Below are 57,671 nucleotides of genomic sequence, written 5' to 3' on the forward strand. Positions count from 1 at the left end.
CGCCGTCGGGGGGGTTGTTCTGGGTGGTCTCCCCGCCGCTGCGGCCGGCGCCCCGGGGGGGATGCCGGGCGCCCGTGGGCGACGGCTTCGCCGTCCCCGACCTGGCCTTCCTCACCGAGAAGCAGCAGCAGTTGAACGAGATGCTGCGCGAGCGCGCGGCCGCCGCCGGCGCGGCCTACGTGGACACCGCCGCCGCCTCGGCCGGCCACGACATGTGCGCGGGGGAGGCCGGCCGCTGGATCGAGCCCGCCCTGTCGGCGGTGGGCGCCGCCCCGCTGCACCCGAACGCCCGGGGCGAGCGCGGGATGGCGGACGCCGTCCTGGCGGCCGTCCGGCACTAGGGCGCGCCCCGGGCTCCGGCCGTCCGGCGCGGCGCCCGAAGACAGAGCACCGGCCGTCCGCGGGTCAGGGCAGGGACTGCGGACGGCCGGGGCCGTTCGGGGGCCTCAGACCTCGCCGAGGCGGGTGGTGTGCACCGGGATCCGGACCGTCTCGTCGTCCAGGCACTCCCCGGTCGCCAGGTCGAAGCGCTGCTTGAGGAGCGGCGAGGCGACGTACACCCTGCCGTCCGCGGTGGAGCCGACCAGGCCGCGGGAGAGCACGTACGCCCCGGTGAACGGGTCGCGGTTGGCCACCGCGTACAGGCGGTCGGCGCGGTCGCGGAAGACGGCGGCCTGGGTGCCGTCCGGCAGCAGGACGGCGACGCCGCGGCCGGGGGTGAGCCGCTCCCAGTCGCAGACGGTGGTCCAGGTGCGGCCGGTCAGCAGTTCGACGCGGGTGGTGGTGGCGACGGTGGTCATCGGGTCTCCAGGAGCGCGTTGTCGGGGTCGAGGGCGGCGAGCAGCTCCTCCTCGGTGGCGAGGAGCACCAGGTCGGGCTTGATCTGGTCGCGCTCCGGGGTGAACTGGATGCTCGGGTCCGGGACACCGGGGGCGTTGACGAAGGAGACGAAGCGGCGCATCCGGTCCGGGTCGGCCAGGGTGGCGGCCCACTCGTCCTGGTAGTCGGCGACGTGGTGGGCCATCAGGGCCTCCAGGTCGGCGCAGATGCCCAGCGAGTCGTTCACCACCACGTCGCGGACGTGGTCGAGGCCGCCGTCGATGCGCTCCAGCCAGGTGGAGGTGCGCTCCAGCCGGTCGGCGGTGCGGATGTAGAACATCAGGAACCGGTCGATCAGCTTGATCAGCTGCTCGTCGTCGAGGTCCTGGGCGAGCAGGTCCGCGTGGCGCGGGGTGGCACCGCCGTTGCCGCCGACGTACAGGTTCCAGCCGTTGGAGGTGGCGATGATGCCGAAGTCCTTGCCGCGGGCCTCGGCGCACTCGCGGGCGCAGCCGGAGACCGCCGACTTGAGCTTGTGCGGGCTGCGCAGGCCGCGGTAGCGCAGCTCCAGGTGGATCGCCATGGCGACGGAGTCCTGTACGCCGTACCGGCACCAGGTGGAGCCGACGCAGGACTTCACGGTGCGCAGCGACTTGCCGTAGGCGTGGCCGGACTCGAAGCCGGCCGCGACCAGGCGGGACCAGATCTGCGGGAGCTGGTCGACGCTGGCGCCGAAGAGGTCGATCCGCTGACCGCCGGTGATCTTGGTGTAGAGGCCGAAGTCGCGGGCGACCTCGCCGATGACGATGAGCTTCTCCGGGGTGATCTCGCCGCCCGGGATGCGCGGCACGACCGAGTAGGAGCCGTTCTTCTGCAGGTTGGCCAGGAAGTGGTCGTTGGTGTCCTGCAGGGCGGCCTGCTCGCCGTCCAGGATGTGGCCGGAGGCCTCCAGCTCCGGGGCGAGCGAGGCGATGATCGAGCCGACGGTGGGCTTGCAGACCTCGCAGCCCTCGGCGCTCTCGGAGACCCGGCCGTGCTCGGCGAGCAGCTGCCGGTGGGTGGCGATCCGCTTCACCCGGACGATCTCGTACAGCTCGGCGCGGGTGTGCGCGAAGCAGGGGCACAGGCCCTTGTCGACCTCGACGCCGGAGGCCTCCAGCTCGTCGGAGACGATGGTCGAGAGCAGCTTGATGCAGGACCCGCAGCCGGTGCCGGCCTTGGTGCACTTCTTGACCTCGGGCACCGTGGCACAGGAGTGCTCGGTGACGGCCGATCGGACCTGGCCCTTGGTGACGTTGTGGCAGTTGCAGACGACCGCCTCGTCCGGCAGTGCGGAGCTGCCGAGCGACGCGGGGGCGCCCACCCCGGAGGGGAGGACCAGGGACTCGGCGGGCACGGGCAGCGGGTTGCCGGTTCCGGCCAGCGGCCGCAGCGAGGAGTACGCCTCGGCGTCGCCGACCAGGATGCCGCCGAGCAGTGCGCCGTCGGCGGTGACGACCAGCTTCTTGTAGACGCCGGAGCGGGAGTCGGAGTAGACGACGTCCAGCGAGCCCTCGGTGGTGCCGAAGGCGTCGCCGAAGCTGGCCACGTCGACGCCGAGCAGCTTGAGCTTGGTGGAGAGGTCGGCGCCGGTGAACGGCTTGCAGGCCTCGTCGGCGAGCTGCTGGGCGACCGCCTGGGCCATCTCGTAGCCCGGGGCGACCAGGCCGTAGACCCGGCCGTCGACGGCGAGCGCGCACTCGCCGATCGCGAAGACGTGTTCGTCGGAGGTCTTGCAGAACTCGTCGACGGCGATGCCGCCGCGCTCGCCGACGGTGAGGCCGCAGTCGCGGGCCAGCTGGTCGCGGGGGCGGACGCCGGCCGAGAAGATCACCAGGTCGGTCTCCAGGTCGGAGCCGTCGGTGAAGGTCATGCCGCAGGCCCTGCCGTCCTCGACCACGACGGTCTTGGTGCCGACCCCGGTGTGCACGACGACGCCCATCTCCTCGATGGTGCGGCGCAGCGCCTCGCCGCCGCCCTCGTCCACCTGGACGGGCATCAGGCGGGGTGCGAACTCGACCACGTGGGTCTCCAGGCCGAGGCCCTTGAGCGCGCCCGCCGCCTCCAGACCGAGCAGACCGCCGCCGACCACCGCGCCGACGTTCGCGGTCGCCGCGTACGCCTCGATGGCCTCCAGGTCCTCGATGGTCCGGTAGACGAAGCAGCCCTCGGCGTCCTTGCCCTCGACCGGCGGCACGAACGGGTAGGAGCCGGTGGCCAGCACCAGGGTGTCGTAGCCGACGGTGTGGCCGGCCGCGGTGGTGACGGTCTTCGCCGCCCGGTCGATCGAGGCGACGGGGGAGGAGAGGTGCACCTCGAAGCCGTGCGTGTCGGTGAAGCCCTCCTCGGCGAGCAGCAGGTCGTCGGCGGACTTGCCGGAGAAGTACGAGGTCAGGGCGACCCGGTCGTAGGCGTGCCGGGGCTCCTCGGCGAGGACGACCACCCGGTAGCGGTCGGCGGCGCCGGTGTCGGCCAGGGCTTCCAGGAAACGGTGGCCGACCATGCCGTACCCGACCAGGACGACGGTCGGCTTGGTGGTGGTCATCGGGCTGGTGGTCATCGGGCGGGCCCTCCGGTGGTCGTGCTCTGGGTGGTGAGCAGGTGCAGCGGGTGTGCTGACAGGGCCTCGTCGCCCTCCCAGGTGCCGGCGAGGTCGCCGACGGTGCCGAGGTCGCCGAGCAGGACGCCGCCGACCAGGCGGTCGCCGCCCTGCTCGTCGCGGCGGACGATGACCTTGCGGTAGGTGCCGCGGCCGGCGTCGGCGAGCCGGACGACCCGGTCGCCGGGGCCGGCGGGGGCGGTCTCGCCGAACGCGGCGAGGTCCAGCGGCGCCGAGTCGGGGCCGGTCAGGGTGAGCCGGGTGAGCAGCCGGCTGCCCCGGTACGGGGTGTCCTGGCCGCACAGCAGCCGGGCCAGGTGGTCGGCCTGCGCGAGGGCGGGGCCGGCCAGGCCGTAGACGGTGCCGCGGTGCTCGGCGCAGTCGCCGAGGGCGTGCACCGCCGGGTCCGAGGTGCGCAGCCGGTCGTCGACGACGATGCCGCGCCGCACCTCCAGGCCGGCCGCGGCGGCGAGGCCGGTGCGCGGCCGCACCCCGGTGGCGATGACCAGGAGTTCGGCGTCCAGGCGGAAGCCGTCGGCGAGTTCGACGCCGGTGATCCGGCGGTCCTCGGTGAGCGCCGAGCGCACCCGGCACTCGGTGTGCACCTCGACGCCGAGCTCGGCGAGGTGGGCGCGGAGCAGTCCGGCGGCCTCCTCGTCGAGGTGGTGTTCCATCAGGTGCTCGCCCTGGTGGGCCAGCACCACCTGGACGCCGCGGGCGGCGAGCGCCCGGGCCGCGCTCACCCCGAGCAGTCCGCCGCCGACCACCACGGCCTGCCGGACGCCCGGCAGGTGGCCGTCGATCAGCTCGCAGTCGGCCATGGTGCGGAAGGCGAACACCCCGGTGGGGAGTTCGTGCCTCTCCCGCCCGGTCAGAGCGTCGTCGAACAGGCCGCGCAGCGGCGGCAGCACCGGGTTGGAGCCGGTCGCGAGGACCAGGCTGTCGTACCCGACGGCGGCGCCGTCGTCGCACTGCACCAGGCGGTGCTCACGGTCGATCCGGACGGCCCGGGCCCGGCGGCACTCCACCTGCGGGGGGAGTGCCGCCAGGGCCGCGATGTCCGGGGCGTAGCGGCGGGCCAGCACCTCGGCGAGCAGCACCCGGTTGTAGGGGGCGTGCTCCTCCTCGGCCAGCAGCGTCACCCGGCGCGCGCCGTGGGCGGTGAGCTGCTGGGCGAGCCGGTGGCCGGCCATACCGCCGCCGATCACCACGATCCGCGGCTCCGCTGTGCTGTCCGTCGCTGTCATGCCCTTGAGCATGCTTCCCGGAGGTTTCCCGGCCGGGGCCGCTCTGTTTCACGAGCGGAAAGTCGACCTCAGCGGCGCGCGCCGCCGGTTGTGAGCCCCCCGGTCAGGCCAGCTGGGCGGCCTGCAGCCCGGCGTACGCCCCGCCGCTGCGCAGGAGTTCGGCGTGCGAGCCGATCTCGGCGATCCGGCCGCGGTGCATCACCACGATCCGGTCGGCGTTCCTGATCGTGGAGAGCCGGTGGGCGACCACGAACACCGTCCGGCCCTCGACCAGCCGGGCCAGTGCCTGCTGCACCAGCGCCTCGGAACGGGAGTCCAGCGCGGAGGTCGCCTCGTCCAGGATCAGCACCCGCGGGTCGCGGATCAGGGCCCGGGCGATCGCGAGGCGCTGCTTCTGCCCGCCGGACAGCCGGGCGCCGCGCTCGCCGACCACGGTGTCCAGGCCCTGCGGCAGCCGGTCGATGAACTCCAGCGCGTTGGCGTCCCGCAGGGCCGCCCGCACGGTCTCCTCCGGCACGTCCTTCATTCCGTAGGTGACGTTCTCCCGGACGCTGCCCTCGAACAGGATCGACTCCTGCGGCACCACCGACAGGAACTTGCGGTAGCTGCGCAGGTCCAGCCGCTCCATGTCGGTGCCGTCCAGCAGGATCCGGCCCTCGCTCGGGCGCAGGAAGCCGATCAGCAGGTTCAGCACGGTGGACTTGCCCGCGCCGGAGCCGCCGACCAGGGCGATCGTCTCGCCCGGCCGCACGGTGAGGTCGAAGCCGCTCACCGAGGGCTCCTCGCCGCCCGGGTAGGTGTGCCCGACGCCGCGGAACTCGATCCGGCCGGTGACCTTCGCGACCTTCGCCTTGCCGGAGTTCTCCTCCAGGTCGGGCGCCTCCAGCACCTCGCCGACCGAGCGGACGGACGCCAGCCCCTTGCCGAGCTGCGGGGTCAGCGTCAGCAGCGTGGTGACCGAGCCGGTCAGGCTGGAGAAGTACGCGCTGAGCATCACCACCGCGCCCGGGGTGACGTCCAGCCAGCCGTAGTACGCGACCAGCGCCGAGCCGGCCAGGCAGCCCACCCCGATCGCGTTCAGCAGGATCCAGGCGAGCGAGCCGAACCGGCCGTTGAGCAGGTCCAGGCGCAGCCCGGCGTCCAGCACCCGGCCGAGCGTGCGGTCCACCCGGCGCAGCGCGGTCCGCTCCAGCCCGTGCGCCCGGGTGATCGGGATCAGCGTCGTCATCTCGCCGATCCGGGAGGACAACTGCTCGACCTCCTGCCGGAAGGACTCGTTCTGGCTGCGCAGCCGCTCCCGCAGCCGGACGACCAGCAGCGCCGCGGCCGGCACGATCACCAGGAACACCGGCAGGAAGGCCGGCGTCTGCACCCCGATGACGACCAGGCCGCCGGTCAGCGTGGCGATCGCGGCGAGCCCGTTGTCCGCGGTCTGCTGCGAGGCGTTCTCGATGCCCTCGACGTCGCGGATCACCTTGGCCTGCAGCACACCGGCGCTCACCCGCGAGTGGTAGCCGATCGACAGCTGCTGCATCCGGTGGCACAGCGCCGAGCGCAGCCGGGTGCCCATCCGCCGGATCGAGCCGTGCATCCAGTGCACGTACAGCAGGTGCAGCGGCAGGTTGAGCAGCAGGATCACCAGCAGCACCGCGGAGTTCCACCACAGCACCGAGATCGGCCGGTGCCGGACGACCACGTCCACGATGTTCGCGGTGATCAGCGGCAGCAGCCAGACCGGGGCGTGCTTCGCCAGGAAGACGGCCACCGCCGCGGCGACGCGGCCGCGGTCGGGCCGGAAGAGGTAGAAGAGGGTGCGGACGGGGTGCTCGCCGCGGTAGCGGTGGCTGAGCGGTCCCTGGGGCAGCGCCATGAACGGTTCCTGGGGGAGGAGTTCGGTGCGGGGGTGGCACCATCCTGGCAGTCCGGTGCCGCCCCCGGGTGGCCGGAACCGGACACCGCCGGGCCCGGCCGCGCCTCACTCCGCCGGACCGGCCGGCTCCAGCCGCACCGCGCAGGCCTTGAACTCCGGCATCCGCGACACCGGGTCCAGCGCCGGATTGGTGTGCACGTTGGCATTGGCCGCGCCCGGCCAGTGGAACGGCATGAACACGGTGTCCGGCCGGATCGCGGTGGTGAGCCGGGCGGGGGTGACGGTCCGTCCGCGCCGGCTCACCACCGCCACCCGCTCGCCGTCGCGCACCCCGAGCCGCTCGGCGAGCCTCGGGTGCAGTTCGACGAACGCACCGGGCGCGGCCGCGTTCAGCTCGGCCACCCGGCGGGTCTGCGCACCGGACTGGTACTGCGCCAGCACCCGGCCCGTGGTCAGGCGCACCGGGTACTCCTCGTCCGGCTCCTCACCCGCCGGGCGGTGCTGCACGGGCGTGAACCGGGCCCGCCCGTCCGGTGTGGCGAACCGGTCCAGGAACAGCCGCGGGGTGCCCGGGTGCTCCGCCGACGGGCACGGCCAGAACACCCCGTCCTCGGCCTCGATCCGCTCGTAGCTGATCCCCGCGTAGTCGGCGGCGCCCCCGGCCGAGGCCCGCCGCAGCTCCTCGAAGGCCTTCTCCGGCTCGGTCGGGAAGCCCTCCCCGTGGCCCAGCCGCGCGGCGAGGGCGTGCAGCACGTCCAGGTCGCTGCGCACCCCCTCCGGCGCGTCCACGGCCTTGCGGCGCAGGATGACCCGGCCCTCCAGGTTGGTCATCGTGCCGGTCTCCTCCGCCCACTGCGTCACCGGCAGCACCACGTCCGCCAGCGCCGCCGTCTCGGAGAGCACCACGTCGCTGACGGCCAGGAAGTCCAGCGACCGCAGCCGCTCGGCCACGTGCGTCGAACGCGGCGCCGACACCACCGGGTTGGAGCCCGCCAGCAGCAGCGTCCGCACCTCGGTGCCGAGCGAGTCCAGCAGCTCGTACGCGCTGCGCCCCGGCGCCGGCAGCGCGTCCGGGTCGACGCCCCACACCGCGGCCACGTGCGCCCGCGCCGCCGGGTCGTCCAACTTCCGGTAGCCGGGCAGCTGGTCGGCCTTCTGGCCGTGCTCGCGGCCGCCCTGGCCGTTGCCCTGCCCGGTGAGGCAGCCGTACCCGGCGTACGGGCGGCCCGCGTTGCCGGTGGCCAGGCACAGGTTGATCCAGGCGCTGACCGTGTCCGTGCCCTTCGCCTGCTGCTCCGGGCCGCGGGCGGTCAGCACCATGCCGGTCGCGGCGTCGCAGAACATCGACACCGCCTCCCGCAGCTGCGGCACCGGCACCCCGGTCACCGACTCGACGTGCTCGGGCCAGTGCGCCATCGCCACCGCGCGGGTCTCGGCCCAGCCGGTGGTCCGCTCGGCGATGAACTCCTCGTCGGTGCGGCCGCCGGCGACCACCAGGTGCAGCAGGCCGAGCGCCAGCGCCAGGTCGGTGCCGGGCCGCGGGGCGAGGTGCAGGTCGGCGAGCTCGGCGGTGCGGGTGCGCCGCGGGTCGACGACGATCAGCCTCCCGCCGTTCTCCTGCAGTTCGCGCAGGTAGCGGACGAAGGGCGGCATGGTCTCCGCCGGATTGCCGCCGACCAGGATCACGCAGCCCGCCCGCGGGACGTCCTCGACCGGGAACGGCAGCCCGCGGTCCAGCCCGAACGCCCGGATCCCGCCGGCCGCCGCCGAGGACATGCAGAACCGGCCGTTGTAGTCGATCGCCGAGGTGCGCAGCACCACCCGGGCGAACTTGCCCAGCAGGTACGCCTTCTCGTTGGTCAGCCCGCCGCCGCCGAACACCCCGACGGCGTCCCTGCCGTGCGCGGCGGCCGTCGCGGCGACCGCCGCGGCGATCCGGTCCAGCGCCTCGTCCCAGGAGGCCGGGCGCAGCTCGCCGCCGGTCCGTACCAGCGGCGTGGTCAGCCGGGCGCCGGGCGCCAGCACCGCGGCGGCGTTCGCGCCCTTGCCGCAGAGCGCACCCCGGTTCACCGGGAACGCGGGCCGCTCCACCACGGCGACCGGGACGGGCCCGCCGGTGCGGCGCAGCCCCATGCCGCACTGCAGCGCGCAGTACGGGCAGTGGGTGTCGGTGGCGGCATCGTTCATGTCCCCACCGTGCTACGGCGCTGTTTCGCCGCCGCGGCCCGCAGGTTACGGCCCCCGCACACCGACCTCACCGGCCCGCCGAACGGCTGTGAGGCGGCCGTCCCGGCCTCTCAGCGGGGCGGCCGGCGGCTGTGAGGCCCGGGAAACCAGTCGTGACCACCGGGCAACGGCGGGGAAACAGCGGTGGGTGACGCTGGAGCGCATGACGCCGATCCCCACCCTCGCCGCCGCCCCCACGCCGCAGGCGACCCGGCGGGCTGCTCCGCCCCGGGCCGCCGCCCTGCGGGTCCTGCACGCGCCCCGCCGCCCGGCCCTGGTGCTGGTCGCGCACGGCTCCCGCGACCCCGCCGCCGGAGCGGAGATCGCCCGCCTGCTGGACCGGCTGCGCGCCGCGAGACCCGAACTCGACGTCCGGCTCGGCCACCTCGGCCTCAACGCCCCGCTGCTGCCCGAGGTGCTGGACACCCTGAGCGGCCCGGCCGTCCTCGTCCCGCTGCTGCTCGGCCGCGGCTACCACGCCAAGGTCGACATCCCCGCCGCCCTCGCCGCCGCCCCGCAGGTCAGCGGCGCGGTCGCGGCCCCGCTCGGCCCGCACCCGCTGCTCGCCGAGGCCCTCGCCGCCCGGCTCGCCGAGGCCGGCTGGCGCCGCGGCGCCGACGGCCGCGACGCCGTCGTCCTCGCCGCCTCCGGCTCCCGCGACGCGGACGCCGCCCTCGACACCCAGGAGCAGGCGCGCCTGCTCGCCCTCCGCCTCGGCGTGCCCGTCCACCCCGGCTACGTCGCCGCGGGCGGCCCCAGCGTCGCCGAGACCGTGGCCCGCCTCACCGCCGAGGGCCGCCGCCCCGCCGTGGCCGGCTACTTCACCGCCCCCGGCGACTTCGCCCGCCTCGCGGCCGCCGCCGGCGCCCCCCTCGCCTCCGCCCCGCTCGGAGCCCACGACGCCGTCGTCCGGCTCGTCCTGGAGCGCTACCGCAGCTGCGTCCCGGCGCTCCTCCCCACCGCCGCCTGACACCTCGGGCACGCCCGTCAGGGCCCGGTGCGCGACTCCCCACCGCTGTGCGAGAGTTGCCCGCATGGCCGCCCCCAGAAGCGCCGACTCCGCCGCCGCGCCCGTCCGCCTGCCCGACGTCCTCCGCTTCCTCACCGAGATCGTCGCCTGGGTCGCCGCCCCCTGGGCGCTCGCCGGCGTCTCGCCCTGGCTCTCCGCCGTGGCCCTGCTCGTCCTGATTGGCCTGCCCGCCGTCCTCGCCACCCCCGGCGACAAGACCCAGGTGCTCGTTCCCGTCCCCGGGTACGTCACCGTCGGCCTCGTCCTGCTGGAGCTGGCCGCCGCCGTCGCCGGCGCCTGGGCGGTCTGGCCCGCGTGGGCGGCCGTCCCGGTGACCGTCCTCGCCGCCGCCTGCCTGGTCACCGAACAGCCCCGGTGGCGCCGACTCCTGGCCACCCGGCCGTAGCGCGGCGCATCCCTGGATGTCGGTCAGCGGGCGTACCGTGGCGGGTATATGGACGACACCACGCCGTACGACCCCGCCGCCGAGGCCCGCTGGGTGCCCGAGCCGGACAAGCGCCCCGGCCGCACCGCCTTCCAGCGCGACCGCGCCCGGGTGCTCCACTCCGCCGCGCTGCGCCGGCTCGCCGGCACCACCCAGGTGGTCGCCCCGCTGCAGAGCGACTTCCCGCGGACGAGACTGACCCACTCCCTGGAGTGCGCCCAGGTCGGCCGCGAGCTCGGCGCCGCCCTCGGCTGCGACCCGGACCTCGTGGAGACCGGCTGCCTCGCCCACGACCTCGGCCACCCGCCGTTCGGCCACACCGGCGAGGAGGCCCTCGACCAGGCGGCCCGCGAGTGCGGCGGCTTCGAGGGCAACGCCCAGTCGCTGCGCATCCTGACCCGCCTGGAGCCCAAGCGCTTCGCCCCGGCCGACGAGAGCCTCGCCCGGCTCGCCCCCCGGCCCGGCCGCAGCGTCGGCCTCAACCTCACCCGCGCCGCGCTGGACGCCGCCACCAAGTACCCGTGGGCGCGCGGCCGGCACCCCGCCGACCCGTCCTCCACCAAGTACGGCGTGTACGGCGACGACCTGCCGGTCTTCCGCTGGCTGCGGGCCGGCGCGCCGGACGGCCGCAAGTGCTTCGAGGCCACCGTGATGGACTGGTCCGACGACGTCGCCTACTCCACCCACGACGTCGAGGACGGCCTGCAGGCCGGCCACATCGAGCCGGCCGCGCTGCGCTCCGCCGAGGAGCGCACCGAACTCTTCAAGATCGCCGAGCGGTACGCCCCGGACGCCGCCCCCGCCGAGTTCGCGGAGGCCCTGGACCGCCTGCAGGCGCAGGACTGGTGGCCGCGCGGCTACGACGGCAGCGCCCGCTCCCGGGCCGGCCTCAAGGACCTCACCTCCCAGCTCATCGGCCGGTTCTGCCTGGCCGCCGAGCAGGCCACCCGGGCCCGCTACGGCCCCGGCCGGCTCACCCGGTACGCCGCCGAGCTGGTCGTGCCCCGGCCGGTCCGGCTGGAGTGCGCGGTGCTCAAGGCGGTCGCCGTCCGCTACGTCATGCAGCGCGACGAGCAGGCCCAGCTCCGCTCCCGGCAGCGGATCGTCATCGCCGAGCTCGCCGACGCGCTCACCCGCGGCGCCCCGCACGGCCTCGACCCGGTCTTCGCCGCCGTGTACGAGGAGGCCGAGGACGACCGGGCCGCGCTGCGCGCCGTGATCGACCAGATCGCCGTCCTCACCGACGCCTCCGCCCTCGCCCTGCACGCCCGGCTCGTCCTGCACCGCTGACCCCGCCGTTCCCGCCCGGTCGCCTACACTTCACGGGTGGCCGGGCGGATCAGGGACGAGGATGTGCAGGCGGTGCGCAGCGCACTGCCGATCGACGCCGTGGTCGGCGACTACGTGCAGCTCGTCAACGGTGGCGGTGCGCAGCTGAAGGGCGTCTGCCCCTTCCACGACGAGAAGTCCGCCTCGTTCTACGTGCACCCCGGCAAGGGCGTCTTCAACTGCTTCGGCTGCGGCGAGGCCGGCGACACCATCTCCTTCCTGATGAAGATCGAGCACTGCTCGTTCGCCGAGGCCGTCGAGCGGATGGCCGCCCAGGCCGGCATCACCCTGCGCTACGAGGAGGGCGGCTACTCGCCGCGCCACCAGCAGGGCGAGCGGACCCGCCTGGTCGAGGCGCACAAGGCCGCCGCCGCCTGGTACGAGGAGCAGCTCGCCTCCCCGGAGGCCGAGATCGGCCGGCGCTTCCTCGCCGAGCGCGGCTTCGACGAGGCGGCCGCCAAGCACTTCGGCGTGGGCTACGCCCCGGTCGGCTGGGAGCACCTCGTCCGGTACCTGCGCGGCAAGGGCTTCACCGACAAGGAGATCCTGCTCGGCGGCCTCGCCTCGAAGGGGCAGCGCGGCGGCCTGATCGACCGCTTCCGCGGCCGGCTGATCTGGCCGATCCGGGACACCGCCGGCGAGGTCATCGGCTTCGGCGCGCGCCGGCTGCGCGAGGACGACAACGGCCCCAAGTACCTCAACACCCCCGAGACGCCGCTCTACAAGAAGTCCCAGGTCCTGTACGGCATCGACCTGGCCCGCAAGGAGATCGCCAAGTCCGGCCGGGCGGTGGTCGTCGAGGGCTACACCGATGTGATGGCCTGCCACCTCGCAGGCGTGGAGACCGCGGTGGCCACCTGTGGCACCTCCTTCGGCGAGGAGCACATCAAGGTGATCCGCCGCTTCCTGATGGACACCTCCCACACCGCCAATGGTTTGGGGCGCGGAGAGACGGTCTTCACCTTCGACGGCGACGCCGCCGGGCAGAAGGCCGCGCTGCGCGCCTTCGAGGACGACCAGAAGTTCGCCGCCCGCACCTCGATCGCCATCACCCCCGGCGGCATGGACCCGTGCGAGCTGCGCCTGGCCAAGGGCGACGACGCGGTCCGCGAGCTGATCGAGAACCCCGTCCCGCTCTTCGAGTTCGCGCTCCGGCAGGCCGTCGCCCGGCACCGGGTGGACACCGCGGAGGGCCGCGCCGCCGCCCTGGAGGAGGCCTCCCGGATCATCGTCCGGATCAAGGACCGCTCCATCCAGCACGAGTACGCCGTCCAGCTGGCCGGCATGCTCGGCATCCTCGACGAGCAGTTCGTCGTCCGCCGAATCGGCCAACTCGCCCGCTGGCAGCGGGAGAACCAGCAGAACGGGCAGACCCGCCCGGCCGCCCGCCGGGGCGAGAGCGCGCCGCAGCCCGTCCGCCCCGCGCAGCCCGCGTACCGGCTGAACCCTCGCGACCCGGCCCAGTTCGTCGAGCGCGAGCTGATCAAACTCGCCCTCCAGCACCCCGAGTTGGTCAGCCCCGCGTTCGACCAGTACGGCGAGGACGAGTTCCCCACCCCGCCGTACCAGGCCGTCCGCCGGGCGATCGGCCAGGCCGGCGGCGCGGCCTACGGCGCGGCCCTGCCGGACTTCACCGGCGCCGTCCGCGAGGCCTGCCCCGACGACGACGTCCGCCGCCTCGTCCTGGAGCTGACGGTCGAGCCGATCCGCTCCCGGCGCAAGGCCGACGAGATCTACGCCGGCGAGTTCCTGGTCAAGCTCCGCCTGCAGGCCGTCGACCGGCGGGTCGCCGAGGCCCGCGGCCACCTCCAGCGGCTCGGCAGCCGCGCCTCCGCCGAGGAGGTCAACGCCGTGCAGAGCGAGCTGTACGCCCTCCAGCAGTACGGTCACCAGCTCCGCTCCCGCGGCTCCGCCGCCCTGTAGACACCCCGGGCTGTCCGTACATCTTCACGAAAGCGCTGCACGAGTCTCGGCCCCGGGTGTGGCGTGGCCCACACTGGTGGGTATCCCAGTCCCGTGTGGCGCGGCGTCCCCCAGCTGCCGCGCGCGGCCCCGAAGGGATTCCCGTGGAGCTAGCAGCAGCCCGCCGGCCCCAGGCCGTCGCCCCCGACGACGGCACCGTGCACGACCGCGCCGCCGGCCCGCCCGACGCGGAGAGCCGGGTGCCCCCACAGGCCGGCCCGCCGGGGGCCGAGGACGCCCCGCACGCGCCCGAACCGGCCGCCGGGGCCGACCGGAGCGCCGACGCCGCCGAGGAGCGGGACACCGAGGCCCGTACCCCCCTGCCTGCCCTGGACGACGCCACCGGCCCCGCCGCCGACCTGTTCCGCCAGTACCTGCGCGAAATCGGCCGGATCCGGCTGCTCACCGCCGAGGAGGAGGTCGACCTGGCCTGCCGGATCGAGGCCGGGCTGTTCGCCGAGGAGGCCCTGGACCGCGCCGCCGCCGGCGGCGAGCCCCTGGACGGCACCCTCGCCGGCGACCTCGACCGCCTGGTGGTGATCGGCCGGATCGCCAAACGCCGCCTGATCGAGGCCAACCTCCGCCTGGTGGTCTCGGTCGCCAAGCGGTACGTCGGCCGCGGCCTGACCCTGCTCGACCTCGTCCAGGAGGGCAACCTCGGCCTGATCCGCGCCGTCGAGAAGTTCGACTACGCCCGCGGCTACAAGTTCTCCACCTACGCGACCTGGTGGATCCGCCAGGCGATGAGCCGGGCGCTGGCCGACCAGGCCCGCACCATCCGCGTCCCGGTGCACGTGGTGGAGCAGATCAACCGGGTGCTGCGGGTGCAGCGGACGATGCTCCAGGAGCACGGCCGGGAGCCCACCGCGGCCGAGGTCGGGCTGGCCGTGCAGCTGCCCGCGGAACGGGTCCGCGAGGTGCTGCGGCTCGCCCAGGAGCCGGTCTCGCTGCACACCCCGGTCGGCGAGGAGGACGACGTCGCGCTCGGCGACCTGATCGAGGACGCCGACGCCGCCTCGCCCGCGGAGAGCGCCGCCCTGCTGCTGCTCCGCGAGCACTTGGACGCCGTCCTCGCCACCCTCGGCGAGCGGGAGCGCCAGGTCGCCCGGCTGCGCTACGGCCTGGACGACGGCCGGCCGCGCACCCTGGAGGAGATCGGCACGCTGTTCGGCGTCACCCGGGAGCGGATCCGGCAGATCGAGTCCAAGGCGCTCGGCAAGCTCCGCGCGCACGCCTACGCCGACCAGCTCCGCGCCTACCTCGACTGACCGACCGACCGGCTGCCCGACCGGCTGCCCGCCGGGCCCTCAGCCGGTGGTGGCCGTCTCCGGGTGGATCTGCTCGCGGACCGCCTTGAACTGCTGGCGCACCGCGTTGCCGATCGGCAGGTCCTGGTCCGGGTCGGGGGTCAGCGTCACCACCTCGGGCAGCTCCCACTGCGGGGGCTCCGGGGTGCGGGCCAGCGCCCAGGCGGCCTGCCGCGCCGCGCCGCGCGCCGCGTGCGCCCCGGGCGGCGGGATCACCACCGGCACGCCGAACAGCTGGCGTGCCACCTCCCGGACGGCCGGCAGCCGCCCGACCGCGCCCAGCAGGAACACCCGGCCGACCGGGACGCCGTGCCCGCGCAGCACGTCCAGCGCCTCGGCGACGTTGCACAGCATGCCCTCGACGGCGGCCCGGGCCAGGTGCTGAGGGCCCATCGACTCGGCCCGAAGCCCCGTCAGGGTGCCCGCCGCATGCGGCAGTTTCGGGGTGCGCTCGCCGTCCAGGTAGGGCAGCAGCACCAGCCCGTACGACCCGGGGGAGGACTGCAGCGCGAGGTCGCTCAGCGCCTCCAGGTCGCAGCCGAGCATCGCGGCGGTCGAGCGCAGCACCTGGGCGGCGTTCAGGGTGCCGGCCATCGGCAGGTGACGGCCGGTGGCGTCGGCGAAGGAGGAGATCGCGCCGGTGACGTCGACCACGGCCTGCTCGTGCACGGCGAAGATGGTGCCGTTGCCGCCGAGCGAGACCACCGCGTCGCCGGGGCGCAGGCCGAGGCCCAGCGCGGCGGCCATGTTGTCGCCGGTGCCGGCCGAGATCAGCAGCCCCTCGGGGGTGTGCCCAGCGGGCTCGGCCGGGCCGAGCACGTCCGGGACGCGTAGTTCGTGGCCGATCGCGAGCTTGATCAGGTCCTGCCGGTACTCGCCGGTGACCGGCGACCAGTAGCCGGTGCCGGAGGCGTCGCCGCGGTCGGTGGTGCGCCGCCTGGGGTGGCCGAGCAGCTGCCAGATCAGCCAGTCGTGCGGCAGCAGCACCTCGGCGATCCGCTTCGCCGACACCGGCTCGAACTCGGCCAGCCAGCGCAGCTTGGCGATGGTGTACGTGGGGGAGGGCACCGACCCGATCGCCTCCACCCACGGGGCCGGGCCGCCGAGCGCGTCGATGAGCGCGGCGGCGGCACCGGCCGAGCGGGGGTCGTTCCACAGCAGTGCGGGGCGGACCAGCACCCCGCCCGCGTCGAGTCCGATCAGGCCGTGCTGCTGGGCCGAGACGCCGATCGCGGTGACGCCCTCCAGCAGGCCCCCGGTGGCCGCGTCGCCGAGCGAGTGCAGCCAGGTCTGCGGATCCACCTCGGTGCCGCGGGCGTCGGCCCCCTCCGGGAGCGGGTGCGGGGCCTTTCCGTCCCGCAGCACGGCACCGGTCTCGGCGTCGCACGCGACGATCCTGGTGCGAGTGGTGGAACTGTCGATGCCCGCAACGATGGCCATGATGCGATCATGCCTCAGCCGACGGCCCCGGCGCGGGCGGCCGCGTCAAGTGTTGCCCAGTCGGTACAGGATCCGCGGAGATCCGGTGTGCGCCCGCCGCTACGGGCGGACGGTGCCCCAGCTGTCGTCCGTCGCGTGCTGGCGCTGGAACGCCGAGACCCGGTCGGTGACGGCGTTCGGCAGCTTGTCGCCGACCTTGTCCGCGACCGCCCCGGCCGCCTTGCCGGCCACCTGGCCGGCCTGCTGCTTGGCCTTGCCCGCGGCGTCCTGGACCTTCGGATTCTGCGAGACCTTCTGGGCGGTCCGGACGATCTGTTCGTACCGCTGCCGGCCCGCCTTGGCGCCGAGGACGTAGCCGACCCCGACCCCCATGATGAACGTCACCTTCCACATGCTCTGCTCTCCGCCCTTCCACACGGTCGTCTGCCGCGTTGCGCCTACCCGTCGTGCCCGGCGGCGAACCGCCCCGGCGGCGGCTGCCCGCAGGGCCGGGTGCCCGCCGTGCACCAGCATCCCCGGCCGCGCGGACGGGCGCGCGCGGGGCGCGCCGGGCGGGGGCACCGGCCTGCCCCGGCGGGCGCCCGGCGAAAGCGATTGGCGGAGCACCCCCCTCAGTGCGCTAATGTATGTCCCGCAGCGAGCGCCGAGAGCCCGGGAGATCCGGGGGTCGAGGCGGAAGCTCGATCCCCCATAGCTCAATTGGCAGAGCAGCCGACTGTTAATCGGCAGGTTATTGGTTCGAGTCCAATTGGGGGAGCTCCGGGACGGCCTTCACGGTCTCCCGTTCGTTTGCGGTACCAGCAGTCCCCCATAGCTCAATTGGCAGAGCAGCCGACTGTTAATCGGCAGGTTATTGGTTCGAGTCCAATTGGGGGAGCTTCACCCGGAGTGCCGGGTGATCAGCGCAGAGCGAAGGCCCTTCGGTGCAGCCGAGGGGTTTTCGTGTTTCCCGGGCGCTTTCCGGCCGCCGCCGGGCCGGCTCAGGCGGTCGCCCGCCGGTAGAGCGCGGCCACCCGGTCGTCGAAGGTCACGCTGTACGAGACCTCGTCCTCGTAGCCGCCCTGCTGGTAGCCGCCGATCACACCGACCACCGTGCCGTCCGTGGTCAGCCAGGGGCTGCCGCTGGTGCCCACGCTGTAGCCGGTGCAGCGGAAGCTCTCCTGGGTGGGGCTCTGCGAGGCCGTCCGGGTGGCGCAGGTGATCGGCTCCTCGCTGTCGTTGGGGTAGCCGGTGACCGCGACCGGCAGGCCGAAGCCGCGGCCGGTGCCGAGCCGGTTGCCGCCGAGCACGTCCTCGATCTCCTCGCCGTCGACGTCGGCGACGGTGAGGAAGGCCACGTCGTACTCCGGGTCCTCGGAGGCCGTCCAGTGCTCGTCGACGGTGATCGCGGTGAGCGGCCAGATGCCGTAGGGGGTGCGGCCGTCGCGGAAGCCGGGGGCGAAGACCAGGCCCTGCTCGCGGCCCCGGTCCAGGGTCTCCACGCAGTGCGCGGCGGTCACCAGCGTGTTGTGCCCGGGGCTGCTGACCACGCTGGCGGTGCACATCCGGGGGCCGTCGGCGCTGCCGAGGAAGAGCGCGCCGATCCGGTCGCTCGCCGCGTCCCGGGGTGCCGGGTGGGAGCTGGGGGTCTCGGGTCCACCGCCGGGCCAGGCGCAGGCGGCGGCCGTCAGCTGGACGGCCGCGAGCAGCAGTGCCAGGGCGCCGGTGCGCCGCCTGCGTGCCATCGCCTGTCTCGCTTCCCTCGCCGCCGAGCCGCGGATGCGGGCCCCCGCAAGATCTAATCAGGACCCTCCGGGGCGGCGCCAGAGATGGCGGCGGGGCCGGGCGCGGCCGGTCACGGGGAGCGGGCGGGGCCGGCGGAGGTGCGCGGGCGTACCCGGATGCGCACCCGGCGCGCATTCCGGTTGATCGACCGGCTATGCTGCCGGTGACGGCCCTGAGGGGCCGTCTGCTGCTGCAAGGGCCTTCGCGCCGACGCGGCAGGCCGGATCGGGGGGCGGTAGCTCAGCCGGTTAGAGCAGGGGACTCATAATCCCTTGGTCGTGGGTTCGAGTCCCACCCGCCCTACCTCCGGCCCGACGGCCTTTCAGGCCAGTAGGGCGCCTGAGCAGCCAAAACGTCCAAGCCGGTGACTCCCACTCTAGAGCACGGCGCTGTCCGCGAGCCGCGCACCACGCCGGGATTCACTCGCCCGTGGACGTGGGTGGAGACCGCTGCCGGACGCCCCGCCGTCGGACGCCGGTGCGCGTCTGCTTATGCTCGCGGCTCCGTGGGGCCGGCACTGGGCCGGCCGGTGGGTCGAGGAGCTGGCCGTGGACCGTCGTCGGGTGTGGTGGATCGCCGGAGGTGCCGGTACGGCGCTGGTCGCGGGCGGTCTGACGGTGGCACTGTGGCCCTCGGACGAGCCGGAGCCGCTGCCCGTCCGGGCGCGGCAGTACACCGATGTGCGGGCCTGTCTGCTGACCGGCGCGCAGGGGCTCGCCGCGGCCGAGGTGAAGCCGGTCTGGGCCGGCATGCAGGACGCGTCGGCAGCCAAGCACTCCCAGGTCTCCTGGTTGAAGGCTCCGCGGGCCACCACCGGCCCCGAGGCGGTGCCGTACGCGAACACCCTCGTCCAGCAGAAGTGCTCGATGGTCCTGGCCGCCGAGGACGTGCCCGCGCAGGCGCTGGCGTCCGTGGCCGACGCGAACCCCGGCGTGCGGTTCGTCGTGGTCGGAACGGCGCAGGTCAGGGCGAATCTGACGGTGATTCCGGTGGGCGCGGACGTCCGTGCGGCCGTCGAGAAGGCGGTCGCGGACGTCGACTGAGGGTGCGTCGGAGGAATCTGTTCCGCATCGGTTGTGAGGGAACCGTGCCGACCAAAACGGTCATGTGGAGCACTTGACCATATGTAGACAAAGAAACCTGGAAGATCATTGATCTTCTTTGGGCATCTCCTGTGGACTGCGCACGTTTATCTCGCGCTTACCTGGGGACTCTCATGCCCGCTCGCCGTACCCGGCCCTCCCGCCGAGCTCTCGCCATCCGCCGTCGGGTGCTGCGACTGCTGACGATGCTCACCGTGGCGGCGGTGTTCCTGGTGCCGACGACCGAGCAGGCGATGGCACAGGACATGACCCTGCCGCCGCTGTCGATGCAGCCGCTGCGGAACCTGGCGGCCTGGCTGACCGGCGGCGACCCCGACTGGGGCGACCTGCCGCACCAGCAGGGCGGCACCGCAGCCGGTCGCGGTCACCGCACGTCCGCGGCGCAGACGCACGCGGGCGGCGGTGCCGGTTCGAAGGCGGGCAAGGGCCTCGGCGAGCTGCCCCGGTACGAGCCGTTCGCCCGCAAGGCGGCCGGCGGCGCGAGCGCCGGCACGAAGAAGGGCTTCAACGCCGCGACGAGCCGGCGAATAGCCGCCAAGTCGACCGCCGACACCGACTGGTACGAGAACGCGGACGGCACCGTCAGCCGCAAGGTCTCCGACGGCCCGCTCAACTACCGGGACGCCAAGGGCGTCTGGCAGCCGATCGACACCGGCCTCGCCCAGGGCGGCGGCCGCTGGCGCCAGAAGGCCAACGCGCTCGGCGTCGACTTCGCCGCCCAGTCCGCCGACCGGGCCGTCGCCACGCTCTCCACCGACGCGAACCACAGCGTGTCGTACGGCCTCAAGGGCGCGGCACAGGTGACGGGCACGGCCTCGGGACAGACCGTCAACTACCCGGCCGTCCTGCCCGACACCGACCTCCAGCTGACCTCGGCCGCCACCGGCCTCAAGGAGTCGGTCGTCCTGCGCTCGGCCAAGGCCGGCAACACCTGGGACTTCCCGCTCGACCTCAAGGGCCTCACCCCCTCGCTGAACGCCGACGGCGGCGTCGACCTCAAGGACGCCAAGGGCACGGTCACCGCGACCATCCCGGCGCCCTACGCCTTCGACTCGAAGATCGACCCGGTCTCCGGTGACCGGGCCACCACCCACGCCGTCACCTACCGGCTGGTCACCGACGGGGCCACCCCGGTGCTGCGGATGACCCTGGACGCCCGCTGGCTCAACGACCCGGCCCGCGTCTTCCCGGTCACCGTCGACCCGAGCGTCTCGGTCTGGGACAAGATCCGCTCCACCTACGCCGAGTCCAACTTCCCGACCGGCGACCACTCGAACGAGCAGTTCATCAAGGTCGGCTCCTACGACTCCGGCACCCACTCCGCGAACTCCTTCGTCCAGGAGTGGCGCAAGACCTTCGACAGCTCCGGCGTCTCGCTGATCTCCGCGCACCTGTGGCTCTACGACGTCTGGGCCTCCACCTGCACCCCGGAGACCTTCTACGTCGCCCAGGTCACCCAGGACTGGACGCCCAGCAGCGTCACCAGCTACCCCGGCCCCAACCACGGCGGCGCGATCGGCAGTCTCACCCCGACCGTCAACAACGCCTGCCACAACACCACCGGCAGCCCCACCGGCGGCGACTGGGTCACCGTCTCGCTGGACACCGCGTCGATCCAGAACTGGGCCAACGGCACCACCGCCGACTACGGCCTGGCCGTCTACGCCCCCACCACGGACAACCTGCACTGGAAGCAGTTCGCCTCCATCGCCAACCCCGGCGTCGAGCCGTACGTCGTCTACGACTACACCGGCAACCTCGCGCCGCAGGTCGAAGCGACCTTCCCGCAGAACAACGCCCCCGTCACCACGCTCACCCCCGAACTGCAGGCCTTCGCCGACGACGACGGCGCCGCCTCCTCCCTGCAGTACCAGTTCCAGGTCTACGACCCCGCAGGAACCAAGGTCGCCGACTCCGGGCTCGTCGCCGGCGCCGGCTGGACGGTGCCGGCCGGCAAGCTGAAGTGGGGCCAGACCTACTACTGGGAGGCCCAGGCCTACGACGGCCAGCTGTACTCGGCGGGCTCGCCCTGGTCGGCGTTCACCGCGCAGGTCCCGCAGCCGCTGATCACCTCCACGCTCTCGCAGAACGGCGACGCCCGCGGCTTCGACCCCGCCATCGGCAACTTCACCAAGGAGGTGACCGACGCCGAGGTCAACACCTCCGGTCCCAGCCTCGACGTGGTCCGCGACTACAACTCGCGCGACTTCCGTACCGCCGGCGCCTTCGGCTCCGGATGGTCGAGCATCTTCGACGCCAAGGCCACCGAGCAGCGCGACGCGGCCGGCAACCTCGTCGGCGTCACCGTCACCTACCCGCAGGGCTCCCAGGTCGGCTTCGGCCGCAACTCCGACGGGACCTTCTCCCCGCCGCAGGGCCGCTTCGCCAGCCTGCGCGCCGTCACCGGCGGCTACACCCTCACCGACAAGAACGCCACGGTCTACACCTTCACCCAGGCACTGACCGGCAGCTACGGCATCACCTCCGTCGCGGACGCCGCCGGCCGCGCGGTCACCTTCACCTGGACGGCCGGACACGTCACCACCATGGCGTCCGCGGTCTCCCAGCGCTCCCTCAACCTGACCTGGTCCACCCCGGCCGGCGCCGCCAACGCGCACGTCGCCACCGTCGTCACCGACCCGGTCACCCCCGGCACCCCCGCCTCGGCGCTCACCTGGACCTACACGTACAGCGGTGATCAGCTCAGCAAGGTCTGCTCGCCGACCGACACCGCCACCTGCAGCCAGTACGGCTACACCAGCGGCTCGCAGTTCCAGACCCAGGTCCTCGACGTCGGTGCCTCCTCGCTCTGGCAGTTCAACGAGGCGAGCGGCTCCACCGCGCTCAGCAGCGTCGGCCTGAACGAGGGCTCCGACAACGCCACCTACAGCAACGTCACCCTCGGGCAGGGCGGCCCGCTCGCGGGCAGCACCGCCACCGGCGCCGGATTCAACGGCACCAGCTCCTACGTCGAGCTGCCCGCCGGCCTCGCCGCAGGCGCGACCCAGCTGTCGATGTCCATGTGGTTCAAGACCACGAGCAGCACGGCCGGCGTGCTGTTCTCCTACTCCACGCTGCCGATCAGCGCCGGCTCCAGCCTGGCCCAGTACACCCCGTCGATCTACCTCGACAACCACGGCCGGGTCAACGCCGAGTTCTGGTACTCCGGCCAGGTCCACCCGATCATCAGCAGTCCCGTCAACGACGGTAACTGGCACCAGGTCGTGCTCTCCGGCGCCGGCTCCACCCAGTCGCTCTACCTCGACGGCGCCAAGGTCGGCACCAACACCGGCATGATCTCCTACAGCGGCGGCTACACCAGCTCCCTGCAGGGCCACACCTACATCGGCGCCGGCTTCCTCGGCGGCGTCTGGCCGGACGAGCCGAACTACTCGACCACGTCCAACACCGGCCGGGCCACCTACTTCAACGGCACCATCGCGCAGGCCGCCTTCTACCCGAAGGGCCTCACGGCCGAGCAGGTCGCCTCCGTCTACAACGCCGGCAAGAACCCCGCCCAGCTGCTCACCTCGATGACCCGCCCCTCGGGCAAGCAGTTCGCCCAGGTCGTCTACGACACCAACGCCGCCCGGGTCTCCCAGGTCACCGACGCGAACGGCGGCCAGTGGCAGATCGGCACGCCGGCCATCGCCGGCTCCAGCCAGGTCTACCGCTCCTCCGTCCTGGGCGCGGCGCCCGCCGGGTACTGGCGCCTCGGCGACGGCGTCGGCGCGAGCCAGGCCTGGGACGAGGTGAACTACGGCAAGGCCACGTACGCCAACGTGACCCTCGGCCAGGGCGGCCCGTTCGCGGACACCCCGGCCGCGAAGTTCAACGGCAGCTCCTCGTACGTCCAGCTGCCGAACACCACCGTGGTCGGCACCGGGCCGCAGTCCGTCGAGCTGTGGTTCAACCACCCGGCGGGCAACACCTCCGGCGGCGTCCTCTTCGACTACGCGGGCGCCTCGCTGACCGGCGGCTCTCCCGCCTCCAACTCCTACGTCCCCGCGCTGTACGTGGGCACCGACGGCAAGCTCCGCGGCCGCTTCTGGGGCTTCGGGTACGTGACGACCGGCGGCAACGTCAACGACGGCAAGTGGCACCACGTGGTGCTCTCGGCCTCGAAGACCTCCGAGACGATGTACCTCGACGGCAACGCCGTCGGAACGTCGACCGGCACCTTCACCGCCAGCAACTCCCAGTACGTCTACATCGGCGCCGGTGAGGCCGCCGGCTGGCCGTCCGCCCCGACCAACACCCTCGGATACTTCCCCGGCTCGATCGCCGAGGCCGCCTTCTACCGCACCCAGCTGAGTGGCAACGACGTCGCCGCGCACTGGCAGGCCGGCCAGAACTCCGGCGGCCTCGCCCCGGTCGAGACGGTCAATGTCACCGAGCCCGGCGGCCGGACGCTCGTCCACCAGTACGACCCCAACAACGGCTACCGCACTGTCGCCGAGACCGACGGCGACGGCAACCGCACCAGCTACGGCTACGACAGCGGCGGTTTCCTCTACACCGTCACCGACCCCAACGGGAACGTCACCACCACCGGCCACGACGTCCGCGGCAACACGGTGTCCACCACGAGCTGCCAGAACCAGGCCGCGGGCACGTGCTCCACCCGGTACTACTCCTACTGGCCGGACGCCACCACGGCCGTCCTGACCACTGCCGACCCGCGCAACGACGTCCTGCTGACGGTGCGCGACCCGCGCTCCTCCTCGGCGACCGACAACACCTACCTCACCACCTACGGCTACGACGCGGCCGGCAACCGCACCACCATCACCGGCCCGCCCGTGCCCGGCTTCCCCGGCGGCCGCACCACCACGACCACCTTCAGCGACGGCACCGCCGCCTACCCGGCCGCGGACAGCGGCAACGTGCCCGCCGGCCTGGCGGTCAAGGCGACCTCGCCCGGCGGCGCGACCAACACCATCGCCTACCTCCACAACGGTGACGTCGACTCCACCGTGGACGCCGCCGGCCTGAAGACCACCTACACCTACGACGGCGTCGGCCGACCCCTCTCCAAGACCGTCCTCTCCGACACCTACCCCGCCGGCCTGAGGACCGGCTACACCTACGACGGCCTCGGCCAGGTCGTCCAGGAGACCAGCCCCGCCATCACCGACCAGGTCACCGGCGCGACCCACACCCCCCGGACGACGACCGTCTTCGACACCGACGGCAACGTCACCTCGCAGACCGTCGCCGACACCACCGGCGGCGACGCACCGCGCACCGAGACGACCGCGTACGACCAGTGGAACCACGTCCTGAGCCGCACCGACGCCAACGGCAACGCGGGCTACGGCAACGGGGCCACCACCACCTACACCTACGACAGCAACGGCAACCTGGCGCAGGAGACCGACCCGGCCGGCAACGCCCTCAAGTACACCTACAACAGCGACGGCCAGCTGCTCACCCAGAGCCTGCTCAACTACACCGGCGACCCGCTCAACCCGTCCGCCGGGAGCACCCTCGTCGAGTCCTCGCGGGCCTACGACCCGGCCGGCCGCCTCGCGTCCGTCACCGACTCGATGGGCAACACCACCGCGTACACGTACACCGACGACGGCCTGACGGCGACGGTGGTGCGCAGCGACTCCACCGGCAGCAACCGCTTCACCCTGCAGTCCAACGTCTACGACTCGGCCGGCAATCTCACCCGGCAGACCACGGGCAACGGCGCCACCGTGACCGACTACCAGGTCGACGCCGCCTCACGGAACACCGGCACCACGCTCGACCCCTCCGGGGCCGCCCGCACCACCGCCGTCTCCTACACCCCGGACGACCTGGTCGCGACCACGCACGAGTACGACGCGTCCGGCTACGACCGCACCACCACCTCGGGCTACGACAACGCCGGCCGCCTCACCAGCAGCACCCTGCACGGCGACGCCTCCGGTCACCCCAACGGCTGGTGGAAGCTCGACCAGACCTCCGGCACGACCGTCACCGACAACTCCGGCACCGGCAACACCGCCGCCGCCAGCGGCGTCACCTGGGCCACCGACGGCAACGGCGTGACCAGCGCCAAGTTCACCTCCACCGCCGGGCAGCAGATCGCCACCAACGGGCCGGTCCTCAACACCACCGGCTCCTACACGGTCTCCGCCTGGGTCAACCTCTCCTCGCTGCCCACCGGAAACGCGGCGGTCGTCGCCCAGTCCGGCACCAAGAACAGCGAGTTCGTGCTCGGCTACCACCCGACCGGCACCGGCACCGCCGTGTGGACGCTGTGGAACGTCAGCACCGACGCCGCCGGCCCCGCCTTCATGTACGCCTCGTCCACCGCCGCGCCGGTCGCCAACACCTGGACCCACCTGGTCGGCGTCTACGACCCGTCCGGCGGCAGCATGAAGCTGTACGTCAACGGCGCCCTCGCGGGCAGCACCACCAACTCCGCCCCCTGGCAGGCCGCCGGCCAGCTCACCATCGGCCGCGACCTGTGGCAGGGCAACCCCACCGACCTGCTCCCCGGCCAGGTGTCGAACGTTCAGGTCTACCAGCGCGCGGTGTCCGCCGGCGAGGCGCAGACCCTGTACACCAACGGCCGCACCGGCGGCACCGTCGGCTCCAACACGACGCAGACCACCAAGTACGCGTACGACAAGCGCGGCCTGCTCACGATGAAGATCGACGCCAACGGCGAGCATACCGACTTCGACTACGACGAGGCCGGCAACCGCGTCATGGTGTCGCTGCCCACCACCATGGTGGAGCGCACGGGCGGCACCCCCGTCCAGGCCTCACCGACCTCGTTCACCGGATACGACACCTTCGGCGAGGTCGTCGAGGAGCTCGACGCCAACGGCCAGCAGACCCGCTACACCTACGACGCCAACGGCGAGCAGACTTCGACCAAGGCGCCCTCCTACACCCCGCCGGGTGCGAGTACGCCGATCACGCCGGTCAGCACCCAGGCCTACGACAACCTCGGCAACGTCACCACCCGCACCCGGCCGGACGGCAAGTCCACGAGCTACCTCTACGACCAGCTCGGCCAGCTCGCCCAGGAGACCGCCCCCGACGGGTCCACGACCCGCTACTCCTACGACACCAACGGCGACACCCTCTCCGTCACCGACGCGAGCGGCGCCGTTCACCAGGCCACCTACGACTGGCTCGGCCGGCAGGTCACCTCCACCACCCTGGAGCGGTACCCGACCACCCAGACCATCACCGCCACCTCCTCGTACGCCGCCACCACCGGCAACCCCTTCGGCGCCCACCTGGCGTCGCAGACCAGCGCGGAGGGCCGCACCACCAGCTACGGCTACAACGGCGCCGGCGAGGTCACCTCGACGACCGACCCGGTCGGCAACATCACCCGCTACACCTACGACTTCACGGGCCAGCGGCAGAAGACCACGGCCCCGGACGGCACCTGGAGCACCGTCGACCACCGGGCGGACGGCCTGCCCGTCTCCGCCAGGTCCTACGACGCCGCCTCGGTGCTGCTCGCGCAGAGCTCGCGGACGTACGACGGGGTCGGCAACCTGCTGTCGACCACCGACGCCCGCGGCTCCACCTCGACGTTCACCTACGACACCACCGGCATGCTGACGAGCGAGAGCCAGCCCGTCACCGCCGGCACCTCGATCACCACCACCTTCGGCTACGACGCCCTCGGCCACCGCACCCGCTTCACCGACGGCCGCGGCAACGCCTGGAAGTACACCTTCAACAGCTGGGGCATGCCGGAGAGCGTCATCGCCCCCAACACCGCGACCTACACCGCCGCGGCGGACAGCACCACCACCTACGTCTACGACCAGCTCGGCCGCACCAGCCAGGTCAACCTCCCCGGCGGGGTCACCCAGACCATGGGGTACGACCTGCTCGGCCGGCTGACCTCGCAGTCCGGCGCGGGCTCGGAGGCGGCCACCGCCACCCGCAACTTCACCTACGACGCGGTCGGCCAGGTCAAGACCGCGGCCACCACCGAGGTCGGCACCGTCGGACAGGCCGGCTACCAGGCCGCCACCAGCGAGTCCTTCGGCTACGACGACCGCGGTGACCTCCTCACCGCCACCGGGTCCGCCGGCAGCAGCTCCTTCGCCTACGGCAAGGACGGCCTGATGTCCTCGCGGACGGACGCCGCGGGCACCACCGGCTACACCTACGACAACGCCGGCCGCCTGGCCACCCTCAGCGACCCGGCCACCGGCAACACCCTCACCTACACCTACAACGCGCTCTCCCAGCCCGCGACCGTCAACTACGGCGCCAGCGGCCAGGACCGCACCTTCACCTACAACTCCCGCCACCAGCTCACCGGCGACACCCTCAAGAAGGGCGCCACCACCCTCGCCTCCGTGGGCTACGGCTACGACGCCGACGGCAACCTCACCAGCAAGAACACCACCGGTGTCGCCGGCGCCTCCAACAACACCTACACCTACGACCTCGCCAACCGCCTCACCTCCTGGAACAACGGCACCGCCACCACGGCGTACTCCTACGACGCCTCCGGCAACCGCATCCAGGTCGGCTCCAACGTCTACACCTACGACGAGCGCGACCAGCTGACCTCCGACGGCCAGCACACCTACCGCTACTCGGCCCGCGGCACCATGACCGAGGACCGCACCGGCGGCACCCCGTCGGTCTACGCCTCCGACGCGTTCAACCAGCAGATCACCACCGGCCAGCAGAACTACGGGCTCGACGCCTTCGGCCGCATGATCACCTCCGGCACCCAGGCCACCGGCAACCGCACCCTGCAGTACAGCGGTGCCGAGAACCTGGTCGCCTCGGACGGGACCAACACCTACACCTGGGACCCGACCGGCTCCATCGTCGGCATCAACACGCCCGGCGGAGCCGCCTCCACCGGCCGCCTCGCCCTGACCGACCAGCACGACGACGTCATCGGCGAGTTCGGCGCGGGCTCCACCGCGCTCACCGGCTCGCGCAGCTACGACCCGCTCGGCAACACGACCGCCGCCACCGGCTTCGTCGGCCAGCTCGGATTCCAGTCCGGCTGGACGGAGGCCTCCACCGGCAAGGTCAACATGGGCTCACGCTGGTACAACCCGGGCAGCGGCCAGTTCCTCAACAAGGACACCGTCGCCCTGGACCCGGCGCCGACCTCGGTCTCCGCCAACCCCTTCGCCTACGTCAACGACAACCCGCTCGCCGGAACCGACCCCGACGGCCACTGCTCCTGGTACGACGTCGTCTGCGGCGCCAAGAAGGCCATCTCCACGGTCTCCAACGCCGTCTCCTCCGCCTGGAACACCGCCAGCTCCTACGTCAGCTCGGCCTACGAGTGGGCCGAGGACCGCATGTCGCGGGCGTACCACTACGTCGCCCAGCAGGTCACCGCGGTCGTCCAGACCGTCAAGCGGGCCGTCACCACCGTCGTGCACAGGGTCGTGGACTACGGACGCCGGGTCGTCAAGGCCGCGAAACGCGTCTACCACCACACGGTGACGACCGTCCGCAACACCGTGAAGGCGGCCGTCCACAAGGTCACCACCGCCTACCACGCCGTCGCCAAGAAGGTCACCAACAGCGCGGTCTACAAGGCCACCAAGACGGTCGCCAAGGCCGCCGTCGCCACCGTCAACAAGGCCGCGACCGCCTCGGCCAACTACGTCAAGCAGCACGCCGCGGCGATCACCTCGTTCGTCGTCTCCACCGCCGTCTTCGCCGGCTGCGAGGCCTTCACCGCCGGTGTCGGCACCATCGGCTGCGCGGCCATGGCCGGCGCGGCCGGGGCGCTCGTCGAGCAGGGCTTCAAGTGCGCCCAGACCGGCGGCCAGGCCTGTTCCCTCGGAGCCTTCGGCGGCGCCGCCCTCGAAGGCGGCATCGCCGGCGCGATCGGCGGAGGCCTCGGCGTCCTCGGCGGCAAGCTCCTCAGCAACCTCGCCCCCAAGGCCATGAGCGCCATCGGCGGCCTCTTCGGCAAGGCGGCCACCGAGACCGCCGAAACCGTCGCCGCCGACGCGACCCAGGCGGCGGGCCGCAAGGTCGCCGGCGAGGAGGCCGCCTCCGCGGTCGACAACGTCGCGGCCAAGGCGGAATCGCGGGCGGGCCGCGAGGCACAGTCCAAGCCCGGGTGCCACAGCTTCACGGGCGACACCCCGGTCGTCATGGGCGACGGCGCCAGCAAGCCCATCGACCAGGTCAAGATCGGCGACACGGTCACCAACTCGGTGCCGGGACAGCAGGGCACCCAGACCCACACCGTCACCGATGTCATCGTCACCACCACCGACCACGACTTCGTCGACCTCACAGTGACCCCGACGGGCGCCGACAAGGCAGGCGCCTCAACCGAGGCCCCCGCCAAGAAGAGCGGCGTCATCCGTAAGACCATGCTGGGCCTCGCAGCAGGCGTCGCAGCCCTCTCCTTCTGGGCCGGCACCGGCGACCAGCAGGCCCAGGCCGCCGAGAACCCCTCGGTAACGGCAACCACCACGGCCACGGTCCAGTCGTCCGACGACCACACCCTGACCACCACCTACCACCACCCCTTCTACGACGAGACCCAGCAGGCCTTCGTCGAGGCCAAGGACCTCAACCCCGGCGACGTCCTCCAGACGCCCACCGGCACCGCCCAGGTCACCGGTCTCCGGCTCTACCACGCCGACGAGACCACGTACGACCTCACCATCGGCGACCTCCACACCTACTATGTGGAAGCTGGCAGCACACCCGTACTCGTCCACAACTGCTCCCCGGACGAACGGGCACATGCCAGAGCATCGGAGAATGCCGCGCGCTCCAGCAGGCCGGGCAATTCGACCTCTGAGGAAGGTGCTACCGGTGGGTACCTCTGGATTAAGGGGCATGGAGAATTTGACCTGTCGTCCGATAGGCTCCATCCGTTGATCAGAGCCAACATGCGCGATATTCCTGCTTCGGCGAGCCCCGCCCCCGGTAAGTTTTTCGGCTCGCATGTTGAGGTTCAGGCCGCCACTATCATGAGGATTTTGGCGAGAAAATCGGGAGCCGAGAGTGAGGGTTTGGTTGGTCGGCTGATGGTTTCAAAGCCTGGCGGACCGTGCGGTTTCTGCAGTTCTGAAGTTGCGGAAATGCTGCCGGCAAACTCATCGCTAGCGGTTCGGTCTCAGCTCCGCCAGGTTTTCAGCGAGGTTCTCTTCTGAGGTTTTGCCAAGGCGTGGCACTCCGGTGCCACGCCTTGGCTGCGTACCTGCAGGCCGCCATGGCATAATTGTCAGGGTGACCGATGACGATTTGAATCCATCAGCGATCCTTGATCTCACCGAGTGGGCTGGTCTCGAAAATGCTGATGGCCCGGCCTTCCCTGATACTCCGGCCAAGCTCCGTGATTTGGTGTCGCGTGACCCTTCGGCAGTAGCGAGTTCGCTCGAGCACCTTTACAACTCCCTTCTCAACGATGGAGTAGTGTATTCTGCGACCGTGCCGGCGTTCAGGTATGTTGCCGCGCTTCTGGGTGACCGGCCGAGTCGAGCCGCGCTTGCTCCTTCGTGGGAAGCGGAAAGATTTCCGCTTCGAGGCAAGCTTCTGACGTGGCTGGCCAACGTGGCATTTGACGTCAGCATTGGCCAGGAGCAGCGCATTCGCGAGTGGGGAAAGTACTCGCCGTCCGAGCCGTTCCCCGATTTCATCGGTATTAGGAATATTTACCCAGAAGCTTTTCCGAGCGTTTCCTCCTACTTTGACGACCCTGATGTGAGAGTGGTGGAGGCGGCTCTTGTTGCCGCCGTCCGATTTTCGGAGTCCCCGGCATTGGCGGCGCATCGTGGAAAGCTTGCTCCCTTGGTGGGGAATATTCTGGCGCAAAGCTCCAATGATTGGCACAGAAGGTTGGCTTCCGAGGCGCTGACTGCATGGGAGCAAGGGCGGGTGCCGAGTGAAACTCATACTGATCCGTCTCCCTCCGGGGAACATTGGGCGGGGCATAATTCGCAGGAACCTCGGAGCTCATTTGACGAGCCGCCTTTCTAGTGCGGCGGTCTGTTCTCCGCGGGATGGCTACACTTTGCTGGCGGCGGGCGCGGAGCCCGGGTCGGCCCGCCCCTCGCACTGGCGTGGTGATCGTGGCGTCATTCGGTCCGTCTCTCCCGAACAGCTTGGGTTTGCTTGCTATCTGGCGAATTTGAATTCAACGACATGAGGGTCTCGCCGGACCTGTCCGGCGGGGCCCCTCATGTCGTCTTGGAGTGGCTTGACGGCAACGCTGACGGCAACGTCAGCGGACGGGTTCCGCACGTGGCGGGTCGTCCAGGCGGTTCGGGGTACCAGGTGAGATGGCGAATCATCTTTTCGGAGGTATCGGCTGACGATCAGGGGTCTTGAGGTACAGTTTCGGCTCGAGCACACCCAAACTCCCGCTCTGCTCGTCAGCCCGGACGACGTGGGAGGCGTCCGACCAGTCGCCGCCGGGTGCCCGGAACCAGGTGGGCGTGCGGCCGGTGGCGTTGCCCAGCAGGTCGGAGGTGCGGAGCAGCTCGTCCCGGACGGTGGCGTCGGGGATGCCGCGCAGGTCGGGGTGGCTCCAGGTGTGGTTGGCGATGTGGTGGCCGCGGCCGGCGATAGAATGGCGTGCGCGTGTATTGGCGTGACCAAGGAGTTGGCGCGATGACACGTCATCTTTCGGAGGTATTGAATGACGACCAGCGGACTCCGGGTGCAATTTGAGTCCGAGCGCGGTAGAGCTCACTATGTTATCGGCAGCGCGGATGAAGTGGATTCATTCATCGATTCCCTGCTGAATGGGAAGCATGAGCAGAACTGTGCCGTCGTCTATTCTCTTGACCGCCCCTCGCTGGCATCTGGATACCCGGATCATGAGCTGGCGATCGGACTCGACAGGGTCACCCAGATGGGCGCTCTGACCTTCGCTGAAGATGAAAATTTCGCCTCGAAGGGCTCGGTTGATCGCGGCATAGTCGAATACATGCTGCTCGGTCACGTGAGGGAGTTCATGCCCGGCTCGGAAATCCCTGTCGAACGTGTCCGTCAGGCAGTGAAGGAATTTCTCGGCAACGGTGGCAAGATTCCGACGTGCATCGAATGGCAAGAGGAAGAGTTCTGAGTGCCGGAGAGAAGAAGTGCCCGTGGTCATGACTCGTGACAGCTGATTTCGGCACACCCTCAGGGGTCCCACCAGCCACGGTGGGGCCCCTGGCCTTTGTCGCTGGAGACGCATTGACCGCCCCGGCCGCCACCCTTGCTCTGCTCGGCGCCAACCACCAGCCCGCCCCCGCGGCCGACCAGGTCGTCTGCAGTACTGAGTGCCCCCGGCTCCCGCAGTGGCGTCGGCGATCATGTCGCAGGGCATTGGACTGAGTTTCCAGATGATTCGGAGATTCCGGTCGCTCTCGTTCGAGAGGGCTGACGACAGCTGAACGGTAAGTCGTCATGGCCTCACCGGATCCGTTCCGGTGAGGCCATTGCGTTCCTGGCCTGTGCGCTTCACTCGGCGCGACGTCCGGATCGTGACCGGGAGCTCGGGAGTGATTTTCTGCACCGGCATGGTCCCGCGCGGCGGCAGCCGCGCTATTTGGGGGCGGTGAAGCGGTAGCCCTCGTCGAGGGCGGGGAGGTAGGTGCGGAGGGTGGCGATCGTTTGGGAGCGGTCGCCGCCGCCGTCGTGGTTGAGGACGATCGAGCCGGGGCTGATGGTCTGCAGGACGCGCTGGGTGATCAGGGAGGTGCCGGGGCGGGTCCAGTCCTGGGGGTCGACGGACCAGCCCATGGGGCGCATGCCGAGTTCGGCGCAGATCCGCAGGGAGGCGTCCGACCAGTCGCCGCCCGGTGCCCGGAACCAGGTGGGGGTGCGGCCGGTGGTGGTCCCGAGCAGGTCGGAGGTGCGGAGCAGCTCGTCGCGGACGGTGGCGTCGGGGATGCCGCGCAGGTCGGGGTGGCTCCAGGTGTGGTTGGCGATGTGGTGGCCGCGGGCGGCGATCTCGCGGACGACCCGCTTCAGGATGTCGATGTCGTGATCAACCACACCGATGGTCCCTGCCCCGAGAAACTCGGTCGGCAACACGTCCTGAACACGGTCTTGTCTGGCGGTAAGAAGGGCATGCGCGTGTATTGGCGTAACGCCGAAAAGGCAATGGAATGTAAGGCATTCGGAGTGGCAATATGTTGAACAGGATCGAGGCATTCTTCAGGGCTGATCGTGACGAGAAGCCCCTCCTGATCGACTCGCCGGAGGGGGTGGACGCCCTGATCGACGAGCTCCTGAACGGTCACCCGTTCTGCAATATGGCTCAACTGAGATCCTTGGACCAGCCGCTCCATCCGGGAGGATTTCCGGAGCGTGCGCTCCTTGCCGGGGTCGACAGGAACGCTCGCGTAGGTATCGTGGCCTTCAGCGGCGAGGAGGGCAGTTTTGTCCCGGCCGGTGCGGCCGGGAAGGACTGCGTGACATACATGATTGCCACTTACCCGAGAGAGTTCCTGGATTCTCCGGAGATTTCGATCGACCTTGTTCGTCAAGCCGTGAAGGAATTCCTGCTCTCCGGTGGCCTTCGACCGACCTGCATCGAGTGGCAGGAAGAGCCGTTCTAGCGTGCGACGGGGTCGTGCCTATTTCGGGGCGGTGAAGCGGTAGCCCTCGTCGAGGAGGACGGGGAGGTAGGTGCGGAGGGCGGCGATCGTCTGGGAGCGGTCGCCGCCGCCGTCGTGGTTGAGGACGATCGAGCCGGGGCCGATGGTCTGCAGGACGCGCTGGGTGATCAGGGAGGTGCCGGGGCGGGCCCAGTCCTGGGGGTCGACGGACCAGCCCATGGGGCGCATGCCGAGTTCGGCGCAGATCCGCAGGGAGGCGTCCGACCAGTCGCCGCCCGGTGCCCGGAACCAGGTGGGGGTGCGGCCGGTGGTGTTCCCGAGCAGGTCGGAGGTACGGAGCAGCTCGTCGCGGACCTTGGCGTCGGGGATGCCGCGCAGGTCGGGGTGGCTCCAGGTGTGGTTGGCGATGTGGTGGCCGCGGGCGGCGATCTCGCGGACGAGCGCGGGCTGCCGGGCGGCGTTCTCGCCGATCAGGAAGAAGGTGGCGCGCAGCCGGTACTGCTCCAGGATCGACAGGACGATCGGGGTGTGCGCCGGGTCCGGACCGTCGTCGAGGGTGAGCGCCACCAGTCGGTCGTCGGCGGCGAGCGAGAACAGCGGGTTGGTCTTCGCGCGGGGCTGCGCGGGCAGCGGTCCGGAGGCGGACGGGGTGGGCTCCGGGCTCGACGCGGTGGAAGCGGCCGGCCCGGAGGGCAGGATGCCGGCCGGGGCCGCCCCGTCGCCGCCGTCGTGGCTGGGAAGCTGGCACCCGGCCGCGGAGAGCAGGCCTATCCCGGCGACGCTCAGCAACAGTCGACGGGAGATGAACTGATGATGTGACAGCATGACGGATGCATGCCCGGAGCCGCCCGGATGGCGCTACAGATCCCCGCAGCTACACTCCAACGGCCCAGCGCGGACCCCGGCCGGCCCGGCGGACCGTGAGCGCGACACTCCGACGCACGCTGCCCGGACGTCCCGACTGACAGCCCGTCGGCCCTGTCACGGCCACGACCTGCGGTGGCGGGCTGACGGCGTGTGAATGACGGTGAGGAAGGCGCGTCCGCGATCCCCTGCGCCGGCACCGAGGCCGGCTGTCGCACGGAGGCGCCGGAAGGAAACCGAGCACCATGCTGCCCAAGCGCATCCTCCTCGCCGGCGCGGCCGCCTCCGCCGCTCTGGCCATCGCCATCCCGGCCGCCTACGCAGACCCGCCCATCGGATCCGGGAGCGACGACCAGAGGGTGTGGCAGGAGCAGGCCCCCGTCGAGAAGGCGCCCTCCGGCAAGATGGCCGAGGAGAAGTCCGCCACCCAGGACCACACGGCCGACGCGAAGTCGGAGAGCAAGTCGGACGGCAAGTCCGAGAGCTCCTCCGGTGGCAAGTACGACGGCAAGGAGAGCAAGGACTCCGAAAAGGAGACCAAGGCCGACGGCTCCTGGGCGGACAAGGCCCCGCACGGCGGCGTCCACACCGGCGGCGGCGGGATCGCCGTCTCCGGCGGCGGCCTGGCCACCGGCGCCGCGCTGCTCGCGGGCGGCCTGGGCGTCGGCACCGTTGCCCTGCGCCGCCGCCGCGGCAACGAGGCCTGACCCCGGCCCGGCAGCACCACCCGCGCAGCGCCGTCCCGCCCCGGGGACCGCGCCGCCCACCGGCCGCGTCCGGCCGTGTCCGCCCCGGAAGCCGGGCGCGGCCGGGCGCGTCGCTCCGCAGCACCGCGCAGTACCCATGGGAGGCGGCCGTCATGGGCCAGCAGACATCCGGCACCGAGGAACGGCCCGCGGGCGACTCCGGACGCAGCGCGCTGCGCTGGGCGATGAGCCTCGCCGCCGTCGGGGTCTTCGTCATGTACCAGTCCGTGGAGACCACCCCCGCCGCCCCCCGCTCGGCCGACAACAGCCCCGCCGCCGTCGCCAGCGCCACGCCGACGCCCGCCGCGCTGCCCACCCGGACGGCTCCGGCCACCCACACGATGGCCCGCTCCAAGCCGGTCAAGCTGCGGATCCCGCAGCTCTTCGTCGAGGCGCCGTTCACCGAACTCGGCCTCACCCCGACCGGGGGCCTCGCCGCCCCGCCGGCCGACGACCGCAACCTCGTCGGCTGGTACAAGGACGGCCCCACCCCCGGCGAACGCGGCCCCGCGGTGGTCGCCGGCCACGTCGACACCACCAAGGGCCCGGCGGTCTTCCTCATGCTGTACGTGCTGCGCCCCGGCAACCCCGTGGAGATCACCCGCGCGGACGGCTCGGTCGCCGTCTTCACCGTCGACTCGGTGCAGACCTTCGCCAAGAACGCCTTCCCCGACAAGCTGGTCTACGGCGACACCCCGGACGCCCAGCTGCGGCTGATCACCTGCGCCGGCGAGTACAACCGCGCCACCCACGACTACAGCGACAACGTGGTGGTCTTCGCGCACCTCAGCGCCACCCGGCAGGCCTGAGCGGGCCCCCTATCCTGGCGGGATGCCGCCCCCCGCCGTCCTGCCCGCCGCCCTGCCGACCCCGCTCACCCCGGTCGACGACCCGGTGCTGGCGCGGGCCGGGGTCGAGCTCCGGCTGAAGCGCGACGACCTGCTGCACCCGACGGTGCCGGGCAACAAGTGGCGCAAGCTCACCCCCAATCTGGAACACGCGCTCGCCGAGGGGCACACCCGGCTGGTCACCTTCGGCGGCGCGTACTCCACCCATCTGCGGGCCACCGCCGCCGCGGCCCGGGCGCTCGGGCTGGCCTCGGTGGGCGTCGTGCGCGGCGAGGAGCTCGCCGGCCGGCCGCGCAACCCGTCGCTGGCGGCGGCCGAGGCCGACGGGATGGAGCTGGAGTTCGTCACCCGCGGCGACTACCGGCAGCTGGTCCGCGACCTGGGCCGGCCGCTGGTGGAGCGGTGGGGGCGCTGCCTGGTCCTGCCGGAGGGCGGGTCCAACGCGCTCGCCGTGCACGGCACCGCGGCGCTGCCTACCGAGCTCGGCGACCTGGGGGAGCACGACGTGGTCTGCTGCGCGGTGGGCACCGGCGGCACGCTGGCGGGCATCGCGGCGGGCCTGCCGCCCGGGGCGCGGGCCCTCGGGGTGGCGGTGCTGCGCGGCGAGGGCTACCTGGAGGACGAGGTGACCGCCCTGCACCGAGCCGCGTACGGGCGGGTCTTCGCCAACTGGCGGATCGACCACGGCCACCACGGCGGGGGGTATGGAAAGGTGCCCGCCGAGCTGGAGGCGTTCGCGGCCGGCTTCGAGCAGCGGCACGGCATCGCGCTGGAGCGCCGGTACGTGGCCAAGACGCTGCGGGCGGTCCACGGGCTGGCCGGGACGGAGGCGCTGCCGCCGGGCAGCCGGGTGACGCTGGTGGTCACCGGGGTCCCGGACGGCCGGTAGGACGGCCGTCCGGGACCCCGGGTGTCAGCCGTAGCTGAGGTCGGAGCAGAGGTCGGTGTCGGCGGGGCGGGTGTTCGCGGAGATGCCGGTGGGGATGCCGCTCGGCAGGGTCACCGGGCCGGAGGTGTCGCCGGAGGCGTGGTCCTGGCCGAGTGTCAGGACGAGGCCGTCGGCATCGGCGTCGGGGCGGACGGTGGCGCCGGGGTAGAGGGCGGCCAGCTGTTCGGCGGCGGCCTGGTGGCCGGGGGAGTAGCCGACCACGGTGGTGTTCCGGCCCTTGGTGTTGGGGCCGACCACGACCTCGCGGTAGCCGTGCGCCCTGAGCGCGGTCGCGGCGCGGCCCGCGGTGCCGGTGGCACCGGAGGCGTTGTGCACGGTGACCGGGACGGCGGTGGCGTCCGGTTCGGCCGCGCGGGTCTGCCCCGGGGTGGCGGAGGGCGAGCCGGTGGCGGAGGGCGTCGGTGCGGCGGGCGCGGAGGGCGTGGCGGTGGTGGCCGGGGCGGTGCTCCGGCCGTCCAGGGTGCGGTCCTGGCGGAGCAGTTCCCAGAGGGTGTCGACGTCGGGGTGGACGAGCGCGACCCGGGCGCCGGAGTACTCCCAGGGCACGGTGACGAAGGAGATGTCGGCCAGCTTGATGTTCTGCAGCGACTGGGCGAAGGTGGCGAGCTTCATGGCGCTGCCGAGCTCCTCGTCCACGGTGAGCGACCTGGTCGCGGCGTCGGCGAGCGGCAGCAGGGTGGTGAGGTCGAAGCCCTGGCCCTGGACCTTCTTGATGAGCGAGGAGAGGAAGGCCTGCTGGCGCTTCATCCGGCCGATGTCGGAGCCGTCGCCGAAGCCGTGCCGGGCCCGGACGTAGTCGAGGGCCTGCTGGCCGCTGAGCGTCCGGCGGCCCTTGGTGAGGTGTATGCCGTAGGAGTCGACGTCGTTGGGCACACAGACGTCGACACCGTGCACCGCGTCGGTCATCGCGGCGAAGCCCTTGAAGTCGACCACGATCGTGTGGTCGATCCGCAGACCGGTGAGTGCCTCCACGGTGTTCTGGGTGCAGGCCGGGTTGCCCTGCGGGTACAGGCCGACGGTGAAGGCCGAGTTGAACATCTGGTTGGTGCGCTCGGCCGTCCAGGAGCCGTTCGGCAGCTTGCACGGCGGGACGGTGACCAGGGTGTCGCGAGGGATGGAGACGCCCACCGCGTGCTTGTGGTCGGCGTGGACGTGAAGCAGGATCGCGGTGTCCGAGTGGCCGACGCCCTCGTCACCGCCGCCGAGCGCGCCGTTGCCGTCGGCGCGGGTGTCGGAGCCGAGCAGCAGGATGTTGACCGGGCGGCCGCCGCCCGTGGTGGTGGGGCCGGCCGGTGGGCGGCTGGTGGCGATGCCGTCCGCGGAGAAGGTGCTGATGTTCTGGTTCAGGCGGTGGTAGAACCAGGCGCCCGCGCCGGCGGTCGCCAGCACCAGAACGGCGGCGGTGGCGCCGGCGATCCGCGCCAGGCGGCGGCCGGTCGTGCGCGCGGACGCGCCGGACCCGCTCTTCTCGGTCATCACACAGTTGCTCTCTGTACGGCCGTGCCCGGCCCGATGTGCCCAATGGCCGGCACTCCTGTGTGCCCCCACCTCTGAGACGGCCTGGCGGGCCGTTCGGTTACACGCGGACCCGACCGGATACGGATTTTCTCCGTCCGAACCCGATCGGATCGCCCCCCGGCGCGTGCCGCCGGTCAGGCCGGCGGGGCGGCGCCCTCCAGCATCCGGCGGAGCAGGTCGCGCAGTTGGAGGCGCTCCTCGGGAGCGAGGGCGGCGAGCGGCTCGCGGGCGAAGTGCAGCGACTCACGCAGTTCGACGGAGGCGGCCGTCCCGGCGCCGGTGGCGGCGACCAGCTTGACCCGGCGGTCCTGCGGATCGGCCTCGCGGGTGACGAACCCGCGGGTCTCCAGCCGGTCGACGATGCCGGTGATGTTGGATGGCTCGCAGCTCAGCGTCTGCGCGATGTGGCGCATCGGCATCGGTCCGCGCCGCAGCAGGGCGAGCACCTTGGCCTGGGCGCCGGTGAGCGAGCGGGCGGCGGCGGCCTCCTCGTACTCGCGGTGGAAGATTCCGACCAGATTCGCCATGAGGTCGGTGACCTCCAGCGTGACCGGGTCCGTGAGCGGCTGCTGCGTCTCCATGGCACCCATGCTACCTGAACATTTGACAACATGAACTATTCGTGTCCACGATTGCTTCAGTAACTCAACCTTTCAGGTGGATGCACGACATGGAGACAGCAATGGCAGAGCAGGCGATCCCCACCACCGGCCGCGAGTGGCACCTGGCCGCGCGTCCCGTCGGCCGACCCGTCCCCGGCGACTTCGCGCTGGTCGAAGCCCCGGTACGGCAGCCGGAGCCGGGCGAGATCCTGGTTCGCAACGCCTACCTCTCGGTCGACCCGTACATGCGCGGACGGATGAACGACGTCAAGTCGTACGTCCCGCCGTTCGCGATCGGCGCGCCCATGGACGGCGGCGCGGTCGGTTACGTGGTCGCCTCCGCCGCGGAGGGCTTCGAGGTCGGCGACGCCGTCCTGCACGGCCTCGGCTGGCGCGAGTACGCCACGCTGCCCGCCGCGCAGAGCGTCAAGGTCGACCCCGCGCTCGCCCCGCTCTCGTACTACCTCGGCGTGCTCGGCATGCCCGGGCTCACCGCCTACGCGGGCCTGCTGGAGGTCGCCTCCTTCAAGGAGGGCGACACCGTCTTCGTCTCCGGCGCGGCCGGCGCGGTCGGCTCGCTGGTCGGCCAGATCGCCCGCCTCAAGGGTGCCGCCCGGGTCGTCGGCTCGGCCGGTTCCGCCGAGAAGGTCGCCACCCTCACCGGCTCCTACGGCTTCGACGCCGCCTTCAACTACAAGGACGGCCCGGTCGCCGAGCAGCTCGCCGCGGCCGCCCCCGAGGGCATCGACGTCTACTTCGACAACGTCGGCGGTGACCACCTGGAGGCCGCGATCGGCGCCCTCAACCCGCACGGCCGGGTCACCATGTGCGGCGCCATCGCCCAGTACAACGACACCACCGCGCCGGCCGCCCCGCGCAACCTCGCCCTCGTCATCGGCAAGCGGCTGCACCTGCAGGGCATGCTGGTGCGCGACCACGCCGCCCTGCAGCCGCAGTTCATCGCCGAGGTGGCCGGCTGGCTGAAGGACGGCAGCCTGCGCTACGACGAGACGGTCGTCGAGGGCGTCGAGAACACCGCGGAGGCCTTCCTCGGCCTGCTCCGCGGCGACAACACCGGCAAGATGGTCGTCAAGCTCTGACCTCCTGACGCACCGTCACCCTCACCCCCGCGGGCACTCGCCCGCGGGGGTGGTTCGCGTACCGGTCGCGGTGCTGCGGCCCAGGTGGGAGGCTCGACGGAACGTCAGCATCCGTCGCCGCGGCGGGCGATGGTGCGCCCCCGGACGGAATAGGTCCGTTCGGGGGAGAGCGCCCGCAAGGGGGTGGACCTCATGGTGGATTCGACTAGCATGGAGTGAAAGCTTGTCCGTTTTGCTCAATTTGATTACCTAATGTCGAGTAAGTTGAGCATCACGGTTGGTAGGGAATACCTGTCGGCGCGCGGTACGAGGCAGCTGGGGAAGGCGACCCTCGTCCACAGCCTGGAGGTCCCGGTGACGACACGTGGTGTCCTGTACATCCACTCCGCGCCCCGCGCGCTGTGCCCGCACGTCGAGTGGGCGGTCGCGGGCGTGCTCGGCGTGCGGGTCAGCCTCGACTGGATCCGCCAGCCCGCCGCGCCCGGACACTGGCGTGCCGAGCTCTCCTGGCAGGGTGAGCCCGGCACCGCCTCCCGACTGGCGTCCGCCCTGCGCGGCTGGCAGCTCATCCGGTACGAGGTCACCAGCGAGCCCTGCGCGAGCGCGGAGGGCGAGCGCTACAGCTCGACCCCGAGCCTCGGCATCTTCCACGCCGTCACCGGCATGCACGGCGACATCCTGATCCCGGAGGACCGGCTGCGGGCGGTGCTGCTCCGCGCCCGGACCGAGGGCGGCGACCTGGAGACCGAACTCGCCCGGCTGCTCGGCAAGCCCTGGGACGACGAACTCGAGCCCTTCCGCTACGCCGGCGAGGGCGCCCCCGTCCGCTGGCTGCACCAGGTGGTCTGACCCGCCCGGCCCCCGAGCACGCGAAAGGGGCGCGGGGGCCGCGCGGACCGGAGGGCGGATGCCGTGCCCTGTCGATCCGCGCGGTGCCCCGCGCCCCTTCCCTCAGCCGCTACCGGTGGTGAGTGAGCGATTCTCAGACGGTGCGGAAGGCGAGGACCACGTTGTGGCCGCCGAAGCCGAAGGAGTTGTTCAGCGCCGCGATCCGGCCGTCGGCCGGGAGCTTGCGCGGCTCGCCGCGGACGATGTCCGCCTGGATGTCGTCGTCAAGGTCGTCCACGTTGACGGTCGGCGGGGCGACGCGGTGGTGCAGCGCCAGCACGGTCGCGACGGTCTCGATGCCGCCGGCGCCGCCGAGCAGGTGGCCGGTCATCGACTTGGTCGCCGAGATGGCCACGTGCTCCAGGTGCTCGCCGAGCTCCTTGGAGAGGGCCTTCACCTCGGCGGTGTCGCCCTGCGGGGTCGAGGTGGCGTGCGCGTTGACGTGCACGACCTCGGCCTTGTCCAGGTCGCTGTGCTCGAACAGGTCGGCGATCGCGCGGGCGACACCGGCACCGGTCGGCTCGGGCTGGGCGATGTGGTGGGCGTCCGAGGACAGGCCCTGGCCGACGGCCTCGCAGTAGACGCGGGCACCGCGGGCGGCCGCGTGCTCGGCCGACTCCAGCACCACGACGCCCGCGCCCTCGCCGAGCACGAAGCCGTCACGGGCCTTGTCGTACGGACGCGAGGCGCGCTGCGGCTCGTCGTTGTTCTTGGACATCGCCATCATGTTGGCGAACGCGGCGATCGGCAGCGGGTGGATCGCCGCCTCGGTGCCGCCGGCCACCACGACGTCGGCGCGGCCGGTACGGATCATCTCGATCGCGTAGCCGATCGCCTCGGCGCCGGAGGCACAGGCGGAGACAGGGGTGTGCACGCCGGCGCGCGCGCCGACCTCCAGGCCCACGTTGGCCGCGGGGGAGTTCGGCATCAGCATCGGGACGGTGTGCGGGGAGACCTTGCGGACGCCCTTGTCCTTCAGCACGTCGTACTGGTCGAGCAGGGTGGTCACGCCGCCGATGCCGGAGGCGATCACGGCGCCCAGGCGCTCGGGCGCGAGCTTGGAGGACTCGTCGGTGGCCGGGGTCTCGAAGCCGGCGTCGGCCCAGGCCTCACGCGCGGCGATCAGCGCGAACTGCGCCGAGCGGTCCAGCTTGCGGGCCAGCGGACGCGGCAGCACGTCGGCCGGGTCCACCGCGGTACGCGCGGCGATCCGGACCGGCAGCTCCGCGGCCCACTCCTCGGTCAGCGCGGCCACGCCGGAACGGCCCTCCAGCAGGCCCTCCCAGAACGAGGCGGCGTCGCCGCCCAGCGGCGTGAAGGCGCCGATACCCGTGACTACCACGGTGCGGTTTTCAGCGGTCACTGGTTTCTTCTTCTCTCACGTGTGCAAGGGGTGGCGGAGGGGCCGGGGGGAACGGCCGACCGGGGCGGGGATACGCCCCGGTCGACCGCGGGCGACCGGCGAGCCGGCCGCGGGTTCAGCTGTTGGCGAGGATGTAGTCCACCGCGTCGCCGACGGTCTTGAGGTTCTTGACCTCGTCGTCCGGGATCTTCACGTCGAAGCGCTCCTCGGCGGCCACGACGACCTCGACCATGGAGAGCGAGTCGACGTCCAGGTCGTCGGTGAAGGACTTGTCGAGCTCGACGTCCTCGGCCGGGATGCCGGCGATCTCGTTGACGATCTCGGCGAGACCTTCCAGAACCTCGTCCTTGGTAGCCATAGCGGCTGCTCCTCTTCGGGTGTAGACAGCGAGCGGTCCGGCGGACCGTCGCGGGTTTGCGGGGGCGCGGGCGCCCTGGGGAGAGTGACGCCTAGGGGAGAGTAACGACTGCGGCGGCGTACACGAGACCCGCCCCGAAGCCGATGATGAGCGCGAGGTCGCCGCTCTTGGCCTCACCGCTCTCCAGCATGCGCTCCATCGCCAGCGGAATGGAGGCAGCCGAGGTGTTGCCGGTCTCGGCGATGTCGCGGGCGACCGGCACCGACTCGGGCAGCTTCAGCGCCTTGATCATGGCATCGGTGATCCGCATGTTCGCCTGGTGCGGGATGAAGGCGCCGAGCTGGTCGGCGGTGATCCCGGCGGCGTCCAGCGCCTGCTGGGCCACCTTCGCCATCTCCCAGACCGCCCAGCGGAAGACGGACTGACCCTCCATCCGCAGCGCCGGCCACTTGGTCTCGTCGCCGGCGCCGTTGACGGCGTCCTCCTTGGCGAACGCGGTGTCCCAGGCCTGGGTCTGCGAGATGACGTCGCGCTGCGAGCCGTCCGAGCCCCATATCACCTTGCCGATGCCGGGGGTGTCGGACGGGCCGACCACCGCCGCGCCGGCGCCGTCACCGAAGATGAAGGCGGTCGAGCGGTCGGAGGTGTCGGTCAGGTCGCTGAGCCGCTCCACGCCGATCACCAGCACGTACTCGGCGCCGCCGCCGCGCACCATGCCGTCGGCCAGGCCCAGGCCGTAGCCGAAGCCGGCGCAGGCGGCCGAGATGTCGAAGGCCGGGGCGGTGCCGCAGCCCAGCCGGTCGGCGATCTCGGTGGCGATCGCCGGGGTCTGCTTCAGGTGCGAGACGGTCGCCACGATCACGCCGCCGATCTGCTCCGGGCTGATCCCGGCCTGCGCGATCGCCTTGCCCGCGGCCTGCACCGACATCTCGGCGACGGTCTCCTCCGGGCCGGCCCAGCGGCGCTCGGCGATCCCGCTGCGGGTGCGGATCCACTCGTCCGAGGACTCGATCCAGTTGAGCACCTCGGCGTTGGGGATCACCCGGACGGGGCGGTAGCCGCCGACCCCGTGGATGCGCGAGTGCGCGGCACCGGTGGCGGGCTTGATCTGGGGCGCTGTCATCCGTTGTTCTCCTGAGCACCGTGCTCGGCGACCAGCCCGAGGGCCTTGTCGAGATCGGCAGGGGTCTTGAGGGCCAGCGTCGCCACACCCTTGAGGTTGCGCTTGACCAGGTTGGTGAGGGTGCCCGCGGGGGACAGCTCGATCACGGCCGTCGCACCGAGCTGCTGGAGGGCCTCCATGCACAGGTCCCAGCGGACCGGGTTGGAGACCTGCGACACCAGGCGGGCCAGCACGTCGGCGCCGGAGGCGACCACGCCGCCGTCCCGGTTGGAGACGTACGCGACGGCCGGGTCGGCGACCGGCAGGCCCGGCGCGAACTTCTCCAGCCGCGCCACACCCGGAGCCATGTGCTCGGTGTGGAACGCGCCGGCCACCTTCAGCGGGATCAGCCTGGCGCCGGCCGGCGGGTCCGCCTTCAGCGCCTCCAGCTGCTCCAGGGTGCCGGCCGCCACGATCTGGCCGCCGCCGTTGTTGTTGGCCGCCGTCACCCCGTGCTCGGCGAGCTTGGCGGCGACGACGTCCGGCTCGCCGCCGAGGACGGCGGTCATGCCGGTCGCGGTCACCGCGGCGGCCTCCGCCATGCCCAGGCTGCGCTCGCGGACGAACGCCAGGGCGTCGTCGGCGCTCAGCACACCCGCCAGGGCGGCCGCGGTGATCTCACCGACGCTGTGGCCGGCCACACCGCCCACCACCGAGCGGAAGTCACGGTCGGCGAACAGCACGCCGGCGGTCACCAGACCGGCGGCCACCAGCAGCGGCTGGGCCACCGCGGTGTCCTTGATCTCTTCCTCGGAAGCCTCGGTGCCGTAGCGGACGAGGTCGAGACCGGCCACCTCGGACCACTGCTCGAGGCGGTCGGCGGCGCCGTCCAGCTCGAGCCAGGGGCTGAGGAATCCGGGGGTCTGAGCACCCTGTCCAGGGGCGACGATTACGAGCACGGTTCAACCCTCTCTCGCCAGGCACCCGTGGGCGGGTAGGCGACGACAACGAAGAAAAGCACGCCGGGTTGTGCAGTCCCTACAGCGCGGTCATGCCGGGCCGGCGACCGCTCCGAGACGGCCCAGCGCAAGGGCGATGCGCAGGGTGAACGCCGAGCGCACGTCGGACGGAGCATAGCCCGTGACGTCAGTCACACGACGCAGCCGGTAGCGCACGGTGTTCGGGTGGACGAAGAGCATCCGCGCCGCCCCCTCCAACGAGGACGCCTGCTCCAGATAGACACTCAGCGTCTCCAGGAGTGCCGAGCCCGCCTCGTCCAGCGGTGTGTAGATCTCCTCCACCAGCTGGCGTCTGGCCGCCTGGTCCCCGGCCAGCGCGCGCTCGGGCAGCAGGTCGTCGGCCAGTACCGGGCGCGGCGCGTCCGGCCACGCCGCGCACGCCTTCAGCCCGGCCGCCGCGGCCTGCGCCGACCGTGTCGCCGACAGCAGGTCCGGCACGCTCGGCCCCACCACCACCGGGCCCGGCGCGAACTGTCCGATCAGTGCCTTCGCGGTGTGCACGGGCTCCTTGTCGCCGCCCACCACCACGACCAGCCGGCGGCCCAGCACCCCCGTCAGCACCTGCAGCTTGGCGTACCTGGCGGCCCGTCGGATCGCCTCCACCACCGCCTCGCTGTCCCCGTCCGGGGCGCTGCCCATCACCACCCGCACCTGGCTCGGCTGACCCCAGCCCAGGGCGGCCGCCCGCGACAGCACCCCCTCGTCGGCGTCGCCGGACAGCAGCGAGTTCACCACCAGGGCCTCCAGGCGGGCGTCCCAGGCGCCGCGGGCCTCCGCCGCCTGCGCGTACACCTGGGCCGTCGCGAAGGCGATCTCCCGCGCGTACACCAGCACCGACTCGCGCATCCCGGCCTCGTCGCCCGGGGCGGCCACCTCCTCGATGGCCTCCTCCATCACCTCGATGGTGGTGCGGATCAGCTCCACGGTCTGCCGCAGCGTGATCGCCCGGGTCAGCTCGCGCGGCGCCGTACCGAAGACGTCCGTGGAGATCGCCTGCGGCGCCTCCGGGTGCCGGTACCACTCCGTGAACGCGGCGATGCCCGCCTGCGCGACCAGGCCGATCCACGACCGGTGCTCCGGCGGCATCCGCCGGTACCAGGCCAGCTGGTCGTCCATCCGGGCGATCGCCGCGGTCGCCAACTTGCCCGAGGACTTCTCCAGCCGTTTCAGCGTCGCCGTGCGCAACTCCGCACGCTCGGCGGCCAGTCGGCGCTCCTGCGCGGTCAGCCGCCCGCCTCTCGGCGGGCGCGGCGACTCCCCGGCCGGGGCCGCCTTGCGGGCGGCGGCCTTCTTGTCGGCCCTCGCACTGTCGGGCTTTGCACTGTCGGGTTCTGCTGAAGCGGCTGGCACAGGAACAAGACTGCCTCACCACACGGCGTGCTCGTGCACACCCCCCCGCCGGTCGCGCCCGGCGCGCCGGGCACGACCGGCTACCGTAAGCGGGTGACCGAGACCCGAGACCGCGGCCGCGCCGACCTCCGCCGGGCCCCCGAGCGCTACCGCTCCACCCCGGCCGAAGGCATCGAGACCCGGCACTCCTTCTCCTTCTCCGGGCACTACGACCCGAAGAACACCCACTTCGGCGCGCTCCTCGCCTGCAACGAGGAGACCCTCGCCCCCGGCGCCGGCTTCGACGAGCACCGGCACCGCGACACCGAGATCCTCACCTGGGTGCTGGAGGGCGCGCTCGCCCACCGCGACAGCGACGGCCACGCCGGGATCGTCCGCCCCGGCACGGTCCAGCACCTCAGCGCCGGCTCCGGCGTCGGCCACACCGAACGGAACCTCGGCGGCGCCGAGGTGCCCGTGCGCTTCGTGCAGATGTGGCTCCAGCCGGACGAGTTCGGGACGACCCCCGCGTACGGCCTGCGGCGGGTCGAACCGGCCGCGGACGGACTCACCCTGCTCGCCTCCGGCCTGGAACGCGACGCGGCGTCGGACGCGCTGCGGCTGCGCCGCTCCGACGCCGCCCTGTACCTGGTCACCGCCGGCCCCTGGCAGCCGCTGCCCGCCCTCCCCGAGGCGCCCTACCGGTACGTCCACCTCACCGCCGGCTCCCTCGGCTACCGCACCGTGCCCGGCCCCCACGGCGCCGGCCGCTCCCTCGAACCCGGCGACGCCGTCCGCATCACCGGTGACGCCTTCACCGACCCCTCGGCCGGCCCCGACGGCGCCGAACTCCTGCTCTGGGAGATGCACACGCCGGTCACCTACGGCTGAGGGCGGGCCGGGTTCAGAAGAGGTCCGCGTGGTCCGACCAGCTGTACCAGCGGCCGGACACCCGGGTGTAGGTCATGTCGTCGTCCGGCGGGCCGTCCGGCAGGTACGCGAAGCCGGTCGTCTCGAGCAGACCGCTGCCCGGCACGGTGAACCGGAACCCGCGGCCCCCGACGGCGGTCACGTCCGCCACCGGGTACGTGCCGATGTACGCCGGCTGCGGCAGCCGGCCGCCCGCCTCCACCCGCGCGGCGAACCCGGCCAGCGCCGGCCGGGCCACCGCGAAGCGGGCCTGCTGCGGCACCTGGAAGTACAGCAGGGCCGCGGTCGCCGCCACCAGCAGCGGCGGCACCGCCCAGCGCCAGTTGCCCCGGGGACGGACGGCGGCCGAGGGCGCCGCGGAGAAGAGCCACCCGAACCAGAGCACGACGGTGGCGCCGGCACCCGCGACGGCCAGGAACGCCATCGCCCAGTCCGCGGCCGGCAGGCTGAACGCCAGCAGCGCCGCCGCGGCCAGGACCGCACACCCCGCCAGCACCGAATCGCCCGGCCTGCGCAGCCGCTCGCGGCGGCGCCACAGGGCGGCGGCCGCGGCGGTCGGCGCGGTGATCGCGACGAGGAAGACGATCCAGCCCAGGGCGGCCAGCGCCATCGCGCACACGGCGGCCACCGCGGCGCCGACCGCGACGATGCCGGTCGCCTGCGGCACGGCCGCGACGAAGAGGACGAGCAGCGCGAGGAGGAACGGTCCGCGGTAGCCCCCGACGAGGAGCAGCTGCCGCAGCCGGGTCACCGGAGTCGAATGCACGGCCGATGGTCTACCGGAACCGCACCGGCCTGGGCAAGCCTGACCGTGCCTCAGCCTCGGAGCTCGGCGAGGACGGCGTCGGTGAAGAGGGGCCACACTTCGGCGGCCCAGGGTCCGAAGTCACGGTCCGTCAGGGCGACGGTGGCGACGCCGGCGGCGGGGTCGACCCAGAGGAAGGTGCCGGACTGGCCGAAGTGGCCGAAGGTCTCGGGGGAGCTGGTGGTGCCCGTCCAGTGCGGGTCCTTGGTGTCGCGGATCTCGAAGCCGAGGCCCCAGTCGTTGGGGCGGCGGTGGCCGAAGCCGGGCAGGACGCCGCCGAGGCCCGGGAAGGCGACCTCGCGGGTGGCGCGGTGCACGGTCGACGGGTCGAGCAGCCGCGGCGCCTGCAGCTCGGCGGCGAAGAGCGCGAGGTCCGCCACGGTGGACAGGCCGCCCGCGCCGGCCGGTGCCCGGTGCGCGGTGTTGATCAGCGTGGCGTGCATGCCGAGCGGCCGGAAGACGGCGTCCTGCGCGTACTGCGCGAACGGGATGCCGGAGGCCTTCTCCAGGGTGTCGGCGAGGACGTCGAAGCCGGCGTTGGAGTAGAGCCGGCGCGTGCCGGGCCCGGCCATCACCCGGTGCTCGTCGAAGGCCAGCCCCGAGGTGTGGGCGAGCAGGTGACGGACGGTCGAGCCCTCGGGCCCGGCCGGGTCGTCGAGTTCGAAGACGCCCTCCTCGACGGCGACGAGCGCGGCGTACGCGGAGAGCAGCTTGGTCACCGACGCCAGTGGGAACAGGTGCTCCTGCGTTCCGTGCGCGCCCAGCACCGCGCCGTCCGCACCTCGTACCACCGCGGCCGCCGCGTTGGGCACCGGCCAGTCCTCGATCATCCGCAAGCTCTGCATGCGCCGACCATAGCCGCCCCCCGGGTGCCCACGCGTGGCAGGCTTGCTTGGAGTGCACTCCAACTCAGTAGCGTCGTAGCCGTCGCCGACCACCGAGGAGGCCTCCGTGGCACCGTCCGCCCACCCCGCGACCGTTCTCACCGATCCGCTCGCCTGCAGTCACGACGAGCCGGCCGAGGCGGACCGCGGCGAGTGGCACACGATCAGCGAGGTCTCCGCGACCACCGGCCTGACCGCGCACACGCTGCGCTGGTACGAGCGGATCGGCCTGCTCGACCCGGTGGACCGCTCGCACTCCGGCCAGCGCCGCTACTGCGGCGCCGACCTGGCCCGGCTGGCCTTCCTGGGCCGGCTGCGGCTGACCGGGATGCCGGTGGCGGACATGCTGCGCTACGTGGAGCTGGCCCGGGAAGGCGACGGAACGATGGGCGAGCGGCACGACATCCTCGTCGCCCAGCGCGCGGAGGTCCGGCAGCGGATCGCGGATCTGCACGCCACGCTCGCCGTGCTGGACCACAAGATCGACCTCTATTCGTCCCGCATCGCGGGCGGCACCGGCCCTTCGGCCGGCACCGCCGGGGATGCGGCCGGCAGGAAGCAGAAGAGCGCATGACCCTCCCCACCGCACCGCTCGGCAGCAACGGCCCGGTCGTCGGCATCCAGGGCCTCGGCTGCATGGGCATGAGCGAGTTCTACGGCCCGACCGACACCGAGGAGGCGCTGGCCACCCTGGACGCCGCGCTCGACCTGGGCGTCACCCTGTTCGACACCGCCGACATCTACGGCTCGGGCCACAACGAGGAGCTGATCGGCCCCTTCGTCCGGGCGAACCGGGACCGCGTCGTGCTGGCCACCAAGTTCGCCATCGAGCGGCGCGCCGACGACCCCACCTACCGGGCCGTCCGCAACGACCCGGCGTACATCCGCAGTGCGGTGGACGCCTCGCTGAAGCGGCTCGGCGTCGACGTGATCGACCTCTACTACATGCACCGCCGCGACCCCGCGGTGCCGTTCGCCGAGTCGGTGGGCGCCATGGCCGAGCTGGTGCAGGCCGGCAAGGTCCGCCACCTCGGGCTCTCCGAGGTCACCGGCGCCGAACTGCGCGAGGCCCACGCGGTGCACCCGATCACGGCGCTGCAGTCCGAGTGGTCGATCTTCTCGCGGGACGTCGAGCGGACCGCGGTGCCGGCCGCCGCCGAGCTCGGGGTCGCCTTCGTGCCGTACTCGCCGCTCGGCCGCGGCTTCCTGACCGGCGCGTTCACCGCCGCCGAGCAGCTGAGCTCGGACGACTACCGGCGCTACCACCCGCAGTTCTCCGGGGACAACGCGGCGGGCAACGCGGCCCTGGTGGCGCCGATCCAGAAGATCGCGGCGGAGCGCGGCGCCACCGCCGCGCAGGTCGCGCTGGCCTGGGTGCACCGGCGGGCCGAGGTGCACGGGCTGACCGTGGTGCCGATCCCGGGCACCCGCAAGCGCAGCCGGCTCGCGGAGAACACGGCCGCCGCCGAGCTGCGACTGACCGACGCGGAACTCGCCGAGCTGGAGCCGATCGCCGGCCGGGTGGCCGGCAACCGCTACGCCGACATGTCCTCGACCTCGGCGGCCCGCGAGTAGTCCGGTGGGCGGGGCGGCCCGCCGGGGCTACGGCTGGCGGCGGGTGACGTCCCCGTAGTCGCCGAGCGCGATGGCGCCGAAGTTGTGCAGGCTCTGGGTGCCGTCCGCGAAGTAGCCGGTGTGGCCGTTGGACCCCTGCGAGGAGACGTCGACGGCGCCGAACTCCTGGGTGGTGGGGTCGGCGCCGTGGCCGAAGCCGCCGAACTCCAGGTACGGCACGTTGCCGATCCAGTCGGTGGGGTTGCGGGTCGCCCACACCCGGACGCCGGGGCCGAGCTCGCCCGCGGCCTGCACGCCCATCCCCGGGCTGCCGAACACCACCACGTCGGCGGGGGCGGAGCCGTGGATCGCCGGGGCGGCGGTGCCGCACACCACCGAGCCGTAGGAGTGGCAGAACAGCGTGGGCGGGACGGTGGCCCTGCCGGTCTGCCGCAGTCCGGCCAGCAGCCGGAGCAGCCGGGGTGCGGCGGCCTCGGCGAGCCGGGCGGTGACCGCGTCGGGGCCGAGCCCCGAGGGGGTGACGTAACCGGTCCAGGCGACCACGGCGGTGCGGGTGCCGGGCGACTGCCGGTGCTCCTCGGCGAGCAGGGCCCGGGCCATGCCGGTGACCGAGCGCAGCGGGTCGGCGGTCTGGTCGAAGTGGGCGAGGTCGGCGTCCGAGCCCGGGACGAGCACGGCGACCCGGTCGGCGGCGGCGAGGTCGCCGTACGCCTCGCTGACCAGGCCGCGGCCGCGCGGGTCGAAGGCGAGGATCTGCCGGCCGGACTTCAGCAGCCGCTCGGTGTCGTCGGCGCGGACGGCGGCGGCGGCGCGCTCGACGGGGGAGAGGCGGTGGTCGTCGGCGCGCTCCCGGGCGCGCTCGACCTCCTCGGTGATCGCGATCCGGTTGGCGCGGTAGCGCAGCTCGAGCGGTACGCCGTCGAGGTTGCCCACGACCAGCGGATACACCTCGGCGAGCCGGTCCTGCTCGGACTCTTTCAGGCCGGCGAAGAAGGCGGCGACGGTCGGTGCGTCGGCGGTGGCCGGGTCGGGCAGGGCGTGGCCGGTCGACTCGTCCTCGACCCAGGCGGCACTGCCGGCCGGCGGGGTCGTGATCGCCACCTGTTCGTTGGAGGCGGCGGCCTGGGCGGCGGCCGCGCCGGCGTCCAGCAGGACGGCGGAGGCGGCAAAGGCGCCTATCAGCATGCGCTTGACCCGCCTGCGCTGCATGGGCGTACTCTCCCTCGGGCCGGTGACCGTGACAGCGGGCGTCGCCCGACGGTGGTACGAATGCTGTGCCAGCCAGGGTAGAACGCCCGGGCTGGGGGTGAGCAGAGTCTAAACCGTGGGATGAGTCACACAGGAGAGGGACCTGGCGTGGCGTCAGGTTGCCCGTTCTGTGTCGAACGTTCGGACCAGCTTCTTGGGTGCCGTGCGCCGCCACGCCTCGGTGACCAGTTCGCGCAGCTCGTCCGTGCCGACCCGGCCGAGCTCGATCAGCACCCAGCCGTGCCGGCCGACGTAGGGGGCGACGGAGTAGGTGTCCGGATCGGCCGCGAGCAGCGCCGCCTGTTCCTCCTTGGAGGCCTTGACGCAGACCCGGCCCGACTCGGGGGTGCCCATGGCGAAGATCTTCTCGCCGACCCGCAGGGTCACCTCGGTCTCCCAGGTCAGCCGCTCGGCGGCGGAGGGCAGGGCCAGGCCCATCGCCAGGAACTGATCGAACGTCACCATACCGCCAGCCTAGGTGCGGGGGCCCTCAGTCGCGCCAGGGGCCGGCCAGGGCGGGCCCGAGCTGGTCGAGGTGGCGCTCGATGATGGCGATCATGCCGTCGGGGCCGGCCGCGTGGGCGGCGGTGTCGGACGTCCAGGACAGGTGGGAGACCCGGATGACGGCGCCGAAGGCGGCGGCCAGTACCCGGGGCCGGACGTCGGCTGCCGGGTCGAGGCCCTCGCGCTCGGCGAGGATCGCGGTGACCACGCCCTCCTGCTCGATGGTGCGCCGCAGGTGGGCGGCGAGCAGCACCGGTGTGGACTCGATGAGGTCGATGAGCTCCAGCGCGGCCTGGACGCCGCCGGAGCCGCTGTTCTCGTCCCGGCTCAGCACCTGCCAGGCCTCGGTGACGGCGGCCCGCATGGCCTGCAGCGGGGTCTCCTCGGCGGGCCGTCGCCGCAGGCAGTCGACGAAGTAGTCCTCGGCGTCCGCGAGGACGGCCAGCGCGACCTCCTCCTTGTTGGCGAAGTACCGGAAGAAGGTGCGCTGCGAGACGTCCACGCCGGCGGCGATCTCGTCGACGGTGGTGCTGGCGTAGCCCTGCCGCAGGAAGAGGTCGTGGGCGGCCGCCACCAGGGAGTCCCTGGTGCGCTGCTTCTTCCGCTCGCGCAGTCCGAGGACCCGGCAGTCGGAGGCCGGCTGTCCGGTGCGGGAGGGGGTGAGCGGCAGGGCCATGCAGGGCGCCTTTCCTGGCAGAGCGGGACGGATACCACGATAGCGGCTCTGCCATATGTCAGTGTCAGACGTACGTCATGAATTGCCGAATGTCAGCAGCTGACATAATGTTCCCGCGTGTGGCGCCGCGGGCCGGACAGCCGTGGGGACGGGTGGGCCCGCGGCGCCACGTCACCCGTGTCACGTCACCCCTCGTCCGACTCGCCCCCGGAGGGCAGCAGCCATGAGTTCGTCCGTCGTCAAGACCGGGAAGGCGGACGCGCCGGCGCAGGCCGGCACCCCGCCGACCGGCTCCCGAGGCCTCCAGGGGCACCCCTGGCTGACCCTGCTCACCGTCGCGGTCGGCGTGATGATGGTGGCCCTCGACGGCACCGTCGTGGCCATCGCCAACCCCGCCATCCAGGCCGACCTCGGCGCCTCGCCCGCCGACATCCAGTGGGTCACCAGCGGCTACCTGCTGGCCCTCGCGGTCTTCCTGGTCACCGCCGGCAAGATCGGCGACAGGTTCGGCCACAAGGCGACCTTCCTCGTCGGCGCGGCGGGCTTCGCCGCCACCTCGGCCGCGATCGGCTTCGCAGGCAGCATCCGGACGGTCATCCTCTTCCGCGTCCTGCAGGGCCTGTTCGGCGCGCTGCTGCAGCCCGCCGCGCTGGGACTGCTCCGCGGCGCCTTCCCGGCCGAGAAGCTCAACATGGCGATCGGCATCTGGGGCGGCGTGATCGGCGCCTCCACCGCGGCCGGCCCGATCGTCGGCGGCCTGCTGGTCGAGCACGTGAACTGGGAGTCGGTCTTCTTCATCAACATCCCGGTCGGCCTGATCGCCCTCGCGCTCGGCCTGTGGATCCTGCGCGACGTGAAGATCGAGAACGCCGCGAAGTCCTTCGACATCCCCGGCATCGTGCTGCTCTCCGGAGCGATGTTCATGCTGGTCTGGGGCATCATCAAGGCCCCGGTCTGGGGCTGGGGCGACCCGGCGACGCTGCTCTTCCTCGGCGGCGCCGTGCTGGCGATGATCGTCTTCGCCTTCTGGCAGACCAGGGCGAAGGAGCCGCTGATCCCGCTCAGCCTGTTCCGCTCGGTGCCGCTGTCGGCCGGCACCCTGCTCATGGTGCTGATGGCCTTCGCCTTCTTCGGCGGCGTCTTCTTCGTCACCTTCTACCTGCAGAACGTGCACGGCATGGCCCCGGTCGACGCCGGTGTCCACCTGCTGCCGATGACCGGCATGATGATCGTCGGCGCCCCGCTGGCCGGCGCCGCGATCGGCAAGCTCGGCCCGCGCGTCCCGATCGTCGCCGGCATGCTCTTCACCACCGCCGCCATGCTCGGCATGTCGACGCTCTCCACCGACTCCGGCACCGGCGTCATGTCGCTCTGGTTCGTGCTGATGGGCCTCGGCCTGAGCCCGGTCATGGTCGGCGCCACCGAGGTCATCGTCGGCAACGCCCCGCTGGAGCTCTCCGGCGTCGCCGGCGGCCTGCAGCAGGCCGCCATGCAGGTCGGCGGCAGCCTCGGCACCGCCGTCCTCGGCGCGGTGATGGCCTCCAAGGTCACCGACGTGCTGCCGGAGAACTGGGCCAAGGCCGGCCTGCCGCCGGTCCGGGGCGCCCAGGCCGAGGGCCTCAACCAGGCCGCGCAGCTCGGCATCGCCCCGCCGGCCCCGGCCGGCACCCCGCAGCAGGCGGTCGACGCGATGGCGAACGCCGTCCACACCTCCTTCGTCAGCGGCATGTCGCTCGCCTTCGTGGTGGCCGCCGTGGTGGCCCTGGCCGCCGCCGGGCTCGGCCTGCTCACCAAGCGCGGCGCCAACGACGCCGGTCCGGCCGTCCACATCTGACGCCCGCACACCCCCGCCGCACCCGGACAGGAGCCCGCTCCCGGCCGGGTGCGGCGCGTCTCCCGGACGCCGTCGGCCCCGGTCGCCGCCGTCCGGCCCCGGCCCCAGACTGGGACCCGGCGGGGGGCCGCTACCGGGATCCGGCCGCAGCGGACTTCGGACGGGCACAGGGGACGGCCATGGACCCAGCGGACGACGGCACACCCCCGACCGGCCCCGGCGCGGACGACGGCGCCGGCGCGCGGCAGACCGGCGACAACGCGGACGCGACCGCCGGCGGGCCGGGCTCCGACGGCCGGCTGCTCGCCGGGCGGTACCGGCTCGGGCGGCGGCTCGGGCGGGGCGGCATGGGCACGGTGTGGGTCGCCCGGGACGACAAGCTCGCCCGCCAGGTGGCGGTCAAGGAGCTGAGCGTCGCGGGCCTGCCGGAGGAGGACCTCGCCGCCGTCCGGGCGCGGATGGAGCAGGAGGCCAGGGCGGCCGCCATGCTCAAGCACCCCGGCGTCATCACGGTGTACGACGTGCTGGAGGAGGCGGGCCGGCCGTGGATCGTGATGGAGCTGATCGACGGCCGTTCGCTCGCCGAGGTCGTCGCCGAGGAGGGCACCCTGCTGCCCCGGGACGCCGCCCGGATCGGCGAGCAGGTCGTGGACGCCCTCGACGAGGCGCACCGGCACGGCGTCCTGCACCGGGACGTGAAGCCCGCCAACATCCTGCTGGAGCGCGGCGGCCGGGCCGTCCTCACCGACTTCGGCATCGCCGTGCTGGCCGGCTCGCCCGGGCTGACCCGCACCGGTGACATCGTCGGCTCGCCGGACTACGTGGCGCCGGAGCGGGTCACCGGCCACCGGCCCGGCCCCGAGTCCGACCTCTGGTCGCTCGGTGCGACGCTGTACGCCGCGGTCGAGGGGCAGTCGCCGTTCCACCGGACGACCACCATGAGCACCCTCCAGGCGGTGGTCGCCGACCCGCTGCCGGAGCCGCGGAACGCCGGCCCGCTGGCGCCCGTGCTGGAGGCCCTGCTCCGCAAGGACCCGGCCGAGCGGCCCACCGCGCCGGAGGCCCTCGCGATGCTGCACGAGCTGGCCGGCGGGCGGGGACGGACCGCCGCACATCCGCCCACCGAGCGCTCCACTCCCGTCCTGGGCCTGCCCACGGTGGCGACCCCGCCGACGCCCGTCGCCGTCCCGGCGGCGCTGTCCGCGGCACCGCCGCCCGAGGACATGGCGGCCGCACGACCGCCGCAGGGGCCGCCGGGTCAGCCCGCCGAGGGGGACGGGGCGCCGCACGGGCGCCGCAGGGCCTGGTTGATCGCGGCGGGCGTGCTGGTGGCGGCCGCCCTGGCCGCCGGAGTGGCGTTCGCGGTGCTCGGCGGCGGCTCGGACAACCCGGGCCCGCCCGCGGCCGGCAACTCCACCACGGCGACCGCACCGACCCCGACGCCCACGCCGACCCCGACACCCACGCCGACCCCGACACCCACGCCGACACCAACCCCCTCACCGACGCCCACGCCGACACCCACCCCCACACCGACGCCGACGCCCACTCCCACCGGTACCCCGGCCCCGGCCGGGTTCCGTTGGAGCGACGACCCCGCGGGCTTCCGGGTGCCCGTCCCGCAGGGCTGGACCCGCAGCGAGTCCGGCGGCCAGATCGACTACTCGCCGGACGGCGGCGTGCACCTGCTGCGCTTCGGCGTCTCCCCCGGTGCCGTGCAGTCGCCGGAGGCGCATTTCCTGGAGCTGGAGCAGACCGTCTCCGACCAGCCCGACTACACCCGGCTCACCCTGCAGCCGAACGTCTACCAGGGCCACGAGGGCGCCCTGTGGGAGTTCACCTTCAGCGACCAGCAGGGCACGCCGCGGCACGCGATCGACCAGGCGTTCATCGCCCCGGACGGTACCGAGTACGCGATCTACATGTCCTCGCCGGAGGGCGACTGGACGGCCACCCGGCAGCAGTTCAACACCGTCCTCGCCGGCTTCACGCTGCAGTGAGTCACGCAGCGGTGCGCCCCGACGCCCCCGGGAACGCCGGAGGGCCGGCCACCCCCTGCGGGGCGGCCGGCCCTCCGGACCGGGACTGCGGATCAGGCGTCGCCGCCGGCCGCGCCCGGGTGGGCGGCGGCCACGTCGAGCAGCTGGTAGCGGTCGATCGCGTCCTTCAGCACGCTGCGCTCGACCTTGCCCTGCTTGGCGAGCTCGGTGAGCACCGCCAGGACGACCGACTGCGCGTCGATGTGGAAGAAGCGGCGGGCCGCACCGCGGGTGTCGGCGAAGCCGAAGCCGTCCGCACCCAGCGACTGCCACTGGCCCGGCACCCAGCGCGAGATCTGGTCCGGCACCGCGCGCATCCAGTCGGACACGGCGACGAACGGGCCCTCGGCACCCTGGAGCTTGGCGGTCACGTACGGGACGCGCTGCGGCTCCTCCGGGTGCAGCAGGTTGAACTCCTCCGCCTCGACGGCGTCGCGGCGGAGCTCGTTCCACGAGGTCGCGGACCAGACGTCGGCCTTGACGTTCCACTCCTCGGCGAGGATGCGCTGGGCCTCCAGGGCCCACGGCACGGCCACGCCGGAGGCGAGGATCTGCGCCGGGATCGCGCCGGCCTCGCCGCCCTTGAGCCGGTACAGGCCCTTGAGGATGCCGTCGGTGTCGACGCCCTCCGGCTCGGCCGGCATCTTGATGGGCTCGTTGTAGACGGTGAGGTAGTAGAAGACGTCCTCGCCGTTCGGGAACTCCTCGCTGGAGCCGTACATGCGGCGCAGGCCGTCCTGCACGATGTGGGCGATCTCGTAGCCGTACGCCGGGTCGTACGCGACGACGCCGGGGTTGGT

At 72.6% G+C, this 57,671-nt stretch carries 44 protein-coding genes, 3 tRNA genes and 1 pseudogene (1 of these 48 running past the window's edge); 24 read left to right on the forward strand and 24 right to left on the reverse strand.

Features of this window, described 5'->3' with window-relative positions:
* A pseudogene (locus AB0P35_RS26185) lies at positions 1-341 on the forward strand (SGNH/GDSL hydrolase family protein); the annotation flags it as partial.
* A gap of 105 nt (positions 342-446) precedes the next feature.
* On the opposite strand, the gene nirD reads toward AB0P35_RS26185, so the two are convergent.
* The 5 genes from nirD to AB0P35_RS26210 form a co-directional block, all read right to left on the reverse strand.
* Complete coding sequence (nirD, locus tag AB0P35_RS26190; RefSeq protein WP_095874969.1) at positions 447-800, reverse strand: nitrite reductase small subunit NirD; 354 nt, start codon at positions 798-800, stop codon at positions 447-449.
* Positions 797-3,418 (reverse strand): nitrite reductase large subunit NirB, encoded by a 2,622-nt coding sequence (gene nirB / locus AB0P35_RS26195; protein ID WP_363515078.1) that lies wholly within the window; start codon positions 3,416-3,418, stop codon positions 797-799. Before nirB ends, nirD begins: the two co-directional genes overlap by 4 nt.
* Positions 3,415-4,704, reverse strand: a complete 1,290-nt coding sequence (locus AB0P35_RS26200; protein ID WP_363515080.1) for an FAD-dependent oxidoreductase — start codon at positions 4,702-4,704, stop codon at positions 3,415-3,417. Before AB0P35_RS26200 ends, nirB begins: the two co-directional genes overlap by 4 nt.
* 103 nt (positions 4,705-4,807) lie before the next feature.
* On the reverse strand, positions 4,808-6,574 hold the full coding sequence (locus tag AB0P35_RS26205) for an ABC transporter ATP-binding protein (protein ID WP_363515082.1): 1,767 nt from the start codon (positions 6,572-6,574) through the stop codon (positions 4,808-4,810).
* 105 nt (positions 6,575-6,679) lie between these two features.
* Positions 6,680-8,761, reverse strand: a complete 2,082-nt coding sequence (locus tag AB0P35_RS26210; protein ID WP_363515084.1) for a molybdopterin oxidoreductase family protein — start codon at positions 8,759-8,761, stop codon at positions 6,680-6,682.
* A gap of 202 nt (positions 8,762-8,963) precedes the next feature.
* Here AB0P35_RS26210 and AB0P35_RS26215 point away from each other — a divergent pair, with 202 nt between their 5' ends.
* From AB0P35_RS26215 to AB0P35_RS26235, 5 genes are all read left to right on the forward strand, one after another.
* Positions 8,964-9,770, forward strand: coding sequence for a CbiX/SirB N-terminal domain-containing protein (locus AB0P35_RS26215; protein WP_363515086.1), 807 nt, complete (start codon positions 8,964-8,966; stop codon positions 9,768-9,770).
* 64 nt (positions 9,771-9,834) lie between these two features.
* A complete protein-coding gene (locus AB0P35_RS26220) occupies positions 9,835-10,215 on the forward strand; it encodes a hypothetical protein (RefSeq protein ID WP_363515088.1) in 381 nt (126 codons plus the stop codon).
* Positions 10,216-10,263: 48 nt separating this feature from the next.
* On the forward strand, positions 10,264-11,544 hold the full coding sequence (locus AB0P35_RS26225; RefSeq protein WP_095874975.1) for a deoxyguanosinetriphosphate triphosphohydrolase: 1,281 nt from the start codon (positions 10,264-10,266) through the stop codon (positions 11,542-11,544).
* A 36-nt stretch (positions 11,545-11,580) separates the two neighbouring features.
* Entirely contained in the window at positions 11,581-13,506 is a 1,926-nt protein-coding gene (gene dnaG, locus AB0P35_RS26230; protein ID WP_363515090.1) for a DNA primase, read from the forward strand.
* 137 nt (positions 13,507-13,643) lie between these two features.
* Complete coding sequence (locus AB0P35_RS26235) at positions 13,644-14,813, forward strand: sigma-70 family RNA polymerase sigma factor (RefSeq protein ID WP_363515212.1); 1,170 nt, start codon at positions 13,644-13,646, stop codon at positions 14,811-14,813.
* Between the two features lie 39 nt (positions 14,814-14,852).
* Here the strand turns inward: AB0P35_RS26235 and AB0P35_RS26240 are convergent, their stop codons facing one another.
* Complete coding sequence (locus AB0P35_RS26240) at positions 14,853-16,292, reverse strand: FGGY family carbohydrate kinase (protein WP_363515093.1); 1,440 nt, start codon at positions 16,290-16,292, stop codon at positions 14,853-14,855.
* Between the two features lie 99 nt (positions 16,293-16,391).
* Entirely contained in the window at positions 16,392-16,676 is a 285-nt protein-coding gene (locus AB0P35_RS26245; protein ID WP_363515096.1) for a hypothetical protein, read from the reverse strand.
* Positions 16,677-16,976: 300 nt separating this feature from the next.
* On the opposite strand from AB0P35_RS26245, the gene AB0P35_RS26250 reads away from it, so the two are divergent.
* A tRNA-Asn gene (locus AB0P35_RS26250) sits at positions 16,977-17,049 on the forward strand.
* Positions 17,050-17,096: 47 nt separating this feature from the next.
* Positions 17,097-17,169: transfer RNA gene (locus tag AB0P35_RS26255), tRNA-Asn, on the forward strand.
* A gap of 103 nt (positions 17,170-17,272) precedes the next feature.
* Here AB0P35_RS26255 and AB0P35_RS26260 read toward each other — a convergent pair.
* Complete coding sequence (locus AB0P35_RS26260) at positions 17,273-18,016, reverse strand: trypsin-like peptidase domain-containing protein (RefSeq protein WP_363515099.1); 744 nt, start codon at positions 18,014-18,016, stop codon at positions 17,273-17,275.
* Positions 18,017-18,285: 269 nt separating this feature from the next.
* On the opposite strand from AB0P35_RS26260, the gene AB0P35_RS26265 reads away from it, so the two are divergent.
* The 4 genes from AB0P35_RS26265 to AB0P35_RS26280 all read left to right on the forward strand — a co-directional run bounded on the left by AB0P35_RS26265 (position 18,286) and on the right by AB0P35_RS26280 (position 31,117).
* Positions 18,286-18,359 (forward strand) — tRNA-Ile (locus AB0P35_RS26265).
* Positions 18,360-18,604: 245 nt separating this feature from the next.
* Entirely contained in the window at positions 18,605-19,099 is a 495-nt protein-coding gene (locus tag AB0P35_RS26270; protein WP_363515102.1) for a hypothetical protein, read from the forward strand.
* A gap of 173 nt (positions 19,100-19,272) precedes the next feature.
* Positions 19,273-30,291: a LamG-like jellyroll fold domain-containing protein gene (locus AB0P35_RS26275; protein WP_363515105.1), complete on the forward strand. Its 11,019-nt coding sequence runs from the start codon at positions 19,273-19,275 to the stop codon at positions 30,289-30,291.
* Positions 30,292-30,367: 76 nt separating this feature from the next.
* On the forward strand, positions 30,368-31,117 hold the full coding sequence (locus AB0P35_RS26280; RefSeq protein ID WP_363515108.1) for a hypothetical protein: 750 nt from the start codon (positions 30,368-30,370) through the stop codon (positions 31,115-31,117).
* Positions 31,118-31,427: 310 nt separating this feature from the next.
* Here AB0P35_RS26280 and AB0P35_RS26285 read toward each other — a convergent pair whose 3' ends face one another.
* Entirely contained in the window at positions 31,428-31,757 is a 330-nt protein-coding gene (locus AB0P35_RS26285; RefSeq protein ID WP_363515111.1) for a polysaccharide deacetylase family protein, read from the reverse strand.
* A 21-nt stretch (positions 31,758-31,778) separates the two neighbouring features.
* Between AB0P35_RS26285 and AB0P35_RS26290 the strand changes: the two genes are divergently transcribed.
* Positions 31,779-32,207 (forward strand): Imm1 family immunity protein, encoded by a 429-nt coding sequence (locus tag AB0P35_RS26290; RefSeq protein ID WP_363515114.1) that lies wholly within the window; start codon positions 31,779-31,781, stop codon positions 32,205-32,207.
* A gap of 464 nt (positions 32,208-32,671) precedes the next feature.
* Here AB0P35_RS26290 and AB0P35_RS26295 read toward each other — a convergent pair whose 3' ends face one another.
* Positions 32,672-33,124: a polysaccharide deacetylase family protein gene (locus AB0P35_RS26295; protein ID WP_363515117.1), complete on the reverse strand. Its 453-nt coding sequence runs from the start codon at positions 33,122-33,124 to the stop codon at positions 32,672-32,674.
* Between the two features lie 137 nt (positions 33,125-33,261).
* On the opposite strand from AB0P35_RS26295, the gene AB0P35_RS26300 reads away from it, so the two are divergent.
* On the forward strand, positions 33,262-33,690 hold the full coding sequence (locus AB0P35_RS26300) for an Imm1 family immunity protein (protein ID WP_363515120.1): 429 nt from the start codon (positions 33,262-33,264) through the stop codon (positions 33,688-33,690).
* 18 nt (positions 33,691-33,708) lie between these two features.
* On the opposite strand, the gene AB0P35_RS26305 is transcribed toward AB0P35_RS26300, so the two are convergent.
* Complete coding sequence (locus AB0P35_RS26305) at positions 33,709-34,515, reverse strand: polysaccharide deacetylase family protein (RefSeq protein ID WP_363515123.1); 807 nt, start codon at positions 34,513-34,515, stop codon at positions 33,709-33,711.
* A gap of 284 nt (positions 34,516-34,799) precedes the next feature.
* On the opposite strand from AB0P35_RS26305, the gene AB0P35_RS26310 reads away from it, so the two are divergent.
* From AB0P35_RS26310 to AB0P35_RS26320, 3 genes are all read left to right on the forward strand, one after another.
* Positions 34,800-35,261: a hypothetical protein gene (locus AB0P35_RS26310; RefSeq protein WP_363515126.1), complete on the forward strand. Its 462-nt coding sequence runs from the start codon at positions 34,800-34,802 to the stop codon at positions 35,259-35,261.
* A gap of 152 nt (positions 35,262-35,413) precedes the next feature.
* Positions 35,414-36,109, forward strand: a complete 696-nt coding sequence (locus AB0P35_RS26315) for a class F sortase (RefSeq protein WP_363515129.1) — start codon at positions 35,414-35,416, stop codon at positions 36,107-36,109.
* Between the two features lie 22 nt (positions 36,110-36,131).
* Positions 36,132-37,037, forward strand: coding sequence for a pyridoxal-phosphate dependent enzyme (locus tag AB0P35_RS26320; RefSeq protein WP_363515132.1), 906 nt, complete (start codon positions 36,132-36,134; stop codon positions 37,035-37,037).
* Positions 37,038-37,061: 24 nt separating this feature from the next.
* Here the strand turns inward: AB0P35_RS26320 and AB0P35_RS26325 are convergent, their stop codons facing one another.
* On the reverse strand, positions 37,062-38,573 hold the full coding sequence (locus AB0P35_RS26325) for an LCP family protein (RefSeq protein WP_363515135.1): 1,512 nt from the start codon (positions 38,571-38,573) through the stop codon (positions 37,062-37,064).
* Positions 38,574-38,749: 176 nt separating this feature from the next.
* Entirely contained in the window at positions 38,750-39,196 is a 447-nt protein-coding gene (locus tag AB0P35_RS26330) for a MarR family transcriptional regulator (protein ID WP_363515138.1), read from the reverse strand.
* A gap of 101 nt (positions 39,197-39,297) precedes the next feature.
* Between AB0P35_RS26330 and AB0P35_RS26335 the strand changes: the two genes are divergently transcribed.
* Positions 39,298-40,317, forward strand: coding sequence for an NADP-dependent oxidoreductase (locus AB0P35_RS26335; protein WP_363515141.1), 1,020 nt, complete (start codon positions 39,298-39,300; stop codon positions 40,315-40,317).
* Positions 40,318-40,671: 354 nt separating this feature from the next.
* A complete protein-coding gene (locus AB0P35_RS26340) occupies positions 40,672-41,166 on the forward strand; it encodes a DUF3145 domain-containing protein (protein ID WP_363515144.1) in 495 nt (164 codons plus the stop codon).
* Between the two features lie 133 nt (positions 41,167-41,299).
* Here the strand turns inward: AB0P35_RS26340 and fabF are convergent, their stop codons facing one another.
* From fabF to AB0P35_RS26365, 5 genes are all read right to left on the reverse strand, one after another.
* Positions 41,300-42,568 carry a beta-ketoacyl-ACP synthase II gene (gene fabF / locus AB0P35_RS26345; RefSeq protein ID WP_363515147.1) on the reverse strand — a complete coding sequence of 423 codons (1,269 nt, stop codon included), beginning with the start codon at positions 42,566-42,568 and terminating at the stop codon, positions 41,300-41,302.
* A gap of 115 nt (positions 42,569-42,683) precedes the next feature.
* Positions 42,684-42,926 (reverse strand): acyl carrier protein, encoded by a 243-nt coding sequence (locus tag AB0P35_RS26350; RefSeq protein ID WP_095874994.1) that lies wholly within the window; start codon positions 42,924-42,926, stop codon positions 42,684-42,686.
* A 91-nt stretch (positions 42,927-43,017) separates the two neighbouring features.
* Complete coding sequence (locus AB0P35_RS26355; protein ID WP_363515150.1) at positions 43,018-44,049, reverse strand: beta-ketoacyl-ACP synthase III; 1,032 nt, start codon at positions 44,047-44,049, stop codon at positions 43,018-43,020.
* Positions 44,046-44,987: an ACP S-malonyltransferase gene (locus AB0P35_RS26360; RefSeq protein ID WP_363515153.1), complete on the reverse strand. Its 942-nt coding sequence runs from the start codon at positions 44,985-44,987 to the stop codon at positions 44,046-44,048. Before AB0P35_RS26360 ends, AB0P35_RS26355 begins: the two co-directional genes overlap by 4 nt.
* Before the next feature lie 90 nt (positions 44,988-45,077).
* Positions 45,078-46,274: a PucR family transcriptional regulator gene (locus tag AB0P35_RS26365; RefSeq protein WP_179419569.1), complete on the reverse strand. Its 1,197-nt coding sequence runs from the start codon at positions 46,272-46,274 to the stop codon at positions 45,078-45,080.
* Positions 46,275-46,490: 216 nt separating this feature from the next.
* On the opposite strand from AB0P35_RS26365, the gene AB0P35_RS26370 reads away from it, so the two are divergent.
* Entirely contained in the window at positions 46,491-47,267 is a 777-nt protein-coding gene (locus AB0P35_RS26370; RefSeq protein WP_363515156.1) for a pirin family protein, read from the forward strand.
* A 13-nt stretch (positions 47,268-47,280) separates the two neighbouring features.
* Here the strand turns inward: AB0P35_RS26370 and AB0P35_RS26375 are convergent, their stop codons facing one another.
* Complete coding sequence (locus AB0P35_RS26375) at positions 47,281-48,072, reverse strand: hypothetical protein (RefSeq protein ID WP_363515159.1); 792 nt, start codon at positions 48,070-48,072, stop codon at positions 47,281-47,283.
* A gap of 50 nt (positions 48,073-48,122) precedes the next feature.
* The gene (locus AB0P35_RS26380) at positions 48,123-48,956 is read right to left on the reverse strand and encodes a serine hydrolase domain-containing protein (protein ID WP_363515162.1); all 834 of its coding nucleotides are present in this window, start codon (positions 48,954-48,956) and stop codon (positions 48,123-48,125) included.
* Between the two features lie 202 nt (positions 48,957-49,158).
* Between AB0P35_RS26380 and AB0P35_RS26385 the strand changes: the two genes are divergently transcribed.
* Together AB0P35_RS26385 and AB0P35_RS26390 are read left to right on the forward strand one after the other, a co-directional pair.
* Complete coding sequence (locus tag AB0P35_RS26385; RefSeq protein ID WP_363515216.1) at positions 49,159-49,569, forward strand: MerR family transcriptional regulator; 411 nt, start codon at positions 49,159-49,161, stop codon at positions 49,567-49,569.
* The gene (locus tag AB0P35_RS26390) at positions 49,566-50,570 is read left to right on the forward strand and encodes an aldo/keto reductase (RefSeq protein ID WP_363515165.1); all 1,005 of its coding nucleotides are present in this window, start codon (positions 49,566-49,568) and stop codon (positions 50,568-50,570) included. Before AB0P35_RS26385 ends, AB0P35_RS26390 begins: the two co-directional genes overlap by 4 nt.
* A 27-nt stretch (positions 50,571-50,597) precedes the next feature.
* On the opposite strand, the gene AB0P35_RS26395 is transcribed toward AB0P35_RS26390, so the two are convergent.
* The 3 genes from AB0P35_RS26395 to AB0P35_RS26405 form a co-directional block, all read right to left on the reverse strand.
* Positions 50,598-51,779 (reverse strand): alpha/beta hydrolase, encoded by a 1,182-nt coding sequence (locus AB0P35_RS26395; protein WP_363515168.1) that lies wholly within the window; start codon positions 51,777-51,779, stop codon positions 50,598-50,600.
* Positions 51,780-51,932: 153 nt separating this feature from the next.
* Positions 51,933-52,283 carry an MmcQ/YjbR family DNA-binding protein gene (locus AB0P35_RS26400; protein ID WP_095875004.1) on the reverse strand — a complete coding sequence of 117 codons (351 nt, stop codon included), beginning with the start codon at positions 52,281-52,283 and terminating at the stop codon, positions 51,933-51,935.
* Positions 52,284-52,308: 25 nt separating this feature from the next.
* The gene (locus AB0P35_RS26405) at positions 52,309-52,998 is read right to left on the reverse strand and encodes a TetR family transcriptional regulator (protein WP_363515171.1); all 690 of its coding nucleotides are present in this window, start codon (positions 52,996-52,998) and stop codon (positions 52,309-52,311) included.
* Between the two features lie 223 nt (positions 52,999-53,221).
* On the opposite strand from AB0P35_RS26405, the gene AB0P35_RS26410 reads away from it, so the two are divergent.
* Together AB0P35_RS26410 and AB0P35_RS26415 are read left to right on the forward strand one after the other, a co-directional pair.
* Positions 53,222-54,832 (forward strand): MFS transporter, encoded by a 1,611-nt coding sequence (locus AB0P35_RS26410; protein WP_363515174.1) that lies wholly within the window; start codon positions 53,222-53,224, stop codon positions 54,830-54,832.
* A 179-nt stretch (positions 54,833-55,011) separates the two neighbouring features.
* Positions 55,012-56,832 carry a serine/threonine-protein kinase gene (locus AB0P35_RS26415; RefSeq protein ID WP_363515177.1) on the forward strand — a complete coding sequence of 607 codons (1,821 nt, stop codon included), beginning with the start codon at positions 55,012-55,014 and terminating at the stop codon, positions 56,830-56,832.
* Positions 56,833-56,924: 92 nt separating this feature from the next.
* Here AB0P35_RS26415 and aceE read toward each other — a convergent pair whose 3' ends face one another.
* Positions 56,925-57,671, reverse strand: partial view of a pyruvate dehydrogenase (acetyl-transferring), homodimeric type gene (gene aceE / locus AB0P35_RS26420; protein ID WP_363515180.1) — the 3' portion only. The gene runs 2,004 nt beyond the window's last position; the window shows 747 of its 2,751 coding nt (coding positions 2,005-2,751); its start codon lies off the right edge, out of view — the gene reads right to left on this strand; the stop codon is at positions 56,925-56,927.

The sequence above is a fragment of the Kitasatospora sp. NPDC085879 genome (genome assembly GCF_040686255.1).
Taxonomy (GTDB): Bacteria; Actinomycetota; Actinomycetes; order Streptomycetales; family Streptomycetaceae; genus Kitasatospora.

Bases quoted from the DNA above. Each gene is read 5' to 3' on its own strand.
- AB0P35_RS26220 (WP_363515088.1), top strand. From the start codon at position 9,835: ATGGCCGCCCCCAGAAGCGCCGACTCCGCCGCCGCGCCCGTCCGCCTG.
- AB0P35_RS26395 (WP_363515168.1), bottom strand. From the start codon at position 51,779: ATGCAGCGCAGGCGGGTCAAGCGCATGCTGATAGGCGCCTTTGCCGCC.
- AB0P35_RS26305 (WP_363515123.1), bottom strand. From the start codon at position 34,515: ATGCTGTCACATCATCAGTTCATCTCCCGTCGACTGTTGCTGAGCGTC.
- AB0P35_RS26200 (WP_363515080.1), bottom strand. From the start codon at position 4,704: ATGACAGCGACGGACAGCACAGCGGAGCCGCGGATCGTGGTGATCGGC.
- AB0P35_RS26275 (WP_363515105.1), top strand. From the start codon at position 19,273: ATGCCCGCTCGCCGTACCCGGCCCTCCCGCCGAGCTCTCGCCATCCGC.
- AB0P35_RS26290 (WP_363515114.1), top strand. From the start codon at position 31,779: ATGACGACCAGCGGACTCCGGGTGCAATTTGAGTCCGAGCGCGGTAGA.
- AB0P35_RS26335 (WP_363515141.1), top strand. From the start codon at position 39,298: ATGGCAGAGCAGGCGATCCCCACCACCGGCCGCGAGTGGCACCTGGCC.
- nirB (WP_363515078.1), bottom strand. From the start codon at position 3,418: ATGACCACCAGCCCGATGACCACCACCAAGCCGACCGTCGTCCTGGTC.
- AB0P35_RS26415 (WP_363515177.1), top strand. From the start codon at position 55,012: ATGGACCCAGCGGACGACGGCACACCCCCGACCGGCCCCGGCGCGGAC.
- AB0P35_RS26225 (WP_095874975.1), top strand. From the start codon at position 10,264: ATGGACGACACCACGCCGTACGACCCCGCCGCCGAGGCCCGCTGGGTG.
- AB0P35_RS26330 (WP_363515138.1), bottom strand. From the start codon at position 39,196: ATGGAGACGCAGCAGCCGCTCACGGACCCGGTCACGCTGGAGGTCACC.
- AB0P35_RS26310 (WP_363515126.1), top strand. From the start codon at position 34,800: ATGCTGCCCAAGCGCATCCTCCTCGCCGGCGCGGCCGCCTCCGCCGCT.
- nirD (WP_095874969.1), bottom strand. From the start codon at position 800: ATGACCACCGTCGCCACCACCACCCGCGTCGAACTGCTGACCGGCCGC.
- AB0P35_RS26350 (WP_095874994.1), bottom strand. From the start codon at position 42,926: ATGGCTACCAAGGACGAGGTTCTGGAAGGTCTCGCCGAGATCGTCAAC.
- AB0P35_RS26355 (WP_363515150.1), bottom strand. From the start codon at position 44,049: ATGACAGCGCCCCAGATCAAGCCCGCCACCGGTGCCGCGCACTCGCGC.
- AB0P35_RS26205 (WP_363515082.1), bottom strand. From the start codon at position 6,574: ATGGCGCTGCCCCAGGGACCGCTCAGCCACCGCTACCGCGGCGAGCAC.
- AB0P35_RS26215 (WP_363515086.1), top strand. From the start codon at position 8,964: ATGACGCCGATCCCCACCCTCGCCGCCGCCCCCACGCCGCAGGCGACC.
- AB0P35_RS26315 (WP_363515129.1), top strand. From the start codon at position 35,414: ATGGGCCAGCAGACATCCGGCACCGAGGAACGGCCCGCGGGCGACTCC.
- AB0P35_RS26260 (WP_363515099.1), bottom strand. From the start codon at position 18,016: ATGGCACGCAGGCGGCGCACCGGCGCCCTGGCACTGCTGCTCGCGGCC.
- AB0P35_RS26325 (WP_363515135.1), bottom strand. From the start codon at position 38,573: ATGACCGAGAAGAGCGGGTCCGGCGCGTCCGCGCGCACGACCGGCCGC.
- AB0P35_RS26400 (WP_095875004.1), bottom strand. From the start codon at position 52,283: ATGGTGACGTTCGATCAGTTCCTGGCGATGGGCCTGGCCCTGCCCTCC.
- AB0P35_RS26240 (WP_363515093.1), bottom strand. From the start codon at position 16,292: ATGGCCATCGTTGCGGGCATCGACAGTTCCACCACTCGCACCAGGATC.
- AB0P35_RS26210 (WP_363515084.1), bottom strand. From the start codon at position 8,761: ATGAACGATGCCGCCACCGACACCCACTGCCCGTACTGCGCGCTGCAG.
- AB0P35_RS26380 (WP_363515162.1), bottom strand. From the start codon at position 48,956: ATGCAGAGCTTGCGGATGATCGAGGACTGGCCGGTGCCCAACGCGGCG.
- AB0P35_RS26320 (WP_363515132.1), top strand. From the start codon at position 36,132: ATGCCGCCCCCCGCCGTCCTGCCCGCCGCCCTGCCGACCCCGCTCACC.
- AB0P35_RS26410 (WP_363515174.1), top strand. From the start codon at position 53,222: ATGAGTTCGTCCGTCGTCAAGACCGGGAAGGCGGACGCGCCGGCGCAG.
- AB0P35_RS26405 (WP_363515171.1), bottom strand. From the start codon at position 52,998: ATGGCCCTGCCGCTCACCCCCTCCCGCACCGGACAGCCGGCCTCCGAC.
- AB0P35_RS26300 (WP_363515120.1), top strand. From the start codon at position 33,262: ATGTTGAACAGGATCGAGGCATTCTTCAGGGCTGATCGTGACGAGAAG.
- AB0P35_RS26390 (WP_363515165.1), top strand. From the start codon at position 49,566: ATGACCCTCCCCACCGCACCGCTCGGCAGCAACGGCCCGGTCGTCGGC.